The organism is uncultured Halorubrum sp., assembly GCF_937146585.1.
Taxonomy (GTDB): Archaea; Halobacteriota; Halobacteria; order Halobacteriales; family Haloferacaceae; genus Halorubrum; species Halorubrum miltondacostae.
In genome coordinates this window covers 1-55,261 of the sequence record NZ_CAKZRO010000140.1, presented here as the reverse complement: position 1 = coordinate 55,261, position 55,261 = coordinate 1, and the positions used below count along the sequence as shown (strand labels likewise).

The 55,261-nt window shown below is 71.0% G+C and carries 55 protein-coding genes and 1 pseudogene (1 of these 56 cut by a window edge); 29 read left to right on the top strand and 27 right to left on the bottom strand.

The annotated features are described in order from the left end of the window. Positions 1–901, bottom strand: partial view of a heavy metal translocating P-type ATPase gene (locus Q0116_RS11415; protein ID WP_297888283.1) — the 5' end (the start) only. Its footprint begins 1,766 nt before the window's first position; the window shows 901 of its 2,667 coding nt (coding positions 1–901); it begins with the start codon at positions 899–901; its stop codon lies off the left edge, out of view. Between the two features lie 179 nt (positions 902–1,080). Between Q0116_RS11415 and Q0116_RS11410 the strand changes: the two genes are divergently transcribed. Together Q0116_RS11410 and Q0116_RS11405 are read left to right on the top strand one after the other, a co-directional pair. Continuing rightward, positions 1,081–1,275 carry a cold-shock protein gene (locus Q0116_RS11410; RefSeq protein ID WP_004045866.1) on the top strand — a complete coding sequence of 65 codons (195 nt, stop codon included), beginning with the start codon at positions 1,081–1,083 and terminating at the stop codon, positions 1,273–1,275. Positions 1,276–1,393: 118 nt separating this feature from the next. Next, positions 1,394–1,954, top strand: a complete 561-nt coding sequence (locus Q0116_RS11405) for a hypothetical protein (protein WP_297888282.1) — start codon at positions 1,394–1,396, stop codon at positions 1,952–1,954. 25 nt (positions 1,955–1,979) lie between these two features. Here the strand turns inward: Q0116_RS11405 and Q0116_RS11400 are convergent, their stop codons facing one another. Further along, positions 1,980–2,939 (bottom strand): oxidoreductase, encoded by a 960-nt coding sequence (locus tag Q0116_RS11400; RefSeq protein ID WP_297888281.1) that lies wholly within the window; start codon positions 2,937–2,939, stop codon positions 1,980–1,982. 92 nt (positions 2,940–3,031) lie between these two features. Next, positions 3,032–4,105 (bottom strand): hypothetical protein, encoded by a 1,074-nt coding sequence (locus tag Q0116_RS11395; protein WP_297888280.1) that lies wholly within the window; start codon positions 4,103–4,105, stop codon positions 3,032–3,034. A gap of 254 nt (positions 4,106–4,359) precedes the next feature. On the opposite strand from Q0116_RS11395, the gene Q0116_RS11390 reads away from it, so the two are divergent. Together Q0116_RS11390 and Q0116_RS11385 are read left to right on the top strand one after the other, a co-directional pair. Next, positions 4,360–6,807 (top strand): DNA topoisomerase VI subunit B, encoded by a 2,448-nt coding sequence (locus Q0116_RS11390; protein ID WP_297888279.1) that lies wholly within the window; start codon positions 4,360–4,362, stop codon positions 6,805–6,807. Continuing rightward, positions 6,808–7,893, top strand: coding sequence for a DNA topoisomerase IV subunit A (locus Q0116_RS11385; RefSeq protein ID WP_297888278.1), 1,086 nt, complete (start codon positions 6,808–6,810; stop codon positions 7,891–7,893). It begins immediately after the preceding gene. A 30-nt stretch (positions 7,894–7,923) separates the two neighbouring features. Here Q0116_RS11385 and Q0116_RS11380 read toward each other — a convergent pair whose 3' ends face one another. Continuing rightward, the gene (locus Q0116_RS11380; protein WP_297888277.1) at positions 7,924–8,160 is read right to left on the bottom strand and encodes a CDGSH iron-sulfur domain-containing protein; all 237 of its coding nucleotides are present in this window, start codon (positions 8,158–8,160) and stop codon (positions 7,924–7,926) included. Between the two features lie 106 nt (positions 8,161–8,266). Between Q0116_RS11380 and msrB the strand changes: the two genes are divergently transcribed. Then, positions 8,267–8,677, top strand: coding sequence for a peptide-methionine (R)-S-oxide reductase MsrB (msrB, locus tag Q0116_RS11375; RefSeq protein WP_297888276.1), 411 nt, complete (start codon positions 8,267–8,269; stop codon positions 8,675–8,677). A gap of 27 nt (positions 8,678–8,704) precedes the next feature. Here msrB and Q0116_RS11370 read toward each other — a convergent pair whose 3' ends face one another. The 4 genes from Q0116_RS11370 to Q0116_RS11355 all read right to left on the bottom strand — a co-directional run bounded on the left by Q0116_RS11370 (position 8,705) and on the right by Q0116_RS11355 (position 12,443). Beyond that, complete coding sequence (locus Q0116_RS11370; RefSeq protein ID WP_297888274.1) at positions 8,705–9,457, bottom strand: sensor histidine kinase KdpD; 753 nt, start codon at positions 9,455–9,457, stop codon at positions 8,705–8,707. Between the two features lie 67 nt (positions 9,458–9,524). After that, positions 9,525–10,679 (bottom strand): acyl-CoA dehydrogenase family protein, encoded by a 1,155-nt coding sequence (locus Q0116_RS11365; protein WP_297888272.1) that lies wholly within the window; start codon positions 10,677–10,679, stop codon positions 9,525–9,527. Positions 10,680–10,818: 139 nt separating this feature from the next. After that, positions 10,819–11,958, bottom strand: a complete 1,140-nt coding sequence (locus tag Q0116_RS11360) for a pyridoxal phosphate-dependent aminotransferase (protein ID WP_297888270.1) — start codon at positions 11,956–11,958, stop codon at positions 10,819–10,821. Next, the gene (locus Q0116_RS11355) at positions 11,955–12,443 is read right to left on the bottom strand and encodes an Lrp/AsnC family transcriptional regulator (RefSeq protein WP_006113643.1); all 489 of its coding nucleotides are present in this window, start codon (positions 12,441–12,443) and stop codon (positions 11,955–11,957) included. The genes Q0116_RS11360 and Q0116_RS11355 overlap by 4 nt, the downstream gene beginning before the upstream one ends. A 141-nt stretch (positions 12,444–12,584) precedes the next feature. Here Q0116_RS11355 and Q0116_RS11350 point away from each other — a divergent pair, with 141 nt between their 5' ends. Continuing rightward, entirely contained in the window at positions 12,585–13,448 is an 864-nt protein-coding gene (locus Q0116_RS11350) for an aldo/keto reductase (protein WP_297888265.1), read from the top strand. Between the two features lie 29 nt (positions 13,449–13,477). Here Q0116_RS11350 and Q0116_RS11345 read toward each other — a convergent pair whose 3' ends face one another. Both Q0116_RS11345 and Q0116_RS11340 read right to left on the bottom strand, forming a co-directional pair. Beyond that, entirely contained in the window at positions 13,478–14,293 is an 816-nt protein-coding gene (locus tag Q0116_RS11345; RefSeq protein ID WP_297888263.1) for a hypothetical protein, read from the bottom strand. A gap of 79 nt (positions 14,294–14,372) precedes the next feature. After that, positions 14,373–15,725, bottom strand: a complete 1,353-nt coding sequence (locus tag Q0116_RS11340) for an adenylosuccinate synthase (protein ID WP_297888260.1) — start codon at positions 15,723–15,725, stop codon at positions 14,373–14,375. A gap of 294 nt (positions 15,726–16,019) precedes the next feature. Between Q0116_RS11340 and Q0116_RS11335 the strand changes: the two genes are divergently transcribed. Next, positions 16,020–16,325, top strand: coding sequence for a hypothetical protein (locus Q0116_RS11335; protein ID WP_004045854.1), 306 nt, complete (start codon positions 16,020–16,022; stop codon positions 16,323–16,325). A 71-nt stretch (positions 16,326–16,396) separates the two neighbouring features. Here the strand turns inward: Q0116_RS11335 and Q0116_RS11330 are convergent, their stop codons facing one another. From Q0116_RS11330 to Q0116_RS11315, 4 genes are all read right to left on the bottom strand, one after another. Next, a complete protein-coding gene (locus Q0116_RS11330; protein WP_297888246.1) occupies positions 16,397–18,676 on the bottom strand; it encodes a hypothetical protein in 2,280 nt (759 codons plus the stop codon). A 128-nt stretch (positions 18,677–18,804) separates the two neighbouring features. After that, entirely contained in the window at positions 18,805–19,278 is a 474-nt protein-coding gene (locus Q0116_RS11325; RefSeq protein WP_297888243.1) for an NUDIX hydrolase, read from the bottom strand. A gap of 84 nt (positions 19,279–19,362) precedes the next feature. Beyond that, the gene (locus Q0116_RS11320; protein ID WP_297888240.1) at positions 19,363–20,340 is read right to left on the bottom strand and encodes a transcription initiation factor IIB family protein; all 978 of its coding nucleotides are present in this window, start codon (positions 20,338–20,340) and stop codon (positions 19,363–19,365) included. 271 nt (positions 20,341–20,611) lie between these two features. Beyond that, complete coding sequence (locus Q0116_RS11315) at positions 20,612–21,268, bottom strand: hypothetical protein (RefSeq protein WP_297888237.1); 657 nt, start codon at positions 21,266–21,268, stop codon at positions 20,612–20,614. Between the two features lie 125 nt (positions 21,269–21,393). Here Q0116_RS11315 and Q0116_RS11310 point away from each other — a divergent pair, with 125 nt between their 5' ends. Together Q0116_RS11310 and Q0116_RS11305 are read left to right on the top strand one after the other, a co-directional pair. Further along, complete coding sequence (locus Q0116_RS11310; protein WP_297888234.1) at positions 21,394–22,569, top strand: Xaa-Pro peptidase family protein; 1,176 nt, start codon at positions 21,394–21,396, stop codon at positions 22,567–22,569. 60 nt (positions 22,570–22,629) lie between these two features. Next, entirely contained in the window at positions 22,630–23,814 is a 1,185-nt protein-coding gene (locus Q0116_RS11305) for an MFS transporter (RefSeq protein WP_297888231.1), read from the top strand. A 13-nt stretch (positions 23,815–23,827) separates the two neighbouring features. Here the strand turns inward: Q0116_RS11305 and Q0116_RS11300 are convergent, their stop codons facing one another. Continuing rightward, positions 23,828–24,364 (bottom strand): GrpB family protein, encoded by a 537-nt coding sequence (locus Q0116_RS11300; protein WP_297888227.1) that lies wholly within the window; start codon positions 24,362–24,364, stop codon positions 23,828–23,830. Positions 24,365–24,600: 236 nt separating this feature from the next. Then, positions 24,601–24,837, bottom strand: coding sequence for a hypothetical protein (locus Q0116_RS11295; protein WP_006113632.1), 237 nt, complete (start codon positions 24,835–24,837; stop codon positions 24,601–24,603). A gap of 271 nt (positions 24,838–25,108) precedes the next feature. Between Q0116_RS11295 and Q0116_RS11290 the strand changes: the two genes are divergently transcribed. Beyond that, positions 25,109–25,756: a hypothetical protein gene (locus tag Q0116_RS11290; RefSeq protein WP_297888223.1), complete on the top strand. Its 648-nt coding sequence runs from the start codon at positions 25,109–25,111 to the stop codon at positions 25,754–25,756. 52 nt (positions 25,757–25,808) lie between these two features. Next, the gene (locus Q0116_RS11285) at positions 25,809–26,231 is read left to right on the top strand and encodes a universal stress protein (RefSeq protein WP_297888220.1); all 423 of its coding nucleotides are present in this window, start codon (positions 25,809–25,811) and stop codon (positions 26,229–26,231) included. Positions 26,232–26,255: 24 nt separating this feature from the next. Here the strand turns inward: Q0116_RS11285 and Q0116_RS11280 are convergent, their stop codons facing one another. From Q0116_RS11280 to Q0116_RS11255, 6 genes are all read right to left on the bottom strand, one after another. Next, positions 26,256–26,858, bottom strand: coding sequence for a CDP-alcohol phosphatidyltransferase family protein (locus tag Q0116_RS11280; RefSeq protein WP_297888216.1), 603 nt, complete (start codon positions 26,856–26,858; stop codon positions 26,256–26,258). A 26-nt stretch (positions 26,859–26,884) separates the two neighbouring features. After that, positions 26,885–27,439 carry an adenylate kinase family protein gene (locus Q0116_RS11275; RefSeq protein WP_297888213.1) on the bottom strand — a complete coding sequence of 185 codons (555 nt, stop codon included), beginning with the start codon at positions 27,437–27,439 and terminating at the stop codon, positions 26,885–26,887. After that, on the bottom strand, positions 27,436–28,530 hold the full coding sequence (gene hisC / locus Q0116_RS11270) for a histidinol-phosphate transaminase (RefSeq protein ID WP_297888210.1): 1,095 nt from the start codon (positions 28,528–28,530) through the stop codon (positions 27,436–27,438). Before hisC ends, Q0116_RS11275 begins: the two co-directional genes overlap by 4 nt. 83 nt (positions 28,531–28,613) lie before the next feature. Next, positions 28,614–30,059: a GTPase gene (locus Q0116_RS11265; protein ID WP_297888207.1), complete on the bottom strand. Its 1,446-nt coding sequence runs from the start codon at positions 30,057–30,059 to the stop codon at positions 28,614–28,616. 242 nt (positions 30,060–30,301) lie between these two features. Continuing rightward, positions 30,302–31,045, bottom strand: a complete 744-nt coding sequence (locus Q0116_RS11260) for a fumarylacetoacetate hydrolase family protein (protein ID WP_297888203.1) — start codon at positions 31,043–31,045, stop codon at positions 30,302–30,304. A gap of 77 nt (positions 31,046–31,122) precedes the next feature. Further along, positions 31,123–32,223: a zinc ribbon domain-containing protein gene (locus Q0116_RS11255; RefSeq protein WP_297888200.1), complete on the bottom strand. Its 1,101-nt coding sequence runs from the start codon at positions 32,221–32,223 to the stop codon at positions 31,123–31,125. Between the two features lie 105 nt (positions 32,224–32,328). Between Q0116_RS11255 and Q0116_RS11250 the strand changes: the two genes are divergently transcribed. Beyond that, positions 32,329–33,051, top strand: coding sequence for a metal-dependent hydrolase (locus tag Q0116_RS11250; protein ID WP_297888197.1), 723 nt, complete (start codon positions 32,329–32,331; stop codon positions 33,049–33,051). A 151-nt stretch (positions 33,052–33,202) separates the two neighbouring features. Beyond that, the gene (locus Q0116_RS11245; RefSeq protein WP_297888195.1) at positions 33,203–33,601 is read left to right on the top strand and encodes an OsmC family protein; all 399 of its coding nucleotides are present in this window, start codon (positions 33,203–33,205) and stop codon (positions 33,599–33,601) included. A 42-nt stretch (positions 33,602–33,643) separates the two neighbouring features. Here the strand turns inward: Q0116_RS11245 and Q0116_RS11240 are convergent, their stop codons facing one another. Together Q0116_RS11240 and Q0116_RS11235 are read right to left on the bottom strand one after the other, a co-directional pair. After that, positions 33,644–36,232, bottom strand: coding sequence for a PAS domain S-box protein (locus Q0116_RS11240; protein ID WP_297888192.1), 2,589 nt, complete (start codon positions 36,230–36,232; stop codon positions 33,644–33,646). A gap of 47 nt (positions 36,233–36,279) precedes the next feature. Beyond that, positions 36,280–36,945 carry an O-methyltransferase gene (locus Q0116_RS11235; RefSeq protein WP_297888189.1) on the bottom strand — a complete coding sequence of 222 codons (666 nt, stop codon included), beginning with the start codon at positions 36,943–36,945 and terminating at the stop codon, positions 36,280–36,282. Positions 36,946–37,074: 129 nt separating this feature from the next. Here Q0116_RS11235 and Q0116_RS11230 point away from each other — a divergent pair, with 129 nt between their 5' ends. Continuing rightward, positions 37,075–38,748, top strand: a complete 1,674-nt coding sequence (locus Q0116_RS11230; protein WP_297888186.1) for a methylmalonyl-CoA mutase — start codon at positions 37,075–37,077, stop codon at positions 38,746–38,748. A 43-nt stretch (positions 38,749–38,791) separates the two neighbouring features. Here the strand turns inward: Q0116_RS11230 and Q0116_RS11225 are convergent, their stop codons facing one another. Further along, positions 38,792–39,595: a formate/nitrite transporter family protein gene (locus Q0116_RS11225; RefSeq protein ID WP_297888184.1), complete on the bottom strand. Its 804-nt coding sequence runs from the start codon at positions 39,593–39,595 to the stop codon at positions 38,792–38,794. A 112-nt stretch (positions 39,596–39,707) separates the two neighbouring features. Here Q0116_RS11225 and mce point away from each other — a divergent pair, with 112 nt between their 5' ends. Continuing rightward, entirely contained in the window at positions 39,708–40,094 is a 387-nt protein-coding gene (gene mce / locus Q0116_RS11220; protein ID WP_297888182.1) for a methylmalonyl-CoA epimerase, read from the top strand. A 42-nt stretch (positions 40,095–40,136) separates the two neighbouring features. After that, positions 40,137–40,694, top strand: a complete 558-nt coding sequence (locus tag Q0116_RS11215) for a type IV pilin (protein ID WP_297888179.1) — start codon at positions 40,137–40,139, stop codon at positions 40,692–40,694. A gap of 3 nt (positions 40,695–40,697) precedes the next feature. On the opposite strand, the gene Q0116_RS11210 is transcribed toward Q0116_RS11215, so the two are convergent. Further along, a complete protein-coding gene (locus tag Q0116_RS11210) occupies positions 40,698–42,851 on the bottom strand; it encodes a S9 family peptidase (protein WP_297888176.1) in 2,154 nt (717 codons plus the stop codon). 196 nt (positions 42,852–43,047) lie between these two features. Between Q0116_RS11210 and Q0116_RS11205 the strand changes: the two genes are divergently transcribed. From Q0116_RS11205 to Q0116_RS11165, 9 genes are all read left to right on the top strand, one after another. Then, positions 43,048–43,722 (top strand): cyclase family protein, encoded by a 675-nt coding sequence (locus Q0116_RS11205; protein ID WP_297888173.1) that lies wholly within the window; start codon positions 43,048–43,050, stop codon positions 43,720–43,722. 96 nt (positions 43,723–43,818) lie between these two features. Beyond that, positions 43,819–44,100, top strand: coding sequence for a 50S ribosomal protein L44e (locus Q0116_RS11200; protein ID WP_004595867.1), 282 nt, complete (start codon positions 43,819–43,821; stop codon positions 44,098–44,100). A 2-nt stretch (positions 44,101–44,102) separates the two neighbouring features. Continuing rightward, entirely contained in the window at positions 44,103–44,276 is a 174-nt protein-coding gene (locus Q0116_RS11195) for a 30S ribosomal protein S27e (RefSeq protein WP_004595868.1), read from the top strand. 18 nt (positions 44,277–44,294) lie between these two features. Then, positions 44,295–45,095 (top strand): translation initiation factor IF-2 subunit alpha, encoded by an 801-nt coding sequence (locus Q0116_RS11190; RefSeq protein WP_297888151.1) that lies wholly within the window; start codon positions 44,295–44,297, stop codon positions 45,093–45,095. A gap of 38 nt (positions 45,096–45,133) precedes the next feature. After that, positions 45,134–45,313, top strand: coding sequence for an RNA-protein complex protein Nop10 (locus Q0116_RS11185; protein ID WP_297888148.1), 180 nt, complete (start codon positions 45,134–45,136; stop codon positions 45,311–45,313). A gap of 76 nt (positions 45,314–45,389) precedes the next feature. Next, complete coding sequence (locus Q0116_RS11180; protein WP_297888146.1) at positions 45,390–46,142, top strand: proteasome assembly chaperone family protein; 753 nt, start codon at positions 45,390–45,392, stop codon at positions 46,140–46,142. A gap of 126 nt (positions 46,143–46,268) precedes the next feature. Beyond that, complete coding sequence (locus Q0116_RS11175) at positions 46,269–47,435, top strand: thiolase domain-containing protein (RefSeq protein WP_297888144.1); 1,167 nt, start codon at positions 46,269–46,271, stop codon at positions 47,433–47,435. Beyond that, positions 47,432–47,857, top strand: coding sequence for a Zn-ribbon domain-containing OB-fold protein (locus Q0116_RS11170; protein WP_297888142.1), 426 nt, complete (start codon positions 47,432–47,434; stop codon positions 47,855–47,857). The genes Q0116_RS11175 and Q0116_RS11170 overlap by 4 nt, the downstream gene beginning before the upstream one ends. 105 nt (positions 47,858–47,962) lie before the next feature. Further along, positions 47,963–50,674 carry a PAS domain S-box protein gene (locus Q0116_RS11165; protein WP_297888140.1) on the top strand — a complete coding sequence of 904 codons (2,712 nt, stop codon included), beginning with the start codon at positions 47,963–47,965 and terminating at the stop codon, positions 50,672–50,674. A 58-nt stretch (positions 50,675–50,732) separates the two neighbouring features. On the opposite strand, the gene Q0116_RS11160 is transcribed toward Q0116_RS11165, so the two are convergent. Continuing rightward, positions 50,733–51,503 (bottom strand): VOC family protein, encoded by a 771-nt coding sequence (locus Q0116_RS11160; protein WP_297888137.1) that lies wholly within the window; start codon positions 51,501–51,503, stop codon positions 50,733–50,735. Positions 51,504–51,682: 179 nt separating this feature from the next. On the opposite strand from Q0116_RS11160, the gene Q0116_RS11155 reads away from it, so the two are divergent. The 4 genes and pseudogenes from Q0116_RS11155 to Q0116_RS11140 all read left to right on the top strand — a co-directional run. Continuing rightward, on the top strand, positions 51,683–52,669 hold the full coding sequence (locus Q0116_RS11155; RefSeq protein ID WP_297888135.1) for a UbiA family prenyltransferase: 987 nt from the start codon (positions 51,683–51,685) through the stop codon (positions 52,667–52,669). A gap of 100 nt (positions 52,670–52,769) precedes the next feature. Then, a complete protein-coding gene (locus Q0116_RS11150) occupies positions 52,770–54,470 on the top strand; it encodes a histidine kinase N-terminal 7TM domain-containing protein (protein WP_297888133.1) in 1,701 nt (566 codons plus the stop codon). A gap of 88 nt (positions 54,471–54,558) precedes the next feature. Then, positions 54,559–54,999 (top strand): EamA family transporter, encoded by a 441-nt coding sequence (locus Q0116_RS11145; RefSeq protein WP_297888132.1) that lies wholly within the window; start codon positions 54,559–54,561, stop codon positions 54,997–54,999. Positions 55,000–55,086: 87 nt separating this feature from the next. Then, a pseudogene (locus tag Q0116_RS11140) lies at positions 55,087–55,261 on the top strand (MATE family efflux transporter); the annotation flags it as partial.

The following is a 55,261-nucleotide window of genomic DNA, read 5'->3' as shown; positions in this document are numbered from 1 at the left end:
CGTCGCCGGCCTGCCCCTTCGAGCGCGCCTCGAGGTAGTTCCCGAGCGTGATGAAGAAGAGGATGAGCGCGGCCGTGTCGAAGTAGACGCTCCCGGCGACCAGATCGAGGAGGACGGCGACGGAGTAGACGTACGCGGTCGTCGAGCCGAGGGCGATCAGCACGTCCATGTTGGCCCGCCCGTTCGTGACGAGCGCCTTGTAGGAGTTCACGTAGAACGGCCGGCCGAGCACGACCTGGACCGGCGTGGCGAACGCGAACGCGGCCCAGTGGATCCCGACGCCGAAGAGCCGGTCGGGCACGACCGCGCCCCCGAGCAGGAAGTTGTCGACGAGCATGAAGAGGAGCGGGGCGGACAGCGCCGCGCCGAACAGCGTCAGGCGGAGCTGCTTGCGGATCTCCGCGTTCCGGGCCGCGTCGCGCGCGCTCTCGCCGGCGTCGCCGCCCTCCCCGTCCGCGTCGCCAGCGTCGCCGCCCCCGACCTCGCGGACCGGCGAGTAGCCGGCGTCCTCGACGGCGTCGTACAGCGCAGACCGCGAGGTCTCCGCGGGGTTGTACCGCACCTGCGCCTCGTCGGTCGCGTAGTTCACGTCGGCCTCGACGACGCCGGGCACGGACTCGAGCGCGTCGCGGTTGGCGTCCGCGCAGTTCGCGCAGGACATGTCGGTGATCGCGACGGTCGCCGTCTCCGAGACCGCCCCGTAGCCGGCGCCCTCGATCGCGTCGAAGATCTCGGCGAGCGAGGTCGCCTCCGGGTCGTACTCGACGGTCGCCTCGTCGGTGGCGTAGTTCGCGTCCGCCTGCGCGACGCCGTCGAGCGACGCCACGGCGTCGCCGACGCTCGCCGAGCAGTTGGCGCAGCTCATCCCCGTGATGTCGAGGCGAGTGGATCTGGTGCTCATCTTACCTTCTACTACGGGATACTCCCTTAGTGCGTTTTCCCATTCGAAACCAAAGCCGAAGCGGCGCCGAAATTTGGGATCGAAACCTATCTGCGGAGAAGAGCTAATTCAGCACGTTCATACCGGCGCGAATACGGCACACAACACTTATATCCACGTCGGGAGACGCACTAGACGCGATGGCGACAGGCAAGGTCGACTTCTTCAACGACACCGGCGGCTACGGATTCATCGAGACTGACGACGCTGACGAGGACGTGTTCTTCCACATGGAAGACGTCGGCGGCCCGGACCTCGAGGAGGGACAGGAGGTAGAGTTCGAGATCGAGGAGGCGGACAAGGGTCCGCGCGCGACGAACCTCACTCGGCTGTAACTCGTCCGGCGGCATCCGCTACCGGCGAACTCGGACAGCTCTCGAAACGCGTCCCGCGTATATTACGCCCGCGAGCGACGGCGTCGCCGTTTTACTCGCCGAGCGACGAGCCCTCCGCATGGAGCCCGACGACTCCCGAAGCCGCCCCGACGACCTCGACGCGTTCGTCGCCGAGAACCTCGACCGCTACGCCGACACGCAGGGCGTCCTCCCCGCCCGGCTCGACGAGTTCGGCGAGCGGTACCGGTCGCAGGGGCACCTGACGCGCGAGCAGCTGTACGAGATCGCCTACGAGTCGTCCACCCGGAGCGCGTACCACGTCGAGAAGAATCCCGAGGCGCGCTGCCGGGAAGTCACGCGCAACGTCCGCGCCGTCGACGGCGACTTCTCGACGATCACTCTCATCACCGGGCTCGCCGGGTTCAAAGCGGCGACCGCGTCGTGCGTGCTGGCCGCGCTCGACGGCGACCGACACGCCGTCGTCGACACGCGGGTCTGGGCGTCGTTGGAGCGGCTGGGCTACCTCGACGGGCGCAAGGAGTCGTTCGACGCCGCCGACTACGTGACGATGATCGAGCCGATCCGCGCGATCGCCGACGAGATTGACCACCGACCGGTCGACGTGGGGTACGCGCTGTTCGCGTACGACGCGCACGTCCGGGAGGGGACCCTCCACTGACGCCGCGGGCCGGCGCGCGTCCGCGCTATACTGGGTACTCGACGTCCGTCGCCTCCGTCGAGTACTCCCAGAGCTTCCGGGCGTCGTCGCGGTCGTAGGAGGCGTCGTTCGACCGCCCGACGGTCGGGTGGCCGCGCATGTTCATCAGGCCGCCCGGCTCGACGTACGCGCCGCCGTCGACGTCGACGGTGGCCGCGTACAGCATCGGCTCGACGCCGATCTCCGGCTCCTGTCCGAGGACGGCGTTGGCGGCCTTCATCCCCACCTTCATCAGGGGGTTGCCGCTCTCGGCCGCGGTGCGCATCTGGAGGTTCGTGTCGGTGTAGCCGGGGTGGCAGGCGACGCTGCGGATCCCCGGCTCGCCGTCCCCGTCGCCGGCCGCGTCGAGCCGGCGCTGTAGCTCGTAGGCGAACAGCAGGTTCGAGAGCTTGCTGCGCCCGTACGCCTTCCACTTGCCGTAGGACTGTTCCCAGTTGAGGTCGCCGAAGTCCATCTCGCCCTGCTCGTGGGCCCCCGACGACTGGGTGACGACGCGGGCGTCGCCGTCGATCCCCTCGGCCGCGGCGAGGAGGTCGAACAGCCGTCCGGTGAGCGCGAAGTGGCCAAGGTGGTTGACGCCGAACTGGGTCTCGAACCCGTCCTCGGTCTCGCTGCGCGGGATCGCCATCACGCCGGCGTTGTTACAGAGCACGTCGACCGCGCCGTAGTCGGCGGCGAGGCCGTCGGCGAACGACGCGACCGAGCCGAGCGACGCGAGGTCGCACTCCCGGACGTCGAGCTCGCCGTCGACCGTGCCGCCCGCGTCGGCGCGGATCTCGTCGGCCGCCGACTCGGCGCGCTCGACGCTCCGGCACGCCATCACGACCGTCGCGCCCCTCGCGGCGAACTCGCGGGTCCCCTCGAAGCCGAGCCCGCTGTTCGCCCCGGTGACGACCACCGTCTTCCCGTCCAGCCGCGGCATCTCGTCGGCCGTCCATCCTGACATGCTCGGACGGAGGGGCGTCACGGGGAGAAAGCTGTCGGCGGCCGAACCGCCGCCCGAGAGCGTCGCCCCGGGACGGCGGCGACGCTCCGCGATCAGGTCTCCTCGAACCCGCGTAGCACAACGGTCACCGCGTCCGCGGACGGCACGTCCCGGACCGCGTACTCGGTCGGGTGCTGTCGGTCGTGCGGGTACGCGTTCGGCTGCGGGACCGCGTACGTCTCCCGCCCCTCGAATCCCCTGAGGAACTCCCGCGTGAGCATCGGCTCGACGAACGCCAGCCGCGGCGGCTCGCTCTCGTCGGGCGCGATGAACCCTTGGATGAGCGTGTTCGAGAACGCGTCCGGGTTCCCCCGCTCCCCCGGCGCGTCGGGGAGCTCGGGCGCGTCGCGCGGCGCGGTGTGTTCGCCCATGTCCGTGATGTACCGCTGGTCGGCGACCGGGTCGGGCGACCGCGCGTACCCCTCGGGGAGCTGATCGTCGTCGAACCGCGTCTCCGTCACCTCCCCGGCGGGGTCCGGATCCGGACTGCCGGGCGCGTACTCCCCGTTCCCGGTGTCGTACGGCGGGAGTCGCGGTCCCTCGACGGCGTCGACCGTCGCCGGGTCGAGCATGTGGAAGTGGACGTCGAAGTGCGGCTCGAGCCACGCGCCCGCACCGCCGAAGTGGCCGCCCGGGTTCCAGTTGAGCCCGAGGAACGTGAACGGCGTCCGCTCCGCGGCCGGGAACGGGACGAAGAACTGGAGCGACTGCTTGAAGTGGACCGCCGTCGCCTGCCCGCCGGCGCGGTACTTGTCGGTCTCGGCGCGGTTGTCTGCCGCCTTCAGGTCGCCGGCGCTCGGGAGCCCGTCCAGCGCCGCGCGGTCGAACTCCACCCCATGGTACTTCGGCTCTCCGGACGGCGTCTCGGCGGTGAACGGCCTGACCGAGCCGTCTCCGAGGTCGACGCTCCGGCCGTAGGTCGTGATCCCCTTCGGTGGGAACGCGTTCGCGGAAGACTCGTCGGCCCCGTTCCTCCCGCTCGGTTCGCCGACGGCGGTCGACGTGCCCCAGGCGAGGGCGGCACCGGTCGCGGCCGCGGTCCGGAGTGCCGCCCGTCGGCTCGCCTCGAGCGGTCGGGTCGTGGTTCGCGCTCGGTTCGCCTCGCCCGTCGCGTCGTCGTCTGTCATTCTCGTGCTCCCTCCCGGCACGGTCGTCTAGTCACACGGTACCGTGCCACACTAATCAACAAATTTAAATTATTTGAATTTGGCGACGGGGAGGAATCCGACGGTGCGTCGAGAGACTGGGTTTACGTGCGCGCCGCGGCTGACGCGCGAGAGAGCCACACGCGCACCGCGCAGACGGCTTCTTCGGCGCGGATACACTTTCACCGTGCCGCCGGTGCGTTTTTAGGTGCCTCGGGGAAAGGGGTGAGTACCGAATGACGTCCTTCCAGTCGACGATCGGCGACGAGGAGGGGATCGCGGAGGAGCTGGCCGAGGGCCAGCGCGAGATCTCCATCGCCGAGTTCTTCGAGAAGAACAAACACATGCTCGGGTTCGACTCGGGCGCGCGTGGGCTCGTCACCGCCGTCAAGGAGGCGGTCGACAACGCGCTCGACGCGACCGAGGAGGCCGGCATCCTCCCCGACATCTACGTCGAGATCACGGAGGTGGGCGACTACTACCGGCTCGTCATCGAGGACAACGGGCCGGGGATCACGAAAGAACAGCTCCCGAAGGTGTTCGGGAAGCTCCTGTACGGCAGCCGGTTCCACGCCCGCGAGCAGTCCCGCGGGCAGCAGGGGATCGGCATCTCGGCGGCGGTGCTGTACTCGCAGCTCACCTCCGGCCAGCCGGCGAAGATCACCTCGCGGCCGAAGGGGCAGTCGCGGGCGCAGTACTTCGAGCTCATCATCGACACCGACACGAACGAGCCGGAGATCAGTGCGGACGAGGAGACGACGTGGGACCGACCCCACGGCACCCGGATCGAACTGGAGATGGAGGCGAACATGCGCGCCCGCCAACAGCTCCACGACTACGTGAAACACACCGCGGTCGTCAACCCCCACGCGCGGCTCGAACTGCGCGAGCCGGGGCTCGACGAGCCGCTGAAGTTCGAGCGCGCGACCGACGAGCTGCCGGCTGAGACGGAGGAGATCCGCCCGCACCCGCACGGCGTCGAGCTCGGCACGCTGATCAAGATGCTGGAGGCGACGGAGTCGTACTCCGTCTCCGGGTTCCTCCAAGAGGAGTTCACGCGGGTCGGCAAGAAGACCGCCGACGGCGTGATCGACAACTTCCGCGACGTGTACTACGGCCGCGAGCTGTCGTGGTCGCCGCCGCGCGCGCACGACGACGGCGACGTCGCGAGCGCGGTCTCCGAGGCCGTCGCCAACAAGGGCGCAGAAGCGACGACGGCCTTCGCGGAGGGCGTCGCCGAGACGGTCGAGAACGACGACCGAGTCACGCGCTCCGAGCTCGCGGCGATCGTCGACGACGTCGCCGAGACGGTCGAGGGCGACACCGGCAAGACGTTCGGCGGGACCGTCCGCGAGAACGCGGTCGACGCCGGGTGGCGGGCGATCACCGGCCGCGGCGACGCGGACGACGAGGAGGCTGACTCGGGCGACGGACCGGACGAGTCGCCGCTCGTCCCCGACGTCTACGCGCTGGTCGACGAGGCCACGTCAACGCGGAAGGACGACGCCGCGGTCCAGTCGATGGCCGAGGCGCTCGCGCGCCGGTTCGAGAACCTCGACGGCGACGCGTTCAGGGTGACCCGCGACGACCTCGAGCGCCTCGTCGCGGACGCGGCCTCGTTCGTCGCCGAGCAGCGCGACGCGACCTTCGGCGAGACCGCGCGCGAGAACGTCGTCGAGGCGTTCTGGTCCCGCGCCCGGACCGTGCCGGACGACCCGCCGAAGGTGAAGTCGATCGCGGGCGACCGCGACGCCGCCGCGGACCTGCTCGAGGCGATGCGGACGACGGACATCCTCGCGCCGCCGACCGACTGCCTCGCGCCGATCACGGCGGAGCTGGTCGAGGCCGGCCTGCGCAAGGAGTACGACGCCGACTTCTACGCGGCGGCGACCCGCGACGCCGAGGTCCACGGCGGCGACCCGTTCATCGTCGAGGCCGGGATCGCGTACGGCGGCGAGATCCCCGCCGAGGGGTCGGTCGAGCTGCTCCGGTTCGCGAACCGCGTCCCGCTCGTCTACCAGCGCGGCGCGTGCGCGACGACGGACGTAATAAAGCAGATCGGCTGGCGGAACTACGGGCTCGACCAGCCCGGGGGGTCGGGGATGCCGAACGGGCCGGCCGTCATCAGCATCCACGTCGCCTCCACGAACGTCCCGTTCACGAGCGAGTCGAAGGACGCGCTCGCGAACGTCCCCGAGATCGAAGACGAGATCGAGCTCGCGGTCCGGGAGGCCGCCCGCGAGCTGAAGTCGTACCTCAACAAGCGGCGCTCGATGCAGCAGCGCCGGGAGAAACAGGACGTCCTCGGCCGGATCCTCCCGGAGATGGCCGACAAGGTCTCGGAGGTCACGGGCCGCCCGCGCCCCGACATCGACGGGGCCTTGGCGCGGATCATGAACAACGTGAGCGTCGAGCGCGAGGTGAACGGCGAGACGGTGTCGCTCGTCGTCGAGAACCACTCGGACGTGAACGAGCAGTTGGACATCACCGACATCGTCTCGGCGGAGCCGACCGACCTCTCCGACGGGACGGTGGTGGACATGGACGGCGAGTGGTTCGTCCAGTGGAAGCCCGAGATCCCCTCGGGCGACGAGCGGGAACTGACGTACGCGGTCGACGGCGACCCCGAGTTCGAGGTCAGCGTCGGCGGCGTCGAGACCGAGAAACTCACGGTGAACGACTAAATGACGACCGAAAGCGACGCACGAGACGAGCTGATCGACCTGGCCGCCGACTTCTACGACCAGTTCGCGGCGGGGTCAATCCCGGAGATGACGCTCCCGACGCGGACGAAGAGCAACATCGAGTACGACGAGGAGAGCGGCGTCTGGACGTACGGCGACCGAACGTCCACGCGCAGCGCGAACTCGGTGCGGGGCGCGCGCAAGCTGCTGAAGGCCGCCTACACCATCGAGTTCCTCGCGAACCAGCTCGACGACGACCGCTCGTCGACGCTGCGTGAGCTGTACTACCTCTCCGAGTCGTGGAACAACGACGAGGCCCAGTTCAACTCTCAGGACGAGTCGAACGACCTCGTGGAGGACTTGGAGATCGTCACGGGCGTTACCCGCGAGGACTTCCACATGCGCCCGGAGGAGTCGGGCGCGAAGGTGATGGGGCCCCTGGAGCTCCGCGAGCAGACCAACCGCGGCGACCGCGAGATCCACTGCCAGCTCGACGTCGGGCAGGGCGGCTACCAGATCCCGAACAACCCGGACACCATCGAGTTCCTCGACAACGACGCGGAGTTCGTCCTCTGCGTCGAGACCGGCGGGATGCGCGACCGGCTCGTCGAGAACGGGTTCGACGAGGAGCACGACGCGCTCGTGGTCCACCTCGGCGGCCAGCCCGCCCGCGCCACCCGCCGCCTGACGAAGCGCTTCCGCGACGAGCTCGACCTCCCGGTCGTGGTGTTCACCGACGGCGATCCGTGGTCCTACCGGATCTACGGCTCCGTCGCGTACGGGTCGATCAAGTCCGCGCACCTCTCGAAGTACCTCGCGACGCCCGAGGCCCGGTTCATCGGGATCCAGCCCGAGGACATCGTCGAGTACGACCTCCCCTCGGACCCGCTCTCCGACTCGGACGTGAACGCCCTAGAGTCCGAGCTGGAGGACCCGCGGTTCCAGACCGACTACTGGGAAGAGCAGATCGAGCTCCAGCTCGACATCGGCAAGAAGTCCGAGCAGCAGTCGCTCGCGAGCCGCGGGCTCGACTTCGTCACCGACACCTACCTCCCCGAGCGGCTCGGGGAGATGGGCGTGATCTGAACGGTCGCCGTCGCCTCCGGCGGCCCGCCGCTACCCCCCTTCTGCGGCGAGCTCGCCGACCTCGCGGCGCTCGCCGTCGGGGTCGTCGTCCTCGTACTTGTACACGACGCCGTCCTCCTCGTCGGCCGTCGCCTTGTGCGACCCGTCACAGAGCGGCTTCGCGTCCGACAGGCCGCACCGACAGACGAAGATCAGGCCGTCGTCGCCCTTGTCGTCGTCGTCGAGCACCGCCGGGCCCCGCTCCTCGTGCGTGACTTCGCGTGCCATGAGAGCGAGTCGGACCGCCGACCGAATACCGTTTGGGGCGCGAACCGCGCCGGCGAGGCGGCTCGCCCGCCGCAACCCCCTTGCCCGTGGGGCGCGTATCGGTGGTATGAGCGAGACAGGCGAGCGCGACCCGGCGGAGCTGACCGACGAAGAGTGGCGCGAGCGACTCTCCGACGAGGAGTACCGCGTGCTGCGCGAGAGCGGCACGGAGGCGAAGTTCTCCGGCGAGTACGTCGACCACCACCCCGACGACGGGGAGTACGAGTGTCGCGCCTGCGGCACCGTCCTGTTCGAGGCCGAGACGAAGTTCGAGTCCGGCTGCGGCTGGCCCGCGTTCTACGCCGCCGAGGAGGAGTCGGTGACGACGACGGTCGACACCAGCCACGGGATGCGCCGCACCGAGGTCCGCTGCGCGAACTGCGACTCGCACCTCGGACACGTGTTCGACGACGGCCCCGAGCCCACGGGGAAGCGGTTCTGTATCAACTCGGTCGCGATGGAGTACGACGACGAGTGACCTGCCGCGACACGGCGCGTCGCAGGGTCACTCCGTACAGAGCGGGAGCCTGACGACGAAGACCGCGCCCTTCGGCTCGTTGTCCTCGACCCACACGTCCCCGCCGTAGATCTCGACGAGCGACCGGACGAGGTACAGCCCGATCCCCGCGCCGGGGCTGTCGAGGCCCTTCTCCCCCTTGCCGAACACCTCGTCGCGCTGGTCCTCGGGGATCCCGGGCCCGTTGTCGGCGACGCGGACCTCGGCGACGCCCTCGCCCTCGTCGACGGACGCCGACACCGTCACCGTCGGCGGGGCCTCGTCGTTGTGCTGGACCGCGTTCCGGAGGAGGTTGCGGAACACCGAGCTCAGCATCTCGTCGCCGACGACCTCGACCTCGGGGTACGAGCCCTCGACGGTGAAGACGGCCTCCGAGTACGCGGAGCGCACTTCCTCGACCTGCTGTGAGAGGACCCGGTCGAGCGCGACGCGGCTGGGTTCGGCGTCTTCCCGGAGCATCACCTCCGCGAGGTCGCGGACCGTCGTGGTGAGCGAGACGGCGCTCTGCGTGTTCCGCTTGATCACGTCCAGGTACTCTCGCCCCTCCTCGTCGACGTGCTCGTCGAGCAGCTCGGCGTACGCGCCGACGAGCTGGAGGTCGTTGCGGATGTCGTGTCGCATCACCTGGTTCAGCAGCTGGAGGTCGTCGCGCTGGCGCTTGAGGCGCTCCTCCGGGTCCGCCTTCTCGCCGCCGCCGAACCTCGCGTCGTCCCGGTCCGCTCGGGCCTCCTCCTCGTTCATACCGACGACGTAGGCGCGCCGGAGGTTTTAGATGTCGGTTGGGGGCGCGCGCCGGTCCGGCCCGTCTTCACATCCCCTCGTCGAGCAGCTCGCGGGCGACGATGTTCTTCTGGATCTCGGTGGTCCCCTCGTAGATCTGGGTGATCTTCGCGTCGCGGTAGAGCCGCTCGACGTCGTGGTCGTTGACGAAGCCGGCGCCGCCGTGGACCTGGACGGCCTCGTCGGCGACCTCGACCGCGGTCCGCGAGGCGAACTCCTTGGCCATCGACGCGAGCGCGGTCAGGTCGCCGGCCTCGTTGTCGACCGCCCACGCGGAGCGGTAGGTGAGCCAGCGGGCGGCCTCGGTGTTCGTGTGCATCTCCGCGAGCTTGTGTTTGATCGCCTGGAAGTCGGAGATGGAGCGGCCGAACTGCTCGCGCTCCTCGGCGTACTCCAGCGCGCGCTCGGCCGCGCCGCGGGCGATGCCGACGCCCTGCGCGGCGACCGCGGTGCGGGTCTCGTCGAAGAACTGCATGAGCTGGAGGAACCCCATCCCGCGCTGGCCGATGAGGTTCTCCTCGGGCACCCGCACGTCGTCGAAGCGAAGCTCCGCGGTGTCGCTCGCGCGGATGCCGAGCTTCCCGGTGATCTTGTCGCGGGTGAGCCCGTCGCGGTCGCCCTCGACGAGGATCTGCGAGTAGCCCGAGTAGCGGTCGTCGATGTCGGGGTCCGTCTCGCAGACGACGACGAAGTAGTCGGCGACGGTGCCGTTCGTGATCCACATCTTCGAGCCGTTTATCACCCACTCGTCGCCGTCCTTCTCGGCGCGCGTCGCGACCGAGGTCACGTCCGAGCCGGCCTGCGGCTCCGAGATGGCCGAGCCCATCACCGCGTCGCCCGCCGTCACCTCGGGCAGGACGCGCTCCTTCTGTTCCTCCGTGCCGAACTCCATCAGCGCCTCCGCGCCGAACCCGGCGCTGGAGATACAGAGGCCGATCCCCGGGTCGGCCGCGAACAGCTCCTCCGTGAGGATCGCGTTCTCCAGCGACGAGTAGCCGATCCCGCCGTACTCGACCGGCACGTGCGGCGCGAGCAGCCCCATGTCGGCGGCCTCGTCCATCACCTCGTGCGGGTACGCCTCGTCGACGTCGTACTCCGTGGCGACCGGCCGGATCTCCTCGTCGGCGAACTTCCGCACCTCCTCGCGTAGCTGTCGTTGCTCGTCGGTCAGTTGGAACTCCATACGGGGACGATCATGGTAATACGTGATAGTTGTTAGCGAACGCCGAACAATTGGCGACGAGTTGTCCGTTTACCTGAGGCGGGTCACGGCGCGAGCGCGACGGTCGGCCCGCGGCGCGGACCGATTCGGGACCGCGGCCTCAGCGTCCCTCGACGAACGTCGCGATCCGGTCGGTCGCCTCCTTCAGCTCGCGCATCGAGGTGGCGTACGAGACGCGGAGGTGGCCCTCGCCGCCCTCGCCGAACACGGAGCCGGGGACGACCGCGACGCCCTGCGCCTCCAGCAGTCCCTCCGCGAACGCCTCGTCGTCGCCGCCGCACTCGGGGAACGCGTAGAACGCGCCGCCGGGCTCGAACGTGTCGAGGCCCATCTCGTTGAACCGCGAGACGACCAGCCGCCGCCGGCGGTTGTACTCCTCGACCATCTCCGCGACCTCGTCGTCGCAACGGTCGAGGGCCTCGATGGCGGCGTACTGCGGCGTCGTCGGCGCGGACAGCATCGTGTACTGGTGGATCCGGTTCATCGCGTCGATGGCCTCGGTCGGCCCCAGCGCGTACCCGAGCCGGAGCCCGGTCATCGCGTACGCCTTCGAGAAGCCGTTGACGACGACGGTGCGCTCGCGCATCCCCGGCTGCGTCGCGACCGACGCGTGGTCCTCACCGTAGGTGAGCGCGGCGTATATCTCGTCGGCCACCACGCGGATCTCGTTGTCGCGACAGAACGCCGCGACCTCGGCGAGCTGTTCGTCGGTCATCGTCGCGCCCGTGGGGTTGTTCGGGTAACAGCACACAAGGAGGTCCGCCTCGGCCGCGCCCGCCGCTTCCAGCGACTCCCGGGTGAGCGCGAAGTCGTCCGCGGCGCGCGTGGGGACCGTCAGCCGCTCGCCGCCCGCCAGCTCGATCCCCGGTCCGTAGGAGATGTACGTCGGCTCGTGGACCGCCACGGTGTCGCCGGGGTCGACCAGCGCGCGGAACGCGAGGTCGACCGCCTCGCTCGCGCCGGTGGTGACGAGGACTTCCTCGGCCGGGTCGTACGACTGGTCGTAGCGCTCGTGATGGTCCGCGATCCGCTCGCGGAGCGCCGCCATGCCGCGGTTCGCGGTGTAGGAGGTCTTCCCCCGTTCGAGCGAGTCGATCGCGGCGGTGCGCGCGCTCCACGGCGCGGAGAAGTCGGGCTCGCCGACCCCGAGCGAGATGACGTCGTCGCGCGCCTCCGCGAGCTCGAAGAACTTCCGGATCCCCGACTCGGGGAGGGTGCGCGCGCGGTCCGAGATCCTCATGGCGACACGGAGAGGCGGTCGTCGTCGTCCCCGTCCTCGAACCGGATCCCGCCGTCCTTGTACGTCTCCATGATGTAGTGGGTCACCGTCTGGGTGACCGCCGGCATCGGCGCGACCTGCTCGGAGATGAACTCGGAGACGTCCTGCATGTTCTCGCCGAGCACCTCGACGGCGAAGTCGTAGTCGCCCGAGACGAGGTGTAAGGCGTCGACCGCGGGGAACTTCGCGATGCGGTCCGCCACCTGCTCGTAGCCCGTTTCGCGGTCGAGTTCGACGTTGATCTCGACGACTGCGCGGATCTTCCCCTCGTCGACGCGGTCCCAGTCGACGACCGCCTGGTAGCCGTGGACGACGCCGTCCGCCTCCAGCGCGTCGATCGCGTCCGCTACCGCCGCCGCGTCGAGGCCCGTCTGGGCCGCGATGTCGTCGATGTCCTCGCGGGCGTTCCGCGCCAACACGTCGAGTACCTCGCGCTCGGCGTCCATACCGTACGATTGCCCGGGGGCGGCTTATGAGTAGCGACGGGCGCAAGACGAGCGAGCGGCGGGCGACCGCGCCGCTCGCCGCCGACCGCCTCCCCTTCCGCCATCCCCACGGCTTTGGGCGTGGCGCGAGACGGAGCCACCATGGCTTCCCACACCAGCGGCGGACGCGACACGTTCGACATCGGCGGCGAGCTCACCGTCGACCGGCTCGGCTTCGGCGCGATGCGGGTGACCGGCGAGGACATCATCGGTCGCCCGGACGACGAGGCGGCGGCGAAGGCGGTCCTCCGGCGGGCGGTCGACCGCGGCGTCGACTTCGTCGACACCGCCGACTCCTACGGGCCGGGCGTCTCGGAGCGGCTCATCCGCGAGGCGCTCGGCGACCCCGACGACGTGGTGATCGCCTCGAAGGCCGGGCTGCTCCGCAACCGCGAGGGCGAGTGGCTCCCCCACGGCGACCCGGACTTCCTGAAGAACCAGGTGCTGTGTAGCCTCGACCGGCTCGGAACCGACACGATCGACCTCTACCAGTTCCACCGGCCCGACCCGGACACCGACTTCGAGGCGTCGGTCCACGCGTTCGCGGAGATGAAAGACGCCGGCCAGATCGCCCACGTCGGCCTCTCGAACGTCACCGTCGAGCAGCTGGAGACCGCGATGGAAATTGTCGACGTCGCGACGGTCCAGAACCGGTACAACGTCGGCCACCGCGACGACGAGGACGTGCTGCGCGCCTGCGAGGATCACGGCGTGGGCTTCATTCCGTGGGGGCCGATGTACGCGGTCCAGGAGGGGGAGTCCGCCGCGGTCACAGAGGAAGTCGCCGGGCGACGCGACGCAACGCCCCAGCAGGTCGCGCTCGCGTGGCTGCTCGATCACTCCGACGTGACGCTGCCGATCCCGGGGACGTCGAGCGTCGACCACCTGGAGTCGAACCTCGCGGCCGCTGACCTCTCGCTGACCGACGAGGACCGAGCCGCGCTCGACGCCGTCGACCCGCAGTAGAGAAGTCGGGCGGCGGTCCGCCCGGGCCGTCACTCGACTGTCTCGATCCCGGCCATCTCGGCGACCTTCAGCGCGGTCGCGACGTTGAACGCGAGCCCCAGCGGCGCGGCGACGACCGCCGCGAGCAGGCCGCCGACCGGGCCGATGCGGGCGACGAGGCTGAGGGGAACGGAACAGAGCGCCGTGACGAACGCGACGGAGAGGAAGAACCCGATCGGCCGGTGCTGTCGGACGAGGTCGCGGGCGCGACCGAGGGCGGACCCGACGCCGCGGTCCTCCAAGACGAGGACGTACACCGTCGGGAAGTAGAGGTACGAGAGCACCAGCGCGGCGAGTATCGCCGCCACGAACAGCGGCGGCACGATCACCAGCGGGAGGAAGGCGGCCGCCAGCGCGAGGACGACGAGCGCCTCCAGCGTCACCGTCCGGGCGCCGAACCGGCGGACGTTCGCGACGAAGTCGAACCGACCGGTTGTGACGCCGTCGGCGATGCTCCCGAAGTAGCCCGCGCTCAGGAGCCCCGAGACGAGGACGTACGCACCGAGCAGGGGGACGAGGAGCGTGAGCGGCTCCAGCGTCCCGAACGGGAGCGACACGGACAGCCCGCCCCCGCGCGGCGCCTCGAGGAAGTTCCAGACGTCGTACCGGTAGACGGGGAACGACGCGCGGACCGAGACGCCGTCCGTCCGCGACACCGCGAGCAGGTCGCGGACCCGCAGGAGCGCCGTCGCGAGCGGGACCAACGCGAGCGGGAGCAGCCGACCGACGTGGCGGGCCGTCCGTGCGACGAGCGGTTCGGTCCGGGGGGGCTCGCGGTCGGGCGGGTCGCGGGAGGGCTCGGCCATGGCTGTGCGTCTCGCCCGGGACGCAAAAGTGTGCGTGAGGGCGGGGCGGTTCGCACGGGGCGCTACCGGCCCTCGCGAGCTACTCGTCGAACGGGTTCGTCAGCTCGACCGTCTCCTCGCGGTCGGGGCCGACGCCGACGGCGTAGATCGGGGTGTCGATCTCGTCGGCGAGGAACGCCAGGTAGTCGCGGGCCGCCTCGGGGAGCGCGTCGTAGCCCGCCTCGGCGACAGCCGAGGAGTCGAACGGCTCCCACGTGTCGAGCGTCTCGTACACCGGCTCGCAGCGCTCCCAGCGGTCCGTGGTGGTGGGCACGGTGTCCAGCTCCTCCCCGTCCAGCTCGTAGCCCGTACACACCTTCAGCTCGTCGAGTCCGGCGAGCACGTCGACGTGGTTGACCGCGACGCCGGTGAACCCGGAGACGCGCGCGGCGTGGCGGAGCATCGGCAGGTCGAGCCAGCCGATCCGGCGGGGGCGGCCGGTGACCGTGCCGAACTCGCCGCCTTTCTCGCGGATCTCGTCGGCGAGCGCCTCCTCGTCGGCGTCGCCGTCGAGCTCGGTCGGGAGGGGCCCCTCGCCGACCCGCGAGAGGTACGCCTTCACGATGCCGACGACCTCGCCGTCGCCGACCCTCGTGACGCCGAGCCCGGAGCCGACGGCCGCGCCGCCCGCGGTCGGGTTCGACGAGGTGACGAACGGGTAGTTCCCGTGATCGACGTCGATGTGCGTCCCCTGCGCGCCCTCGAAGAGGATCTCGTCGCCCGCCTCGAAGCGGCGGTGGAGGTAGTCGGAGGAGTTGACGGTCATCCCCTCGTCGGCGAGGCGCTCGCCGATCGCGGCGAACTCCTCGTGGAGCGCGTCGACGTCGAAGGCGGCCGCGCGGTCGTCGTCGTCGAGTTCGAGCCCGTACACGTCCTCGACGAGCGCGCGCTTCTGGGGGACCGCGTACTCGAGCTTCTCGCGGAGCGTGTCGGGGTCGAGCAGGTCAGCGATCCGGACCCCGCGCCGCCCGGCCTTGTCCTCGTAGGTGGGGCCGATGCCGCGTCCGGTGGTGCCGACCGCGTCGCCGGCGTCGTCGTCGGCCTTGACCTCCTCTTCGATCCCGTCTAACACGCGGTGGTACGGCATGATGACGTGCGCCCGGCGGGCGACGCGCACGTCGGGGTCGAGCCCGCGCTCGCGCAGGTCGTCGATCTCGGTGAACAACGTCTTCGGGTTGACGACGCAGCCGTTGCCGAGGATGCCCACGGTCCCCCGGACCGCGCCGCTCGGGACCAACGAGAGCTTGTACTCCGCGCCGCCTTCGACGACGGTGTGGCCGGCGTTGTCGCCGCCCTGATAACGGACTACGACGTCCGCGTCCCCTCCCCACCGGTCGACGAGCGCGCCCTTGCCCTCGTCACCGAGCTGGGAGCCGACGATGGTGAGTGTCATACGACCTGCCGGTTCCCGGCGGGGGGTAAAACCGATTACGGTCTGCGACGGCGAGACCACCACGGACGTGGATCGGAAAACGCTCCGGTAACTGCGAATACGCTCGTTCGTGTATTCTGCGCCGCGGTCTCCTCGGCCGGTCGCTCACTGCCGGCTCCGCTCCGCTCTGGGCGCGGCCGGGCGGCTTGCGATCGAACACGTTAACTACTGCCACGTCAAAGCGTGCGTTCGAGCGATTCTCGGCGGCCGTCGACAGCAACTTTTAAACGGGGGCATGACGAGTTAACATGTGGCATGATAGACCGACTAGAGAAAGAGGTAGACATGCTCGAACGTCACCTCCAAGTCCTGCGGATGGTCATCGAGAACGAGCCGATCGGCATCGTGAAGATGTCGAACGAGACCGGTTACCCCCATCACAAGGTGCGGTACTCCCTGCGCGTCCTCGAGGAGGAGAACCTCATCGAACCCTCCAGCCAGGGCGCCATCACCACCGAGCGCACCCACGAGTTCGTCGACGAGCTCGACGAGAAGCTCGACGAGACGGTCGACAAGCTCGGCTCCATGCGTATCGACGACGCAGCGGAACTCGAGAACTGACCGGGATTCCGATTTCGCCCGCCGACGTACCTGCCGCGTTTTCCCTCGCCGCCTAGCCCTCGTCGTCGCGCTCAGAGGTCGGGGACCGTCATGTGGAACCCGCCGTCGCGCGCCTCGACGAGGCACAGGTGGAACCCCCGCTTGCGCGAGAGCTTCACGAAGCTCGCCCGCTTCGAGCGGCTGAACAGGCCGCCGCCGACCGCGTCGCTCGCGGTCTCCAACGCGCCCGGCTCGAAGAAGCTCTCCGTCACCGCGAACGCCCCCGCGAACGTCTCGTTCGAACTCGCGATGTCGCGCCCGTTCTCCACGAGCGACTCCAGCGTCCCCTCCGCCGTCGGGTCCCGGCTGTCGTTCAGGTCGGCGACGAACAGGGGGTGCCCCATGCGGTCGCGCAAGACGAGGTCGAACGCGCGCTGCTCGCGGACCTCCTCGCCCCCCTCGCGGAGTTCGACGGACACCGTGCCGCCGATCTCGGCGCGGTCGACCTCGGGGAGCGCGTCGTAGAGGTCGCGGAGGATCCCCTCGTTGCCGGTGCCGCGGACCTCGAACGGGAGGTCCTCGACGAGCCAGCGCGTGAAGCCGTACTCGATGGTGCCCTCGAGGAACTCGTCGAACGACCGGCCCTCCACCGCGAGGCCGTCGGTCTCGAAGCTCGTGTGGTGTTCGACGCGGAGGTTCTCCCGGAGCGCCTCTCGGTCGGTGCTCCCGTCGTGCGCGTCCTCGAGGGTCGCGCCCTCCTTCGAGTCGTACCGGATGAACAGGTTCGTGCCGTTCCGCGCCTCCGCGGGCGTGAGCGTCCGCTCGGCGTCCGGCAGCCGCTCCTTCGCCTCCGAGAGCTCCCGGCGGAGCCGGTCGCGCTCGTCTCTGAGCTCGTCGACCTCAGACTCGAGCCGCTCGACCGCGTCGGCCAGTTCGTCGCGCTCGGTGGCGACCTCGTCGCGCTCGGCCGCCAGGCGGTCCCGCTCGTCCGCGAGCGACCGGCGCTCGGTCTCGGCCTCCTCCAGCGCCGCCTCCAGCTTCCGGAGCCGCTCGGGGTCGGCGTCGGTCCCCTGCCCGCGCGCGTCGCGCTTCGAGACCGCCGACGGGTTCGAGGCGGACCGCGCGGTCGAGCGCGGCGACGGCGACCCGCCGTTCGAAGCCGACTCGCCGCCCTCGCCTCGGCCGCGGTCGCTCCCCGGCCGAGACCGCTGTGTGGATCCGGCTCGTCGGTCGTCGCCGCGGGGCTCCCCGCCCGCCTCGGACGGGTCGAGCGCCGGGATCGACTTCTGTTCCCGCCACTCGGCCTCCTCGGAGAAGACGTCCTCCGAGTCCGGCGCGTCGGCGGCGTCGACCTTCGCGCTCGACGCGTCCGCGGAGTCCGTCTCCGCGGAGTCCGTCTCCGCGGCGTCCGAGCCGGGCGCTCCGCGGGATCCGCTCGCCGACCGCTCCCGCCGGTCTGAGGTGGCCGGGTCCGCGGTCTCGGCCTCCGCGGCGTCGGCGTCTCCGATCCGAACCGCGTCGGGCGTCGAGCCGTCCTCCGATTCGGCGGCCTCTCCGCCCGGGTCGGCGTCGGCGTGATCGTCCGCGGCCGCCCCCGAACCGACCGCCGGCGGCTCGCCCCTGCTCGTCGACGCGCGGGAGCCGTCGTCTCGGCCGGCGTCCGGCGCGGGGTCGACTGGGTCCGGTGTCCTGTCGGCGTCGTCTCCGGCCGGCTCGTCGGGACCGTCCGTCTCGTCTCCCGACGCTTCGTCTCCGGTCGGATCGTCGTCCGCGTCGGCGACGGCGACCGAGTCGGTCCCTCCGGCCCGGTCTGCGGCGTTGCTCGCGTCGTCGCCGTCTGGGAGCGGGCGGACGTCGAGGTCGACCTCGTACACCGTGTAGATGCCGACCTCGTCGGCCGCGAGCCCGAAGGCGTCGTCGCCGGTCTCCAGGCGGCGCGCGTTGCCCACGTACGCCGCCGCCATCGACTCGCCGCCCGTGTAGGCCACGTAGTAGTCGCCGGAGAGGACGTTCTCCGACAGCTCGATGTAGCCGGTGAACCCGCCCTGCGAGAGCTTCCTGTCGGCCTCCTTCAGCGGCGTATCGTTGGTGTAGTACTTCGCCCGCGGCTCGCCGCCGAGCTCCTGCATGGCGAACAGCACCGGGAGCGCCTCGTCGGGGGCCCGGTAGACGGTCCCCGAGGCGTCCGCGAAGGCGTCGAGCGTCCCGTCGACGACCCCGACGACGCGCCCGTCGGCGAAGAACAGCCACCCCGTCCCGTCGGTCGCCGCGCCCGAGAACCCGTCGCCGACGACCTGCCGGAGGCCCGCGAACCCGTCGGAGAACGAGCGGTCGTCCCACTCGGCGATCGCTTCCCTTCGCTGTGCGTCCATATTTGGGTGTACCTCGCCAACACCGACCCAAATACCTTCCGGACCGTGAGACGGCCGTCTGACGCCGCGACTCGCGGTTCGGCTCCGCCGCTCGCCGGTGCGGCCTGGCGCCCCGGACGACTCCTCGTTCAGCGGTCGTCGACGGCGGCGATCGCCTCCCGCCCGAGGTCGACGACGTCGTCCGGGAGGTCGCTCGCCGCGAGCTCCGAGGGGGTGTACCAGCGCCAGCGCGCCGGGTCGACCTCGTCGTCGCCGTCGGGGGCGATCTCCCGGGAGTCGACCCGGGCGTAGTAGAGGTGGTCGACGTGCTGGTGGCCCACCGACCCGTCCTCGTGGACGTTGATGTCGTGGAGCATGAGGTGGGCCGGCTCGGGGAGCCCGCGGGTGTTCGGGCCCGTGATCTCCGACTCGGCGGCGACGAGGTCGGGGTCGAGCCCCGTCTCCTCTCGGACCTCGCGGCGCGCGGCCTCGTGCGGCAGTTCGTCGCGGTCGACGTGCCCGCCGGGCGGCAGCCGGATCCCGAGCCGCTCGTGTTCGTGAAGCGCCGTCGCCCCGTCGTTGACGATGTACGTCGTCGCCGTGAAGTGGCGCGTCGTCTCCATGTCCGCGGGTGGCGACGCGTCGCCTTCGCGGTTTCGGCTCGGGCTGGTGCCGAGACGACGCGGGACCGATTCAGGAAGAGTGCGTCAGTTCAGCGCGACCGAGTCCTCGGCCTCAAGGAGCTCGTGGTACCGGTTCCGGATGGTGACCTCGCTGATGTTCGCGACCTCGCTGACCTCGCTCTGGGTCACCTTCTCGTTGACGAGCAGCGACGCGGCGTAGACGGCGGCCGCGGCGAGGCCGACCGGCGACTTGCCCGAGTGGATCCCCTGTTCCTTCGCGGTGTTCAGGAGGCTGCGGGCCCGCCGCTCGGCCTCGTCGGAGAGGCCGAGGTCGGAGGCGAACCGAGGCACGTAGCTCTCGGGGTCCGCGGGCTGGATCTCCAGCTTGAGTTCGCGGACGACGTAGCGGTACGTCCGGGCGATCTCGTCTTTCTCGACGCGGGAGACGCCGGCGATCTCGTCGAGGCTCCGCGGCGTGCCCGCCTGCCGGGCGGCGGCGTACAGCGAGGCCGTCGAGACGCCCTCGATGGAGCGGCCCGGGAGCAGGTCTTCGTCGAGCGCGCGGCGGTAGATGACGGAGGCGGTCTCGCGGACGTTGTCCGGGAGGCCGAGCGCGCTGGCCATGCGGTCGATCTCGCCGAGCGCCTGCTTCAGGTTGCGCTCCTTGGAGTCGCGGGTGCGGAACCGCTCGTTCCACGTCCGGAGTCGCTGCATGCGGCGCCGCTGTCGGCCGGACAACGACTTGCCGTAGGCGTCTTTGTCCTGCCAGCCGATGTTCGTCGAGAGCCCCTTGTCGTGCATCATGTTCGTCGTCGGGGCTCCGACCCGCGACTTGTTGTCCTTCTCTTTGGAGTCGAACGCGCGCCACTCCGGCCCGCGGTCGATCTCGTCCTCCTCGACGACGAGCCCGCAGTCGACACAGACGGTCTCGCCGTGTTCCGTGTCGGTCGCGAGCTGGCCGCCGCACTCTGGACATCGCAGCTCTTCCTCCTCGCTTTCCGACTCGGTCTCGCGCTCGTCGTCGACGTTCTCGGTCGTGTACGTTCGAAGGTTCTCGCTCATTGGTTTTGTGCTGGAGGGAAAGACGAAACCGAGGGACGGATCTCGGTGTTCTCCTCACCGTCAGGTAAGTGACCCAAATACTTAAATGTTCGCGTGTCTGGCGTCGCGTTGACACGGCCGATAACGACGTGTAGAACCCTGTAAAACTCGGTATTAGTGAGCGGCCGAGAGAGCCAGCGCTCAGGGCGGTCGTGACGGCGATCGCGCGGCATATGATATATAGGCGTTTCGCGAGCGTGGGCGACGGCGTTCGGGGCGACCGGTCCGCCCGTCAGTCCCCGGCCGCGAGCGTCGCGCCCGCACCGGCGAGAAAGCCGAGGACGACGCCCAGTCCGGTCACCAGTAGCAGGGTCGCGGCGAGGTCGGGACCGGCGGTGACGCCGGCGACCTCAGACGCCGGGAGCCCGTCGCCGTCGGAGATCGGTGCCGTGCCGTCGGTCGCGTGTCGCGACAGCGGCACGCGAGAGACCGCCCGCAACGCGAGCATCGTCGGGAGGTATCCGAGCGTCGCGCCCACGCCGGTCGCGGCGCCGGCGAGCGGGTCGTCGATGCCGAGGTATCGGACGGCGGCCGCGGCGCCGAGACCGAAGGTCAGGGGAACCGCGCGGAGCGGCCACAGCGCGGCGTCCGACTGTATCAGCGGGTGCCCGAAAGTGACGAGGTTCGACAGCCCGGGGCCCGTCCGGGTCTGGACCCAGTGCGCGTCGAAGAGGAACCAGATCGACCCCTCGAGCGCGGATATCGGTCCGCCGACCATCCAGTGGGCGACGTCCGAGTCCCCCGGCGACACGCCGGCGACCGCGAGTCCGACCCGGGTGAGCGCCAGTCCGAGCAGCGCCGCGCCGACCCCGCAGGCGACGGCGACCGGCAGCCAGCGAGGCGGGAGATTGAGGAGCGAACGGAGGGTAGTATTATCCTCAGCCGACATTGCAACGCCCGCATTCCGACGTGAGCCGTATATGCCTTGTCTCGCGCCGGCCTCGAAGGGGCCCTCCTCGTCCGGCCGGTTCCGCGAGGACAACCGCTTTGAGCGTCGCCCGAGCAGGGAGAGGTGTGAACCGAACCCGACTCGACGACCACTTGGCCGACCTCGATGCGGACGGCTTCCTGCTCGACGCCTCGCAGGAGGACGCAAACCAGCTGTACCTCTCCGGGTTCACCGGACCCGACCCGTTCCTCACGCTGTATGCGGACGGCGAGGTCCACCTCCTCGTCAGCGGGCTGGAGTACGGCCGCGCGCAGACCGAGGCGACGGCGGATACGGTGGAGCGCCACGCCGACTACGACTACGAGTACGGCGGCCGCGAGGAGCGCACCGACATGTACGCCGCGTTCCTCCGCGACAAGGGCGTCGAGTCCGTCTCGATGCCGCCGCGCGGCCCGATCGGCACCGCGGACGCCCTCCGCGAGCGGGGTATCGAGGTGGCCGTCGACGCCGACGACCGTCTTCAGGAGGTCCGGGCGGTCAAGACCGACGAAGAGGTCGACGCGATCCGGGACGCCCAGAAGGCGAACGAGGCGGCGATGCGCGCTGCGGAGGACCTGATCGCCGGCGCGGACGTGGCGACCGAGGCCGACGACGCGGAGGCAGGCGTCCTGCTCCGCGACGGGGAGCCGCTCACGAGCGAGCGGGTGACCGAGGAGATCGAGGTCACGCTCCTCCGGCACGGCTGCGCGCTCGACGAGACGATCGTCGCCGGCGGCGCGCAGGCCGCGGACCCCCACGACCGCGGCTCGGGCCCGCTCCGGGCGAACGAGGCGATCATCGTCGACATCTTCCCGCGGTCGAAGGCGACGAAGTACAACGCCGACATGACGCGGACGTTCTGCGTCGGCGAGCCGAGCGAGACCCTCCGCGAGTGGTACGACCTCACCGAGCGGGCCCTGGACGCCGCGCTCGACGCGGTCGAGCCCGGGGCGACGGGCGAGGACGTCCACGCCGCCGCCTGCGAGGTGTACGAGGAGGCCGGCGAGCCCACGTTCCGCACCGACCCCGACACGGAGACCGGCTTCATCCACTCGACCGGGCACGGCATCGGCCTCGACGTCCACGAGTCGCCGCGGCTCGCGAACGGCGGGGGAGAGCTGGAGCCGGGACACGTGATCACCGTCGAACCCGGCCTCTACGACCCCGACGTGGGGGGCGTCCGGATCGAGGACCTCGTCGTCGTCACCGAGGGCGGGTACGAGAACCTCACCGACTACCCGGTCCGGTTCGCGGCGGAGTGAGTCCCCGGCTCGTCTGACCGCGACCGGAAGCCGCTTTGACGCGTGTCCGGTACGGCGACCGTGAACTGGCGGTACGAACACACGGCGCTCGCGCTCTGTACGCTCGCGTTCACCGGCACGATGGTGGCGCGGCTGGTCGTCAGCCCGCTGGTCCCGGAGATCACCGCGGAGTTCGACGTGACCAACGGGACCGTCGGGCTCGCGCTCAGCGGGATGTGGCTCACCTACGCGCTGGCGCAGTTCCCCTCCGGCGTCCTCGGCGACCGCTTCGGCGAGCGCCGCGTCATCCTCGCCGCGGTGGGCGCGACCGCGGTCGCGTCGGTGCTCCTCGCCGCGTCCCCGTCGATCCTCGCCTTCGGACTGTTCGCGGCCGCGCTCGGCGTGGGGGCCGGGCTCCACTACTCCGTCGCGACGACGTTCCTGACGCGGCAGTTCGACGACACCGGTCGCGCCATCGGCGTCCACGTCGCCGGCGGACCGCTGGCCGGGCTCGCCGCGCCGCCGGCGGCCGCGCTGGTCGGGTCGCGCTACGGCTGGCGCGCCGGCGTCCTCCTCGGGGCCGCGGTGGCGGTGCCCGTGTTCGCGCTGTTCGCGTGGCGGGTCAGACCGACCGAGCCGCTCCGGCCCGACCAGCCGATGGGCGAGCGGTTCGCGGTCGGTCCGCTCGCCGAGCTGCTGTCGCGGCCGCGGATCCTCTACACGACCGCGCTGGCGACGATGGGCGCGTTCACGTGGCAGGCGACCGCCTCCTTCCTCCCGACGTTCCTCGAGGTCGGCACGGGCCTGTCGAGCGCGCTGTCGGCGCTGCTGTTCTCGGCGTACTTCCTCGTCCACGGCGGCACCCAACCGGTCACCGGGTCGATCTCCGACCGGATCGGCCGCGACGCCACCGCGATGGTGACGATGGCCGCCGGCGTCCTCGGCTACGGGGGGCTCGTCGCGGCCGCGGCGCTGGACCTCGGACTGCCGGTCACCGTCGGCGCCGTCGGGCTCGTGGGGCTCGCGATGTCGTGGGGCGCGCCGATCCAGTCGCGGTTCATGGACCTGCTCTCCGACGCCGAGCGCGGTGCCGGCTTCGGGCTCGTCCGGACCGCGTACATGGTGACCGGGGCCTCAGGCAGCGTCGTCGTCGGCAGCGTCTCCGACGCCGCGGGCTGGGCGGTCGCCTTCGGCCTGCTGGCCTGCGTGATGGCGCTCGGACTGGCGACGCTGACGGCGAACCGGCTGCTGGACCTGGGGTACTGATCTCCGCGGGACGCTACGCGAACGCCGGGAGGCGGTCCTCGTACCCCGCCTCGCGAGCCGCCTCGGTCAGTGATTGGACGAGGTCGAACTTGGCGTTCGTGTACGCCTCCATGTCGTCCGGGTGTTCGGCGGCCGCCTCGCGCTTGACCCGGGCGTACTCCTCGCGGGCGTCGGGGTGGTCGGTGAGGTACTCCCGGAACAGGAGGATCGGTCGCCACTGGTCCGCGTCGACGGTGTGCATCCGCACCGCGACGACGTGATCCGGCTCCCGCCGCAGCGCGACGACCGTGTCGTCGGCGTCGTGTTCCCGTTCGAACTCCCCGTCGGTGAGCCGGTCGGCGGCGGCGCGCATACCCGCAGCGCTGTCGTACACGGGCATCACGTCCAAGACCGGCTTCCCCGGGACGCCCGCGATAGCGGTGCTGCCGACGTGGAACACGTCGCATAGCCGGTCGTCCGAGGCGTCCGCCACGCGGTCGCGCACGGATGCGAACCGGTCGTCCCACACGGGATCGGGCTCGAGGGACAGTCCGTCTTCCTTCGGGTCCATTGGTCACCAACCGCTAACCGGCCCACGCGGAAAAATATATCCCTGAAATGAAATTATACTCTCGCTTACTATTTCGAGCGTAACGCGGATATATCTTTTGCCGGAGCCGGATCGCCGACTCCGTCCGGCGGACCGGTCGGCGGCGCGGTTCGCCGAGTCGGCGACTCGGCAGGGTCGAGAAAATTTCGGCGGCGAGGCAGGTTCGGCGTCGAGGCGGGTTCGGCAGCGAAAAGGCGTCAGAGCCGGTCGTCTTCGAGGCTGCCGGGGTCTTCCGCGGTGTCGAACATGTTGTTCTCCGCGCCGTCAAGCATCTCGTCGCGGGGCTCCTCGTCGACGACGGTCACGTTGTACGCCTCGATGCCGGACGCGATGAGGTCCTCGGCGGCCTGCTCCTCGGAGACGAACTCCTGTTCCGCCAGCTGCTGAAACTCCGCGTACACGTCGTCCGAGAGGTTCAGTTCGAATGTGGGCATACCCCTCGTTCCGACCGGACGCTTTTAAATCGTTCCCTCGGGCAGCTCCGGGACGGCCCCCGGGAGCGAGGGCGGTGATTGGGCTCCTCGGTCCGCCGGGGCCGGGTGGCTCGATACGCGGCACCTGTGCCCCCGCGAGGGCGCTCCGCGAGTCACTCGGGAAGTGAACCCTGATCATATACGTCTACCGTTCTACGTACCGGTGTGTCCGGTCCGTGTCTCCGAGCGGGGACGAGAGTCGACCACCGCCAACTCGGGAGGGAGCGAACGTATGTCCAGTGAGGCGACGGACTGGTCCGATCGGCTACACCGCTCACGGACCGCGTTGACGCTGTACTTCCGGCGGCTGCTGTCGCCCCCGCTCCCGGGAGACGGACTGCTGTTGTTCGGGTTCTTCGAGGGGGTACTCGGGTGGGGGCTCTCCTGGGCGTTTAGCCGCGATCCGAGCCTCGCCCCGTTTGGATTGATCCAGTCGATCGTCGGCGTCTGGGCCGTGTTGACCGTCGGGATCGTCATCTTCGGCGTGACCTACACCACGCCGACCGTGCGCCGCAACCGCGTCTGGGTGGTCTGGGGAGGGTTGAACCTCGCTGCGACGCTCGTCAACCTCGCCGCCCTCCTCGAGGTCGTCCCGTCCGGCGCGGTACGGTACGCGTACTGGCACCCGTGGCTGGCGGTGATCGGAATCGGCTATCTCGTGACGGCGTTGTACGACTGGGAGAGCCCGCAGATACGGCGGCAAGAGCGGATCGTCTACGCCGCGACGGGCGTGGCGACACTCGGTCTCCTCGCGGGGAGCCTCGGCCCCCTGCGCGCGTTCGTCACGCTACACATCTTCGCGATCGGCGCGGCCGCTCACCTCGTTCCGATCGGCCACGACGTGCTCGCCGACGCGGTGCTCATCGCCCGGCGGCAGTGACGCGACCACCGCGGTTCCGACGACGGAGAACGGACCCCGAGGGCTTACGAATATGTACGACACGATCCTCTTTCCGACGGACGGTAGCGAAGCGACGATCGGCGCCGCGGAACACGCGTTCAGTCACGCCGAGCGGTACGACGCGTCGATACACGTCCTCTCTATCGTCGAGGTCGCCGGCGGCCTCGGCACCGCCGGTCGAGAGCGGGCGGCGCTCGACGAGAGACGTGACGAGCGCGCCTCGGCCGCCGAGCGGATCGTCTCGGAGACCGAACCGGACGGAGTCGAGACGACGATCGCGGTTGAGTTCGGGAGCCCCGCGAGGGTGATCACCGAGTACGTCGACCGGAACGCGATCGACCTCGTGGTGATGAGTACGAAGGGGCGAAGCGGAGCGGAACGGATCGTCTTCGGCAGCATCACAGACGAGGTCGTCCGCCGCGCGGACGCACCCGTACTCGCGGTTCGGCGATGAGGCGTCGGTCGGTGACCCCGACGCTCAGAGGTCGCTCCACGCGCCGAGGAACCGCTGGACCGCGGTCAGGTGGCCGACGACGGCGAACAGCGCGAGCAGGAGGCCAACGACGTTGAGCCCGGCGACGATCGGTGCGGAGTATATCGCGGCGACGACGCCCACGACGCCGATCAGCGCGAGCCGGTCGGCCCGGCCGAGGAGCCCGCCGTACTCGCGGCCGATGCCGACGGCCTGGATCTGCGTGCCGAGGTAGGAGGTGAGGAGGACGCCGGTGACGGCGGCGAAGCCGAGCGCGTACGCCCCCACCCCCGCCGTGAGCCCGGCGATGACCGCCACGTCGGCGTAGCGGTCGAGGACGTGGTCGAGGAAGTCGCCGCCGTCGGAGGCGATCCCCTGGTGGCGCGCGAGCGCCCCGTCGACGAGGTCGAGCCACCCGTTGAGGAGGACGAGCAGCGCGCCGGCCGCGTAGAGGGCCGTCGATCCGGCGGCGAACGCCCCGGCGGCCCCGACCGCGACGAGGAAGGCGATCACGCTCACCTGGTCGGGCGAGAGCCCGAGCCTGTCGGCCGCGGACACCCACGGGCCGAGCAGGCGGTCGGCCACCGAGCGATACTGGTCGAGGGTCATCTACCGTCTCGACCGTCTCGACCGGCTCATATATAATCGATGAAGTCCACGGTGCCGGCGCTCGGCTCGCGCTCCCCCTCCGCCGCCGCCCGGATCGCGTCGGCGACCGCCTCGGGGTCCCGGTCGGTGGCGTCCACCTCGTAGACGTTCTCCGCGCCGTGCTCGGCGACCGCCTCGGAGAGGATCACGTCGAGCGCCTCGCTCTCGGCGTTCTCGGCTGCGGTCTCCGCGGACTCGCCGCGCGCTTCGAGGCGCGATTCGATCGCTTCGGGGTGACAGCGCAACACGACCACGCGGTCGACGTCGAACCGGTGCGCGAGGTGCGAGTCGAGGATCCCCGACCAGTCGCCGAGTTCCTCGCGGACCGCGTCGAGGTCCGCGACGAGCGTGTCGCGGTCGTCGTCGCGCTCGGTCCAGAGGCCGTCGTCCGACTTGATCCGGTCGTTGAGATGGATCACGTCGTACTCTCCCTCGAGCAGCGCCGTCGCGGTCGTCTTCCCGGTCCCGGGCGTGCCCGTGACGGCGACGCACTCGGCGGGGCCGCGGCCAGGGGTCGTGTCGTCGTCGGCCCCCGCCGTCACGCCCGAACACCGAGTCCGAGGTCCGCCAGCGTCTCGTTGAGCAGCGCCACCGCCTCGCGGGTCTCCTCGCGGGTCCCCGTCGAGATCCGGACGTGTTCGGGGAGCCCGAACGAGGTGCAGTCGCGGATGATCACGCCGCGTTCCTGGGCCGCCTCGGCGACGCGCTCGCCGTCGCCGACCGCGGCGAGAACGAAGTTCCCCGCGGAGTCGACGGTGGGCGCGTCGAGCTCGTCCGCGATGTACTCGCGGGCCCAGCTGGCGGACTCGACCGACTGCTCGACGTGCCCCTCGTCGTCGAGCGCGGCGAGGGCGGCCCGGCAGGCGAGCTCGTTGGCCGCGAACGGCGTGTTGACGCGGGCGTACGCCTCGCCCCACGCCTCGGGGACGACGCTGTATCCGATCCGGAGCCCGGCGAGCCCGTACGCCTTCGAGAAGGTGCGAAGGACCGCCACGTCGTCGCGCTCGTCGGCGAGCGGGATCGCGCTGTCGACGTCCGAGAACTCCCCGTACGCCTCGTCGACGACGACCAGCGTCTCCGGCGCGGTCGCGTCCGCGATCGCCTCGACCTCGTCGAGCGGCATCGTCGAGCCCGAGGGGTTGTGCGGCGAGGTGACGTAGACGATCCGCTCGCCGCCGTAGGCGGACAGCACCGTCTCCGCGTCCTGCGCGAAGCCGTCGGCGGTCGAGAGCTCGTACTCGGTCACCTCGCCGTGGTGGTACCGCGAGGACATCGCGTAGTAGGCGAAGCCCGGGCTCGGCACCAGCACCTCGTCGCCCGGCTCCAGCGCGGCCCGTGAGAGGTAGTCGATCGAGCCGTCGGCGCCGGGGGAGACCCACACCTGTTCGTCACCGATCCCCCACTTCTCGGCGATCTTCGCGGTGAGGTCCGTGTGCGAGGACTTCGGGTACTGGTTCACGCGGTCGGCGTGGTCGCGAATGGCCTCGACGGCCGCCGGGCTCGGGCCGTGCGGGTTCTCGTTCGATGAGAGCTTGATGAGGTCGTCGGGGTCGATCCCGCGCTCGCGGGCGACCTCCTCGACGCCCCGCCCGGGCACGTACGGCGAGTGATCGGAGAGATCCCGTGGTCGCATGCCAGACGGTCGGGGGCGGTCGGGCTTAAGGGTGGTCTTGACGGACGCCGGTCACGGCGCTCCCGGGTCGGAGTCGGGGGCGCTCACGGGGGCGAACCCGCGCCGCGCAGCCGCCGCTCCGCCTCGGCGACGACGTCGGGCCGTCCCGCCAGGTCGACGGCGATCGTCTCGCCGGCGTACTCGACGTCCGTCACGACGCTCCGGTCGTACGCCCACGAGAGCGCGGCCTGCGCGTCGCCGCCGTTCGCGACCTCGACGGTCGCGGTCGCCGTCGGCAGCGCGCCCGCCACCGCGTCCGCGAGGTCGGCGAGCCCCGACTCGTCGCGGGCGCTCACCGGAATCGGTGACCGGAGCGCGTCGGCGACGGGCGTGTCCCGCGGGTCGAGGTCGTCGACGGCGGTCTCGTACGCCTCGACGGCGGCCGCGAGCCCGTCCGCGTCGACCTCGTCCGCCTTCGACAGGACGGGGATCACCGGCCCGTCGGTCGCCTCGATCGCCGACAGCGAGGCGCGGAGCTTCCGGCGGAGGTCGTCGGGATCGTCGCTCGCGTCGACGACGAGCAGCGCGCAGTCCGCGGCCCGGATCGCGCCGATCGTCGCGCGGAACGAGCGCACCGACTCGTGCGGCAGGCCGTCGAGGAACCCGACGGTGTCGGTGAGGAGGGTTCGGCGCCCGCCGACGGTCGCGCGGCGCGTCGTCGTCGAGAGCGTCTCGAACGGGCGGTCGGCGACCGCGAGCGGTCCGTCGTCGTCCGCCGGGTCTCTAGCGTCGGCGTCGCCGCGCGCCACAGAGCGAGTCGAAGCCTCCCCGTCGAAATCGGGGTCGTCGACCTCGTCGGCGAGCCGGCGGGCCAGCGTCGATTTCCCGGCGTTGGTGTAGCCAGCGAGCGCGACCAGGTCGAACCCGGCGTCGCGGCGCTCCGCGCGGCGCGCCGCCCGCTCGTCGGCGATCTCGTCGAGCGCGCGCTCGGCCGACTCGATCCGCTTCTCGACGTCGAGGACGCGGCTGTCGCCCTCCGGCTGGAGGCGCACGTCCTCGCTCGCGTCGCGGGCGACCGCCTCGCGGAGCCGCGGCAGCTCGTAGCGGAGCCGCGCCAGCTCCAGCTGTCGGTCGGCGGCCCGCGAGTCGGCGGCGTCGGCGAACAGCTCCAGGGCCAGCCGCGGGCGGTCGACGACCGCGGTCCCGGTCGGCAGCAGGTCGCCGAGGGAGAACGTCTGCCCCGGAGAGAGCCCGCCGTCGTAGACGACGGCCTCGGCGTCGGCGTCGGCCGCGAGGCGCATCAGCTCCTCGGCCTTCCCGCGCCCGAGGTCGTAGGTCGGGTCCTCGCGCCGCCGCTGGGTGACCTCGCCGACCACCGCGTAGCCGGCCGCGGCGGCCAGCTCGCGGATCTCCGCCGTGTCCGGCGGGCCGTCGTCGGACCGCGCCGCGACCACGGCCCTGGTCGCGTCGGCGTGCGGGGTCGCGGTCTCGCGTGCGTCTGGCCCGCTCGATGCGTCGCGTTCGTTCGTCGCGTCGTCGTCTCGTGACATTCGGTCGGGCGCTCGCGTCGGCCCGGGGAGGGGAGCGTCTCCGCTCCGCGTGCGGTCTCGGCGGCGCGTCCGATCGGTGGGTCCGATTCGAACCACGCCGCGACGGTACAGTCAGAGTCCGGCGACGAACGAACTGGTCTCCATACCTCCGACTCCGGCGGCTCACACATAAGCGTTCACCGGAAACGAGGTGTGGTACCGAACGGCAAGAATCGGCGAGATCGATCGGTCGGTCCGGCGCGTCAGGGCACGCGAACGTCGTGTTCCAGCGTGCCGACGCCCTCGATCTCGACCTCGACGGTGTCGCCGTCGGCGAGCGCGCCGACCCCCTCAGGCGTTCCCGTGGCGATGACGTCGCCGGGTTCGAGCGTGAGGTACGTCGTGATCTCCTCGATCAGCGTCGGCACGTCGAAGATCATGTGCTCGCGGTCGCTCGACTGCTTCGTCTCGCCGTTGACGCGGAGCTCGACGCCCGCGTCCGCCGGGACCTCGTCGGGCGTCGCGAGGACCGGACCCATGGGCGCCGCGCCGTCGAACGCCTTCCCGCGAACCCAGTTCTGCTCCCGATTCTGGTCGTCGCGGTTCGACACGTCGTTCAGACAGGTGAACCCGGCGACGACGTCCATCGCGTCCGCGGCGTCGACCGCCTTACACTGCTCGCCGATCACGACCGCGATCTCCGCCTCCCAGTCGATCCGGTCCTTCCCGGCCGGGACGGTCACGGTGTCGCCGTGGCCCGCCACCGCGTTCGGGGGCTTGAGGAAGAGCAGCGGCCGATCGGGGACGTCGTTGCCGAGCTCCGCGGCGTGGTCGGCGTAGTTGCGCCCGATACACACGATCTTCGAGGGCTCGGTCGGCGCGAGCACGTCGATCGCGGGGTCCGAGAGCGCGTACGCCTCGCCGCCGAAGGCGACCGTGTCGGTCGCCGGGTCGTACTCGCCCTCGCGGATCGATCCGGCCGGGTCGCGGAACCGTGCGCGGTACATACGGCAGCGAACGGCGGGCCGCCCGAAAAGCGTTCCCGGTGAGGCAATCGGCGACCGGGGCGGGGCCGCACCACGGCTCACTCGGTCGACTCGGTGACCCGCTCGTCGGTCGCGGGGTCGCCGGTCGCTCGGTCGTCGTCGGCCGCACGGTCGTCCGTCGCCGAGTCGCCCGCGACCCCGGTTCCGCCCGCCGCGAGGTCGTCGAGCGACGGCGTCTCGTCGCGGTCGCCGAACACCTCCGAGCGCGCGCAGTCGACGCAGTAGTGGTTGTGCCGGACCGAGTGCGTCCGGACCGGGACGCCGGCGACGACCGTCTCGTCGCGCCGCCGCCTGACGAGGCCGCGGTCGAACGACTCGCCGCAGACGACGCAGGGGTCCTCGACGGACTCCGGCGGCCGGACTATCCGGTGGTCGACCGTCTTCTGACGGCCGAACGCCGTGACCCCGTGCCGGCGGCCGAGCCGCCGCCGGACCGGCGGGGCGGTCCCCGCGCCGAGGAGGGCGAACGCGAGACCGATCAGCGCGGCGGGCGGAGAACCCGACTCGAGCGAGAGGAACGCGATCCACCCGCCGATCAGGAGCAGGAGCGCGGTCAGAGCGTACGCGGTGGCCGTCTCCGCCCAGCCGGACTCCTCGGCGCGCGACGGGGCGCGCACCGGCGTCTCGTCGCCGCGCACGATCCGCCGGCGCTCCGCCAGCTTGGAGTAGTGCCACCAGCCGTACAGCAGGTTCCCGATGCCGCTGGTGAAGATGAACAGGAGGATGTGGACGCCCGCGGAGCCGATCCCCCTGTCGACGAGCACCACCCGGTCGCCGTCGTCTCGCTCGACGTCCCACCCGGCGTCGAGGTGGTCCTGAACGCGGCGGCGGAACGCGCGGGGACTCTCCCGCGGTGTCGGCGATCGGGCGGGGGACCGGCCCGGCCCGCTCGACCGTCCGGCCGCGCCGGTCGACCGCGCGGCGTCGGCCGCGTCGCCGGCCGCCCGCGACGCGCCGCAGTTCGAGCAGAACCGGTCGTCGTCGTCGAAGCGCTCACCGCACTCGGCGCAGTAGCTCGGGTCGGCGGGGTCGCCGACGTCGGCACCGCAGGCGGGGCAGAAGCTCGCCCCGGCCGGCACGGCCTCGCCGCAGGCCGGACACGCGGCCGGGCCGCCGGGGTCGCTGGTCTCGGAGGGCATGCGTCCGGCGTTCGCGCCGGTCCGGGTTAATTGCTTTCGCCGCCGGGCCGCGGCTGCCGCGGCGTCGAGTTTTATTACGCCGCGCCGAGACGTACGGAACGGACTATGGAACTCACCTGGCACGGCCACTCCACGTGGCACGTCGTCGTCGACGACACGGAGCTGCTCGTCGACCCGTTCTTCGACAACCCGAAGACCGACGTCGACCCCGCGGACCTCGACCCCGACTACCTACTCCTGACCCACGGACACGGGGACCACATCGCCGACGCGGCCGAGTTCCCCGACGCGACGGTGGTCGCCACCCCGGAGCTGACCGCCTACGTTCAGGAGAACTTCGGCCTCGAGGACACCGTCCCGGCCGGCGGGATGAACATCGGCGGCACCGTCGAGTGCGGCGACGCGTGGGTGACGATGGTCCGCGCCGACCACTCGAACGGCATCGAGAACGACCCCGACTACGCCGGCGGCATGCCCACCGGATTCGTGATCGGCGACAAGAAGCCGACGCAGGAGGCCGACCCGGACTGCACCACCTTCTACCACGCCGGCGACACGGGCCTGATGTCCGAGATGGTCGACGTGATCGCGCCGTACCTCGAACCGGACGCCGCCGCTCTGCCCGCCGGCGACCACTTCACGATGGGGCCCGCGGGCGCGGGCATCGCCGCCGACTGGGTGGGGGCCGACGTGGTCTTCCCGATGCACTACGACACCTTCGGACCGATCGAGATGGAGACGCGCGAGTTCGTCAACGAGGTGAAGGCCGCCGGGGCCGCCGCCGAGCCGGTCGTCCTGGACGGCGACGAGACGTACGTCCTGGACTGACGGGCCGAGCGCTGGCGACCGGGCCGGTGATTCCCCCGATTTTTCGACGCCTCCCGACCGCCGAGCCGCCCGGCCGCGCCGCCGCGACCGACGGCAGGGGCGTCCCGTGCCGGCAGCCTTTAGCGGCGGGAGGACGAATCGGCACTCGACTATGGCAGACATCGAGACGTCCACGGTTTCCGAATCGGGATACGCCAGCACGAGCCAGGTCGGCGAGTTCGACCTCCAGATCGACGCGACCGACGAGACGGGCCCGAACCCGAACGCCACGCTCGTCGCCACGTACGCCTCCTGTTACCTGCCGGCGTTCCGCGTCGGCGGGAGCCAGCGTGGCGAGGAGGATCTCGGCCAGATCCAGATCGACGCCAGCGCCGAGTTGGACGACCACGACGACCTCGAGTCGATCGCCTTCGACGTCCACGTCGAGGCCGACCTCGACGACGAGGCCGCCGCCGACATCGCCGAGCGCGCCGAGGGGATCTGCCACGTCCACAGCGCGCTCCGCGAGGAACTGTACGCCGACGTCAGCGTCTACACCGGCGCGTTCTGAGCCGGGTCGACGCGGTCGAATTCTTTTTCGCGCGCCGAACGCTCAGTCCTGCGGCTCGGCGGTCTTCGCGGGCGACTCCGGCCGGTCGACGCCGGTGAACTCGAAGCGAGCGCCGCCGCGCTCGCCCTCGGTCACCGCGACCTCCCAGCCGTGCGCCTCGGCGATGCGCTGGACGATGGAGAGCCCGAACCCGGTGCCGGTCTCCGAGGTCGTGTAGCCGCTCTCGAACACCTCGTCGCGGTGGTCCGCGTCGATCCCGGGCCCGTCGTCCGCGACGTAGAACCCGTCCGAGAGGTCGCCGACGACGACGCGCTCGCCGCCGTGTTCGTCGGCGTTGCGGAACAGGTTCCCGAGCAGCTGGCCGACTCGCCCGGGGTCGGCGCAGATCTCGCCGTCGGCCTCGACCGCGACCGCGACGCGGGGCTCTCCCTCGGTGTCGTCGCCGCCGAAGGGGTCGTCGCCGTCGACCGACCCGAACGCGTCGTCGCTGTACCGGGCGGCCAGGTCGCCGAGGTGAACGGGCTCGAACGAGCCGACGGCCTCGCCCTGCTTGGCGAGCGTCAGCACGTCCTCGATCAGGCGCTCCATCTCGTCGAGCGCGCGCTCGCAGCGGTCGAAGTACGAGTCGTCTCCGGTCTCGCGGGCGAGCCGGAGGTAGCCCGAGAGGACGTTGAGCGGGTTCCGGAGGTCGTGCGAGACAATCGACGCGAACTCATCGAGCCGCTCGTTCTCGCGTTCGATCCGGCGCTCGTACGCCTTGCGCTCGGAGATGTCCCGGCTGCTCGCGAGGAATCGGTCTTCCCCCTGGACGTCGATCCGCCTGACGTGGACCTCGGCGGGGAACGAGCTGCCGTCCGCACGGGCGAACGTCGTTTCCAGCCGGACCGTCTCGTCCATCTCGAGGCCCTGCCAGAGCCGCTTCCCCTCGTCGGGGTCGAGGTCGGCGTCGACGTCCCAGACGTCCATGCCGACGACCTCGTCGCGGTCGTAGCCGAGCTCCTGGGTCATCGACCGGTTCGCGTCGACGATCTCGCCCCCCTCGTCGTGGATGTCGATCATGTCCGGGGAGCGCTCGAACAGCGCCTCCAGCCGGGCCGTGGTCCGTTCGAGCCGCCGCTGTCGGCGTCGCTCCTCGGTCACGTCTCGGGCGATACACAGCACACCGTCGAACTCCCCGTCGATGACGAGCCGGGTGAGGTCGTAGTCGACGATCATCTCGCCGGTGGGGAGCTCGATGTCCGTCGTCCCGGTTATCGAGTCGCGGTCGCCCTCGACGAGGGCCGCGAACGGGTCGCCGCCGGTCGTCTCGCGGAGCCGGTCGCCGAGGCGGCTCTCCTCTCCGACGAGCCGCTCGGGAGTGGTGTCGTACACTTCGGCGAGGCGGTCGTTGACGAGCGTGAACCGCCCGTCGGCGTCGTACACGCAGACGGAGTCGGGCAGCTCGTTGACGAGCCGCCGGTACCGCTCGAGGTCGCGCTCGCGCTCCTTCTCCTCGGTGACGTCGATGTGGATCCCGACCGCGCGGAGCGGGTCGCCGTCCTCGTCCCGCTCGACGACCCGGCCGCGGTCGCGGATCCACCGCCAGCCGCCGGACTTCGTCCGCATCCGGAAGTCGGACTGGTAGAGGTCGGTCTCGCCGGCGAAGTGGGCCTCGATGGCCCGCCACGCGTCGTCGAGGTCGTCCGGGTGGACCCGCTCCTCCCACGTCGACAGGTCGAAGGCGAGGTCGTCGGCGTCGTAACCGATCATCCCGGCCCACCGCTCGTCGAACCGCACCTCGCCCGTCTCGACGTTCCAGTCCCAGACGCCGACGTCGGCGCCCTCGACGGCCAGCTGGAGCCGCTCGGAGAGCTCGTGGAGCCGCCGCTCGCGCTGCTTCCGCTCCGTCACGTCGCGGAAGTACAGCGCCACGCCGTCGCGGGCGGGGTAGGCGTTCACGACGATGTCCGCGTCGAGGCGCTCGAGGTGCTGCTCGAAGCGGACCGGCTCGCCGGTCTCGACGGCCTCCCTGAGGGTCGCCTCGCCGTCGGTGTCGACCGTCCCGGGGAACAGGTCCCAGAGCCGCTCTCCAAGGAGTTCGGCCGTGTCGAGGTCGATCATCTCCGCAGCGCGGTCGTTGAGGTACGTCACCCGCCAGTCGCCGTCGACCTCGCAGAAGGCGTCGGACACCCGATCTAAGTGCTCGGCGACCCGACGCTCGCCCCGCGTCCGCGAGGCGTTCCGGTCGATGGCGGCCGTGAGCTGCGCGTACGGGTCGTCGCCCGCCCACTTGCGGACGTACTCGTCGACGCCCGCGGCGACCGCCTCGCTGGCGACCGCCTCTGACCCCTCGCCGGTGAACAGCACGAACGGGACGTCGCCGTGTCGATCGCGGACGGCTTCGAGCAGTTCGATCCCGTCGGTCTCCGGCATCTCGTAGTCCGAGACGACGCAGTCGAACGACTCCGCGGAGAGCTCGTCGAGCGCCGCCGCGGCGCTCTCGACCGCGCTCGCGTCGATCCGCTCGTCCCGGGACTCCAGCAGCGAGGCCGCGACCTCCGCGAAGCCCGGTTCGTCGTCGACGACGAGGACGCGGACCCCAGATCGCACCCCCGACTCCGCCGACCCGTCGCCTTCGATCCCTCCGTTCATCTGAGTACGTGTTTTCTATCCGACATGGTAACGGTTTCGTTCGGGGGTCACCGGACGACGGTCGAGACGGCGATTCCGGAGCCGACCGGGAGGATCGACGTCTCGACGGCGTCGTCGGAACGCACGGTGCCCACGTACTCGCCGATGCCCCGCGTCTCCGCGTCGACCGCGTCGTCCGGGAGCGGTTCGCCCGCCTCGAAGTGCGCGACGAGGGTCTCGAAGTCGATCGGGCCGCGAGCGATGTTGTCGGCGACGATCACGCCCCCGGACCGGACCTTCGGTAGGACGGTCCGGTAGGCGTCGGCGTAGCGTCCCTTCTGGTGGTCGATGAGGACCACGTCGAAGGGGCCGTCGTAGCGGTCGACCGTCTCCATCGCGTCGCCGACCTCGAAGGTGACGCTGTCGGCGTAGCCGTGGTCCGCGGCGAACGCGACGCCGCGCTCGGCCTCGTCGGCGTCGAACTCGGTACAGACGACGCGCTCCGCGCCGCCGCGGAGGAACCACGTCGCGGAGTAGCCGAAGCCGGAGCCGAACTCGAAGACGCGGTCCGCGTCCGTCAGCCGCGCGAGCAGCCGGAGGACCGCGCCCGCCTCGGGCCCGATGATCGGGAACCCCCACTCGTCGGCGAGGTCGGCCATCTCGGCTTGGACCGCCGTGTGCTCCGGTGCCGTCGCGGCCAGGAACCGACGCGCGGGGTCTGTGAGCACGTCCATACGGCCGTATCGAACGCGTGATACTTAAATCGGGTCGGCGGGCGCGACGGCGTCGCGCCGCCGGCCGCGCGGGCCGCGTCCGCCCGCTCCTGAAAACTGTTAAGTCCCGTTCGGGCGACCGATTCAATAATGTACGACCCTGACGAACTCGCCGAGATCCGGGAGGCCAAGGAGTCGTGGGAGGCGGGCACCTACGGCGAGACGGTCGACCGGTTCGGCGAGCGCGAAGAGACGTTCACCACCGACACCGGCGGGCAGGAGGTCGACCCGCTCTACACCCCCGCCGACGTCGAGGTGGACTACCGCGAGGACCTCGGTTACCCCGGCGAGGAGCCGTACACCCGCGGCGTCTACTCGACGATGCACCGCGGGCGGCTCTGGACGATGCGTCAGTACGCCGGGATGGGAACCGCCGCGGAGACGAACGAGCGCTTCCAGTACCTCATCGACGAGGGCTCGTCGGGCCTCTCGATGGCGTTCGACCTCCCGACCCAGATGGGGTACGACTCCGACGCCGCGATGGCGGAGGGCGAAGTCGGCCGGTCCGGCGTCGCCATCGACACGCTCGACGACTTCGAGACGGTGTTCGACGGCATCCCGCTCGACGAGGTGTCCACGTCGATGACGATCAACGCCCCCGCCGGGGTCCTGCTCGCGATGTACGTCGCGATGGGCGACGAGCAGGGCGTCCCGCGCGAGCAGCTCCGCGGGACGATCCAGAACGACATCATGAAGGAGTACATCGCGCGGAACCTCTACATCTACCCGCCGACGGAGTCGATGCGGCTCATCACGGACATCTTCGAGTTCTGCGCGGCCGAGACGCCGAACTTCAACACCATCTCCATCTCGGGGTACCACATCCGGGAGGCCGGCTCGACCGCGGCCCAGGAGATCGCTTTCACCCTCGGCGACGGCATCGAGTACGTCGAGGCCGCCCTCGACGCCGGGCTCGACGTCGACGAGTTCGCCCCGCAGCTCTCCTTCTTCTTCAACGCCCACAACAACATCTTCGAGGAGGCCGCGAAGTTCCGCGCCGCCCGCCGGATGTGGGCGCAGATCATGGACGAGCGGTTCGGCGCCGAGAGCCCCAAGTCGAAGCAGCTGAAGTTCCACACCCAGACCGGCGGCTCGACGCTCACCGCCCAGCAGATCGAGAACAACGTCGTCCGCGTCTCCTACCAGGCGCTCGCGGCCGTCCTCGGCGGCACGCAGAGCCTCCACACCAACGGGAAAGACGAGGCGCTCGCGCTGCCGACCGAGAAGTCCGTCCGGACCGCGCTGCGCACCCAGCAGATCCTCGCCCACGAGTCGGGCGCGGCCGACACGATCGACCCGCTCGCCGGCTCGTACTACGTCGAGGACCTCACCGACGGGATCGAGGAGGAGGCGTTCGAGATCTTGGAGGAGGTCGACCGCCGCGGCGGCATGCTGGAGGCCGTCGAGAGCGGCTGGGTCCAGCGACAGATCCAGGACGTCGCCTTCGAGCGCCAACAGGAGATCGAGGAGGGCGAGCGGATCATCGTCGGCGTCAACGAGTTCGAGGTCGACGAAGAACCGGAGATGGACCTCGAAGAGGTCGACCCCGACCAGGAGCAGAACCAGCGGGAGCGCCTGAAAGAGGTCAAAGCCGAGCGCGACGACGCCGCGGTCGACGAGGCGCTCGCCGGGCTGCGCGAGGCCGCGCAGGGGACGGAGAACGTGATGCCGCACGTCGTCGACGCCGTGAAGGCGTACGCGACCGTCCAGGAGATCTCGGACGTGCTCCGCGACGAGTTCGGCGAGTACAAGCCCGGGCGGTGAACCGAGTCGGGCCGGTTTCGCCCCGCGTCCGGTCCGAACCGGCTCAGTCCGCGCCGCGGACGACGTGGCCGTACTTCAACAGCGCGACGAACACCGCGCCGCCGAAGGCGTTCCCGACCGTCGCCAGCGCGAGGAACGCGACGTAGTCCATCGGAGAGATCGCCGAGGAGACGATCAGCCCGAACAGCACCTCGACGTTGCCCGCGATCGAGTGCGGGAGGTGGAGGAGGCCGATCGTCCCGGTGACGATCAACACGAGGAGGATCCGCGCGGTCGTGTCCTGCGCCGCCGCGACGAGCCACGCAAGCAGCCCCATGAGCCATCCGGCGAAGACGCCGCCGACGAACAGCCACGGGAGGTCGTGGTCGACCAGCTTCAGCGCGATGGTCTCGAACGAGGCCGGGTCGACGACGCCGAGCTCCGGCATCAGCAGCGTCACGAGCAGCGTGAACAGCAGCCCGCCGACGATGTTCCCGACGTACACCAGCCCCCAGAGCCGGCCGAGCTGACGGACCGACGCCTGTCGGTCGAGCACCGGGATCACGGCCAGCGTCGTGTGTTCGGTGAAGAGCTCCGAACGCCCCAGTATCACGAACATGAAGCCGACGGAATACACGGACGCCAACAGGAGCTCCGTCGTCAGATCGCCGAAAGTCCCCGGAGAGAGGGTCAACACGACGGCCATCATCAGCGGCCCGAACCCGATGTCGAGCCCGGCGGACAGCCCCGAGAGGAGGAGCCCGGACCGCTCGCGGTTCATCTCGTGGAGCCCGCTCTCGAGCAGCGACCCGAGGATGTTCCGCGAGGTCATCTGCTCGGTCGAGCCGTCTGTCTCTGAGTCGCTCACGGATGGGAGATAGCGAGGCGTACAGCCGGGACGTACCCAAAGCTTGGGATAGGGGCAGGGCGACCGGGAACCGCGCGGTCATTATAAGTCGACGCCGGCGGAACTGGACCGCATGCGCTTCGACCACGTCGGCGTCGCGACCCGCGACGCGACCGACCTAGCCGACCTGTTCGGCGGCCTGCTCGACGCCCCGGTCGCCCACGAGGAGACGTTCGACGACATGCGGATCGTTTTCCTCGAACTCGACGGCGGCGGGTACTTCGAGCTGCTCCAGCCGGACGGCGGGGGAACGATCGCGGAGTACCTCGACAGCGAGGGCCCGGGCACGCACCACGTCGCGCTCGCGGTCGACGACCTCCCGGCGACGCTCGACCACGCGCTGGACCTCGGCATCGACCTCGTCGACGAGGAGCCGCGCCCCGGGGCGTGGGGTCACGAGGTCGCGTTCTGTCACCCGCGGTCCACCGGCGGCGTGCTCGTCGAGTTCGTCGAGCACTGATAAACGCCGGACTTTCGTGAGTGCGTCGCTAACGGCGGAACAGTGACTACACACTCCCGGGGCGTCTCGTCGGTGGTCTCGACGATTCTCCTCGTCGCGGTCGTCGTGATCCTCTCCGCGACACTCTCGGTCTTCGCGCTCGGCGTCGCGGACGACCTCCGGAACCCCGGCCCGTACGTCTCGCAGTCCAGCGGAGAGTTCGCGGTCCAGGACGGCTACGACGGCGGGATAGTCCGTATCACCCACGTCGCCGGCGACCCCGTCCCGGTCGAGGAGATGGAGATCGCCATCGACGCGACGGACGCCTGCGGCGGGCGAGAGCGACTGATCGACCTCCCCGAGGGAGGGAGCAGTTCGGGGAGCTTCGCCGACTCGAACGTCGCGTCCGGCTCGATCGACGAGAGCATCGTCTCCGGCGGTAACCGGGTCGACCTCGGCGTCTTGGACTCGCGGACGACGAACCGCCTCGCCGCCGGCTCGTTCCTTCAGTTCCGTCTCACTAACGAGAGCTGTTCGCTGAGCGAGGGCGACCGACTCGTTGTCAGGGTCGTCCACGTCCCGTCGGGCTCGGTCACGATCCGACAGGAACTGGCGGTCTGACCCCTACTCGCCGTCGGCGTCCTCGACCGCCGGGTCGTGCGTCTCGTACCAGCCGAGGATCTTCTCTAACCGGTGAATCGCGCGGTCGGGGTCGCCGATGTTGTGGTGCTCGTCCGGATAGACGACCAGTTCGGCGTCGACGCCCTGCTTGCGGGCGGCGACGTACAGCTGCTCCGACTGCGAGGGCGGACACCGCCAGTCCTCGCCGCCGGCCATCACGAGCAGCGGCGTCTCGATGTCCCCGGCGTCGAGGATCGCCGACGACGCGTCGAACGCCTCCGGGTTCTCCCACGGGAGGCCGAACTCCGCCTCCATCCAGATGTGCGTGTCGTCCGTGCCGAACGCCGACCGGATGTCGTAGATGCCGTGTTCCGGCGCCGCGGCGGTGAACAGTTCCGGCTCCTGCGTGACGAGGAAGCCCTGCGCGATGCCGCCGTACGAGAAGCCGTGGCCGAACACGCGGTCCGGGTCGACCCAGCCGCGGTCCGCGAGCGACTCGACGCCCGCGGCGATGTCGTCGACCTCTGCGGTCCCCCACTTGCCGGTCAGTTCCGCGGTGAACTCCCGACCGCGGGAGGTGCCCCCGCGGTAGTTCGGCCGGAAGACGAGGTAGCCCCGGCTCGTCAGGGCGGCGTGCCCGAAGCTGAAGACGGGTTCGTCGTACGACATCGGACCGCCGTGGATCGCCACCACGAGCGGATGGTCGCCGTCCTCCGGGTCGACGTCGGGGTCGTGGTAGAGCACGCCGTCGAGCGTCCAGCCGGCCGACTCCCACTCGACGCGGCGGGCCTCCGGCATCGCGAACTCGTCGACGAGCGACTCGTTGACGCTGGTGAGTCGCCGGAACGACTCCGGCTCGGTCGCCGCGTCGAGGTCGGCGACGTCGACTCGGTACAGGTCGGTTCCGGTCTCCGGCTCCGAGAGGACCGTCACCGCGGTCGCGCCGTCGTCGTCGACGTCGAAGCCGGCCATCGCGCGGTCGCGGCCCTGCGCCTCGAAGATCCGCTCGACGTCGCCGTCGGGGTCGACGCGGACCAGCCGCGTGCGGCTCTCGTCGGCGATCCGGGTGTAGATCGACCCGTCGACCCAATCGACCCCGCTGCCGCGGGCGATCGTCCGGTCGAGGGCCGCCGTGAGCGAGCTCGGGTCGTCGCGGTCGTCGGCGCCCCCGCTCGCGGCGTCGATGAGGAAGACCTCCGACGGCGCGGGCGGGTCGTCCGGGTCGCTCCCGACCGTGGCGATCGCCTCGCCGTCCGGGCGCCAGGCGGCCGCACCGTGACTGAGGTCACCGCCCGTGAGCCGCTCCGCGTCGCCGCCTTCGGCCGACACCGCGTAGAGGTCGCGGACGGTGGTGTCGTCGGGGCGGTCGAGCCGGCAGGAGGTGAACGCGATCCGGTCGTCGGGCCCCCACGTCGGCTGCATCCCGGAGATGTCCTCGAACGCGCCGCCGCCGTACGCGTCGTCGAGGCGGCGGGGATCGCTCTCGGGGTCCTCGAGGTCGACGACGAACAGGTACCGCGTCACGTCGTCGGTCCAGCCCGCGCCGTTCACCTTGTGCTGGAGGCGAGTGGTCTCGATGGGGCCGCCCTCCTCGCGGACCTGGTCGAGGTACTCGGACTCCTCGTCGGTCGGGTCGCGCGACTCGATCACCAGTCGGTCGCCGTCCGGCGACCAGTCGAACCCGGCGACGCCCTCGTCGCGCTCGGTGACCTGCCGCGCGTCGCCGCCGAGCGCGAGGTCGAACACCCACACCTGCGGCTTGGGTTCCCCGTCCCCGCCGAGGGGGTCCTCGCCGTCACCGTCGGTCGGTTCGTCGTCCTCGTCGCCCTCGCTCGCTTCGTCCTCCGCGTCGTCAACGCCCTCGTCGTCGCGGTCCCGCCAGCCGACCCGGTTCTCGGCGTCGCGGTCCCGGGCGGCCACGAAGGCGAGACGGTCGCCGTCCGGTCCCCACGTCGGCGCGGACGCGCCCGACGCGCTGGTCAGTCGGTGCGGTTCGCGGGAGCCGTCCGCCGGAGCGACGAACAGCGAGGAGACCGCCTCGTCGGCGGCCTGGTCGTACTCGGTCGCGGCGAAGGCCACGCGGTCGCCGGTCGGGGAAACGGCCACCTCGCCGATCTGGGTCAGGTCGTAGTACGCGTCGAGCGGCAGTTCCGACATGGACCGATCCACCGGCGGGCGGAGGAAATACGTTCGGGACGCGGAACCCCACGGCGCGTGGCCCGTCGGGTCGCGCGCAACTGGCGACGTGCGACCCCCCGGGTCGCGCGCAACTGGCGACGTGCGACCCCCCGGGTCGCGAGCGGGACCGGCGACGGACGACCGACTTAACCTCGCCGCGGTCCAATCGGCGGCCGTGTTCCGCGACCTCTCGCGCCCGATCGAGACGGGGATGCCGACCTACCCGGGCGACCCCGACGTGACGCTCGCGCCCGACGCGACCCACGAGACCGACGGCTACGCGACGGGCGAGCTCCGAAGCGGGACCCACGCGGGGACCCACGTTGACGCGCCGCGGCACGCGCTCCCGGACGGAGAGACGATCGACGAGCAGCCGGTCGAGCGGTTCGCGTTCGACGCTCGCCTCGTCGACTGCCGACCGCTCGAGCCGCGGGAAGCGATCGAACCCGAGGCGCTGCCGGCCCCCGACGCCCTCGAAGGAGACGCCGACCTCCTCGTCCTCCGGACCGGCTGGGCGTCTCACTGGGGGACCGAGCGGTACCGGGACCACCCGTACCTGACTCCGGCGGCCGCGGAGCGGTGTCGCGGGCTGGGCGTCGGCGTCGGGCTCGACGCGTTCGGGCCGGATCCGACGCCACCGGCGCCGACCGCGGAACCCGAGTCCGCTCGCGACGGAGAGCCCCAAGGAACCCCCGCCCACGACGTTCTCTTGGGCGACTCGCTGCCGATCGTCGAGAACCTCCGCGGCCTCGGCGACCTTCCGACGCGCTTCCGGCTGTACGCCTTCCCGCTCCGGCTCCGCGACGGGGACGGGTCGCCGGTGCGGGCGGTCGCGGAGTGGGAGAAGTAAGACGGACGCGGACCGCCGCGCGCGCCGGCCCTCGGGCGCCCCAGACCAAACCCGTTTTAAGCGTCGGCGACGAACCGCGCCATAAGGTCGATATCCATGGAAATGCCACGCCGCTTCAACACGTACTGCCCACACTGTGACTCCCATCACGAGCACGAGGTGGAGAAGGTTCGATCGGGTCGCGCGACCGGAATGAAGCGCGACGCGCGGCAGCGGCGCCGCGCGCTCGCGACCATCGGCAACGCCGGCGGGTACTCGAAGGTGCCCGGTGGCGACAAGCCGACCAAGAAGACCCACCTGAAGTACCGCTGCGGCGACTGCGGGAAGGCCCACATGCGCGAGGGATGGCGCGCCGGCCGTCTCACGTTCCAGGAGTAATCATGGCGGGAGACTTCCACCGCGTCGCCTGCGGCGACTGCGAGAACGAACAGGTCGTCTTCGGCAAGGCTTCCTCGACGGTGTCGTGCGCGGTCTGCGGCACGACGCTCGCGACCCCGACCGGGGGAGAGGCCGAGCTCCACGGCGAGATCGTCGAAACCGTTGAGGCGCGGTAACAGCCTCACCGCTCCGTCATGAAGTACAGCGGCTGGCCCGAACCCGGCGAGTTGGTGGTCGGCGACGTCGACGAGATCGCCGACTTCGGCGTGTTCGTCGATCTGGACGAGTACGAGGACAAGCGCGGCCTCTGTCACATCAGCGAGGTCGCCTCCGGCTGGATCAAGAACGTCCGCGACCACGTCCGCGAGGGACAGACGGTCGTCGCGAAGGTGCTGGAGGTCGATAAGTCGTCGAACCAGATCGACCTGTCGATCAAAGACGTCAACGAGCACCAGCGCAAGGAGACGATCCAGGACTGGAAGAACGCGCAGAAGGCCGACAACTGGATGCTCATCGCGCTCGGCGAGGACGTCGACGACGACCGCTACACCTCGGTTGCCAACGCCCTCCTCGCGGAGTACGAGAGCCTCTACGACGCCTTCGAGGCCGCCGCCATCAGCGGCGACGAGGCCCTCGAGGACGTCGACGTCGACGCCGACACCGTCGACGCGGTCGTCACGGCCGCCCGCGACAACGTCTCCGTCCCGTACGTCGACGTGACCGGCTACGTCGACCTCGAGTCGGCGGCCCCGGACGGCGTCGACGACGTGCGCGACGCGCTCGCCGCCGCCGGGGGGAACGGCGAGGTCCCGGACGGCGTCGAGCTCGACGTCGGCTACGTGGGCTCGCCCGAGTACCGCATCAAGGTCCGCGCCCCGGACTACAAGACGGCGGAGTCGCAGCTGGAGTCCGCCGCCGAGCGCGCCCGCGAGTCGATCGAGGCCGCCGGCGGCGCCGGCGAGTTCCACCGCGAGCGGCGCGAAGACGACGAGTAACCGCGGCCGACTCGACCGCACACGACCCCTTTTCAACCGTGAAATCAGACATCCGCGTCTGCGCGAACTGGGAGGCCGCCCACGACCGGCCGGTGTACGCGCTCGGCGACCGCTGCCCCGAGTGCGACGGGCCGACCGAGAACAGCGCGCCGGCCCCGTTCGGCCCGGAGGACCCGTACGGCGAGTATCGCCGGCGGGCGCGGCGACGGTCGGAGTAGCCGCACGCGCGGCCGCGCCGGCGATCCGACGCGGGAATAGCCACGCTCTTGTGACCGCCGACCCGACGGTCGGGGTATGGAGGACATCGAGATCGACGAGGTGGCGACGCCGGCGCTGGAGGACCCGGTGTTGATCGAGGGGCTGCCGGGCGTCGGCCACGTGGGGAAGCTCGCGGCCGAACACCTGTTGGAGGAGTTCGACGGCGAGCTGGTCCGCCGCGTGTACGCGACGGAGTTCCCGCCGCAGGTGAACGTCGACGACGAGGGGGTCGCTGAGCTCACCTGCGCCGAGTTCCACGCGGTCGAGACCGACGGGGCGGACCTGCTCGTGTTGACCGGCGACCACCAGGCTGGGTCGAACGAGGGTCACTACCGGCTCACGTCGACGTTCCTCGACGTCGCCGAGGAGTTCGGCGCCCAGCGGGCGTTCGCGCTCGGCGGCGTCCCCACCGGCGAACTCGTCGAGGAGTACACCGTCCTCGGCGCGGTCTCCGACGGCGACCTCACCGCCGACCTCGAGGACGCGGGCGTGGAGTTCCGCGCGGACGAGCCGGCCGGCGGCATCGTCGGCGTCTCCGGGTTGGTGCTCGGGCTCGGCGGCCGCCGCGGGTTCGACGCCGCCTGCCTCATGGGGGAGACGAGCGGCTACCTCGTCGACCCGAAGAGCGCGCGCGCCGTGCTGGAGACGCTGGAGACCGTCCTCGGAATGTCCGTCGACTACGAGAGCCTGGAGGACCGCGCCGAGGAGATGGAGGAGGTCGTCGGCAAGATCCGCGAGATGCAGGAGGGCCCCGCCGTGCCGGACGACGACCTGCGGTACATCGGCTGAGCGCGCACGGACCGTCGACGCCGTACCGCGATTCGTTCCTTCTCACTTACGCGCCGCGCGCCTGTCGACCGACCGGGACCCCGGCTTTCGGCAGAGATAAACCGTATCCCCGATCATCGTTCGTGTATGACAGACGTACGCGTCGCCGGGGTCGGGCTCACTCCCTTCGGCAGCCACCCGGAGCGGACCGGCCGCGACCTGTTCGCGGAGGCCGCGCTCCGGGCGTTCGAGGACGCCGCCGTGGACCGGGCCGACGTCGAGGAACTGAACTACGGGAACTTCATGGGCGCGCTCGCCGAGCACCAGGGCCACCAGGCGCCGCTGATGGCCGAGGCCGCCGGCGTCCGCTGTCCGGCGACGCGCTACGAGTCGGCGTGCGCGTCGGCCGGGGTCGCGGTCCGCGAGGCGGTGCGGACGGTGGCGGCGGGCGACGCCGACGTGGTCCTCGCGGGCGGCATGGAGCGCATGACGAACCTCCCGACCGACGAGGTGACGGAGGGGCTCGCCATCGCCGCAGACGACCTCTTCGAGGCCCGGGCGGGGGTCACGTTCCCGGGGGCCTACGCGCTCATGGCGACCGCCTACTTCGACGCGTACGGCGGGACGCGGGCCGACCTCGCGCACGTCGCGTCGAAGAACCACGCCAACGCCGTCCCGAACGAGTACGCCCAGTACCGGAAGGAGGTGTCCGTCGACGAGGCGCTCGACGCGCCGCCGGTCGCGGAGCCGCTCCACCTCTACGACGCCTGCCCGATAACCGACGGCGCGAGCGCGCTCGTGTTAGTCTCCGAGGAGTACGCGGCCGAGCACGACCTCGACGCCCCGGTCGCGGTGACCGGGACCGGGCAGGGGACCGACCGGATGGCGCTGGGCGACCGCGAGCACCTCGCGCGGACGCCCGCCGCGGACGCCGCCGCCGACGCGGCCTACGCCGACGCGGGGGTGGAGCCGGGCGACGTCGACGTCGCGGAGGTCCACGACTGCTTCACCATCGCCGAGGTGCTGGCGCTCGAGTCGCTGGGGCTGTTCGAGCCCGGCGAGGGGATCGCCGCGGCCCGCGAGGGGGTCACGACCGCCGACGGCGACCTCCCCGTGAACCTCTCCGGCGGCCTGAAGGCGAAGGGCCACCCCGTCGGCGCGACCGGGGGGTCTCAGATCGCGGAGCTGACGCGCCTGCTCCGGGGCGACCACCCCAACAGCGGCCACGTCTCTGACGCCGAGGTCGGCGTCACCCACAACGCGGGCGGCACCGTCGCCAGCGCCGTCGTCCACGTGCTGGAGGTGGCGGAATGAGCGACGACGGCGCGGACGCCGCGCCGCCGCCGGACCGCGCCCACGCCGAGTGGCTCGACGCGCTGGCCGCCGGCGAGGGGTTCGCGCTCGTCTGTCCGCGCGGCCACGGCTCGCTCCCGCCGCGGCGCGTCTGCCCCGAGTGCGGGTCGTCAGACCTCTCGCGGGAAGCGCTCGACGAGACGGGGACCGTCGAGACGTACAGCGTGGTCCACGTCCCGTCGCCGCGGTTCGCCGACGACGCGCCGTACGTGTCCGCGGTGGTCGACTTCGGCCCCACGCGGCTGACGGGGGTCCTCCGCGGCGGCGACGAGACGGACGGACCGCCGGCCGTCGACACCGGAGACGCGGTCGCGGCCGACGTCGGCGAGCGCGCCACCGACGGCGAGCGGCTCGTCGTCTTCCGACCCGCGGGCGGCGACTGACGGGCCCGGACGAGCGGGTCCGGCGTCCGGTGACGGCAATCGGCGCGTCGGAACGGCCGACGAACGCCGCAACCATTATAGTCAGTTCGTTGGTATTCGGCACGTATGTCCGACCGCATCCCGGTCCTGCTCGTCGACGACGATCCGGACCTCCGCGCGGTCACCGCCTCGTACCTGGAGCGCGAGGCCGACCGGATCGCGGTCGAGACGGCGGCCGAGCCCGCGGGCGGCCTCGACGTCCTCGCCGAGCGCGACGTCGAGTGCGTCGTCTCCGACTACGAGATGCCCGAACGCGACGGGCTCGAGTTCCTCGACGAGGTCCGCGAGCGACACCCCGACCTCCCCTTCATCCTCTTCACCGGCCGGGGGAGCGAGGAGGTCGCGAGCGAGGCGATCTCCGCCGGCGTCACCGACTACCTCCAGAAGCGCGGCGGCACGGAGCGGTACGAGCGGCTGGCGAACCGGATCGTCGAGGCCGTCGAGAAGCGGCGGGCCGAGCTGGAGGCCGAGCAGGCGGTCGAGCAGTTCCGCGCGGTCGCGAACGGCGCCTCCGACGCGATCCTGTCGGTCGACACCGACGGCGAGATCCGGTTCGCGAACCCGGCGGTCGAGTCGGTGTTCGGGTACGATCCCGCCGAGCTCGAAGGCGAGCCACTGACGAGGCTGATCCCCGAGCGGCGGCGGACGGAGCACGACGAGGCGGTCGAGCGCTACCTCGCCACCGGCGAACGCGGCATCGACTGGTCCGACGTTCGGTTCAACGCGCTCCACCGCGAGGGCCACGAGGTCCCCGTCTCGGTGTCGTACGGCGAGTTCGTCGCCGACGGGGAGCGTCAGTTCGTCGGCGTGGTCCGCGACGACAGCGAGCGCGACCGCCACCGGGCGTTCATCGAACACGCCAGCGACGTGGTCGCGGTGCTGTCTCGGGACTGGCGGCTCCGGTATCTGAGCCCCTCCTGCGAGCGCGTGACCGGCTACACCCCGTCGGACCTGCTCGGCGACCGGGCGCTGGACTACGTCCACCCGGAGGACCGAGCGGCGGTCGAGGCGGCGTTCAGCGACGTCGACGAGGCCGACGGGCCGCCGTCCGTCGAGTACCGGTTCCGGACGGCCGACGGCGATTACCGGTGGCTCGAGTCCGTTGGCAGCGACGAGCTGGAGACGGACGGCGTCGAGGGGTACGTCGTCACCACGCGCGACGTCTCCGAGCGGAAGGAGCGCGAGCGGACGCTCTCGCACCTCCGGAACTGGACCCGGGAGCTCAACTACACCCGCACCACCGAGGAGGCGGCCGACCTCGCGGTGAAGGCGGTCGACGACCTCGTCGACGCCGGACTGAGCGGGATCCACCTGCTGTCGGCGGACGGCGAGAGCCTCCGGCCGGCCGCGCTCGGCGACTCCGTGCCGACGATGTTCGAGGAGCAGCCGTCGTACGACCGCGACGCGCCGCCCGGCTCCCGCGCGGCGCTGGCGTGGGACGCCTTCCGGACCGAGGAGTCGGTCGTCATCGACGAGCTCTCGTCGTCCGGCCGGCTCGACGAGTCCTCGCCCGCGGAGAGCCTGGTGTTGCGCCCGATCGGCGACCACGGGCTGTTCGTCGTCTCCTCCCCGAACCCGCACGAGTTCACCGACACCGACGTCCTCGTGGCGGAGATCCTCTCCGGGCACCTCGAGGCGGCGCTCGACCGGATCGAGCGGGAGAGTCGCGTCGAGCGGCTCCACGGCGCGACGCGGACTCTCGTCCGCGCGGAGTCGCGGGAGGAGATCGCCGAGCGGGCGGTCGAGGCCGCGACCGACGTCTTGGAGTTCTCGATCGTCACCGTCCGGCTCCACGACGAGGAGGCCGGCGGGCTGGTGCCGGTCGCGGTCTCCGACTCCGCGGCCGAGATACTGCCGGAGCGCCCGACGTTCACGCCGGACGGCGGGAGCCTCAACTGGGCGGCGTTCGAGTCGGGCGAGCCGCGGAAGTTCGACGACATCCGGACGACGGACGCGTTCGACGCCGACACGGCGCTGCGGAGCCTGCTCGTCGTCCCCATCGGCGAGTACGGGACGATCTCGATCGGCGAGACGGAGCCGGGGGTGTTCGGCGGCGGCGACGAGTACCTCGCCGGCATCCTCGCGACCGCGGCCGAGACGGCGTTCCAGACCGAGGCGCGCACGCGCCGGCTCGCCGAGCGGACCGCCGAGTTGGAGCGGCAGAACGACCGGCTAGAGGAGTTCGCCGGCGTGGTGTCACACGACCTCCGGAACCCCCTCGAGGTCGCCCGGGGGCGGACCGAGCTCGCTCTCGAGGAGTGCGACAGCGATCACCTGCCCGCGGTCGAGCGGGCCCACGACCGGATGGCGGCACTGATAGACGACCTGCTCACGCTCGCCCGCGAGGGCGACCCCGTGACCGACGCCGAGCCGGTCGACCTGGGGCAGGTCGTCGGCTCCTGTTGGCGGACCGTCGACACCCGGGACGCGACGCTCCGCGCCGAGGCCGAGGGGATGATCGTCGCGGACGAGGGGCGGCTCAGGCAGCTGTTGGAGAACCTGATCCGGAACGCCGTCGAACACGCCGGCGACGACGTGACGGTCACGGTCGGGAGCCTGCCGGACGGCTTCTACGTGGCCGACGACGGGTCGGGGATCGACCCGGACCGCCGCGAGGACGCGTTCGACGCCGGCTACTCGACCACGCAGTCGGGCACCGGGTTCGGGCTGCGGATCGTCGAGCAGGTGGCCGACGCCCACGGGTGGTCGGTGCGCGCGGTCGAGAGCGACGCCGGCGGCGCTCGCTTCGAGGTCACGGGCGTCGAGTCGACGGACTGATCGGGTCGAGCGCGAGCGAGAAGGCGGCCGCAGTCGGTATCTCGTCCGGACCGGTCGATCAGTTCCGCGTGACCAGTTCGACTTCGTGACCGTCTTGATCCTTCGTGAACGCGTAGTTGTGGTCGCAGGACTCGGGGTCGCGGTAGTCGGGCGCCTCGCGGGTCAGCAGGTCGTCCCAGGCGTCGTCGAGGTCGTCGACGCGCACCGCGACGTGGCCCCAGCCGTCGCCCATCGTGTACTCGCGGCCGTCGTAGTTGTAGGTGAGCTCGAGCTTCATCGCCTCCTCCGGCGCGTCCTCGGGGGCCACGAAGTAGTTCGAGAAGGTGTCGGCTTCCCAGCGGCCGCTCGGCTGCTCCGTGTACTCGAACTTCCGGGTCCAGTAGCCGAGCGCCTCGTCGGCGTCCTCGACGCGGATCATCGTGTGGTCGATGCTCCACTTCGCGCCCTGGTCGCGCTTGACGATCTCGATCTCGTGGCCGTCGGGGTCCTTCACGAACGCGTAGCGGTTCCCGCACGACTCGGGGTCGCGGTAGTCGTCGACGCCCTCAGCCATCAGCTGGTCGTACGACTCCTGGAGCGCGTCCTCGGGGACGCGGACCGCGATGTGGCCCCACGCGTCGCCGAGCTCGTAGCTCCGGCCGTCGTGGTTGTACGTGAGCTCGAGGAGCGCGCCGTCCTCGTGAACGTCCTCGGGGCCGAGGAACACGTTGGTGAACGTGTCGGCCTCCCAGCGGCCCTTCTCCTCGTAGTTCAGGTGCGTCTGGTACCAGTCGAGGCTCTCTTCGAGGTCCTCGACGCGGATCATCACGTGATCGAAAGTTCCGTCCATACGCGAGGGATCGGCCGCTCGGGTCAAAAGCGTACTGAACCCCGAAGCCGTCTCTCGCCGGCGGACCGTGCGGAATGATACCACGATCGCTCGCGTTTTATTAACACCGTACGGCGTGGATAGATACGGATCGATCCCCCATGACGGACGTCCGTCGCCGGCCGGCGGCGGACGACACTATGGCAAACGGACCGATCAGGCCGTCGACGTCGGACGGCACGGCAGAGCAGTCTCGTTCACACGCAACCACCGCCGCCGCGGGGACCCGCAGACGGGTCGGCGCGTTCGCGACGGCGGCCCCGTTCACCGCGGTCGTCGCGGCCGTCGAGGTCGCCATCGCGACGGCCGCGCTCGGCGTCCCGCTGTCGACCGCGCCGGTCGCGGTCGGACTCGTCGCGTTCTCGGTGTACGCCGCGGACCACGTCGCGGACGCCGAGGGCGACGTCGGGTCGACCCCGGCTCGGGCGCAGTTCGCGTTACGCTACGGCGATCAGCTCATGGTCGCCGCCGCCCTGAGCTACGGCCTCGCGGTCGCGCTCGCGGTCGGCGCGGGTCCCGCGGCGCTCGCGCTCGTCCTCGTCCCGGGCGCGGTGTGGGTCGGCTACGCGACCGACTGGCTGCCGACCGTCGGCGGCCTCGTCGCGCCGCTCGGCGACCGCGTCCCGCGGCTCGGAGGGGTCTCGGTCCCGCGGCTGAAGGACGTGTTCCTCCTCAACTCCGCGGCGGTCGCGCTCGCGTGGGCGGTCGCGGTGGTCGCCGCGCCGCTGGCGTTCGCCCGCGTCCCCGTCGAACCGGCGCACGCGCCGACCGTCGCGCTGCTGTTCGCGTACGTCGCGGCCCGCTCGTTCGTCGACGTCGAGGTGCCGAACGTCAGAGACGTCGCGGCCGACGCCGCGCAGGGCGTGTCGACGCTTCCGGTCGTGTACGGGGTCGCCGAGACGCGTCGGATCCTGTTCGCAGTCGACGGGGTCGCCGCGGGACTCCTCGTCGCCCTCGTCGCGACCGACGCCGCGTCGGGGAGCGTCGTCGCCGCGCTCGCCGCCGGTCTCGGCGTCTCCGTGGCCGTCACCGCGCTCGCGGACCGACTCGACGGCTCGACGCTCGGCGTCGCGCCCGACTGTAGCTACCTCGTCGCCGGCGCGGTGCTCCTCGCGCTGGGTCCCTGAGACGGCGGCGAATCCGGATCAGCGCCGCTCAGCGGTCGGTTTTTTAGATGAGATAATTCGACCAGATGAGTTATAAATCAAATGCGCGTAAAAAATCACAATGGCCGCGCTGAGTCCGCTGTCCGTCGCCCTCCTCGTCGCGGTGAGCGTCGGGTTGGCGGCGGCGATACTCGCGTGGCGCGAGCGTCCGGAACCGGGCGCGACGTGGCTCGCCGTGCTGCTGGTCGGGCAAGTGTGGTGGGCGACGTTCCTCGTCTTCGAACTCGAGGCGGCGACGCTGCCGGCGAAGGCGCTGTGGTACGACGTCCAGTGGGTCGGGGTCGTCGCCGTCCCGGTCGGCTGGCTCTTCTTCGCGCTGGCGTACACCGGCTACGACCGCTACGTGACCCCCTTCACCGTCGCCGCGGTCTCCATCGTCCCCGCGGCCACCGTCGCGGTCGCCGCCGCCGGCGACCCGGGGAACCTCCTCGCGACCGAACGGGTCGTGCGGGAGACCGCCGTCGGGACGTTCCTCGAAGTCGTCCCCGGCCCGCTGTACTACATCATCGCCGGCTACACCTACCTCCTCGGCGCGGTCGGGTCGGTCCCGTTGCTCCAGCTGATCCGCGACGACGCGCGGCCGTTCCGGGGGCAGAGCGCGGCTCTGCTCGTCGGGACCGCGGCCCCGTGGGCCGGCAGCGTCGCCTACATTACCGGCGCGATCCCGATCGCCGGGCTCGACCCCACGCCGCTGGTGTTCGTGGTCTCCGGGGTGGCGTACCTCCTCGCGCTCTCGCGGTTCCGCCTGCTCACGCTCGCGCCGGCGCCGCGGCGGCGCGCCCGCCAGCTCGTCTTCGAGCAGCTCCACGACCCGGTCTTCGTCGTCGGGACGGAGGGGCTCCTCGTCGACCTGAACGAGAGCGCGGCCGAGGCGTTCGGCATCGACCGCCGCGAGGCCATCGGGAAACCCGCGTCGTCGACCGTCCCGCGGTACGACGCGGTCAGGGACCTCGCCGACGGCGACGACAAGCCCCGGGCGATCCCGATCGTCGGCCGCGACGGGCGACGGCCGTACGAGGCGACGGTGCGGGACGTGGTCGACGACCACGACCGCACCAGCGCCAGCGTCATCACCTTCCACGACGTCGGCGCGTACCTCGGCCAACAGCAGCGGCTCAGCGTGCTCAACCGCGTGTTCCGTCACGACGTCCGGACGGAGACGAACCTCATCCAGGGGTACGCCGAACAGCTGTGCGCGGAGTCGAGCGACGAGCGCGCCGTGTCGGTGATCGAAGAGAGCGCGGGGCGGATACTCGAGCTCAGCGAGCGCACCCGGACCGCCGGGGAGCTGTTCGATCCGACGCAGGAGTACGCGTCGTCGCCGCTGCCGGACGTCGTCGACGAGGCCGTCGCCGACGCCCGCGAGATCGACTCCGGGGCCCGGGTCGAGGTCGGCCGGGTGCCGGAGGTCACGGTCTCCGTCGTGTTGCGCGTCGTGCTGGAGAACCTCTGCTCGAACGCGATCCGCCACAACGACCGGGCGTCGCCGTGGGTAGAGATCGACGCGACCGTCGCGGACGCCTGGGTCGACGTCACCGTGGCGGACGACGGTCCCGGGATCGACCCGGCCGAGTACGACGTGCTGGACCGCGGCGCGGAGACGCCGCTGCGCCACGGCAGCGGGATCGGCCTCTGGATCGTCAAGTGGGGCGTCGACCACCTCGGCGGGCGGATCAGCTTCGAGGAGCGCGAGCCTCGCGGGACGCTCGTTACGGTCTCCGTGCCGGTCGAGCGGTCGGGAGTGCCCGGCACCGACCGCTGAACGGTCCTCGACCGGACCGCCGCCAACCGACGGAGGGGCGGGGACTCCGGGTCGACAGGCACTTGCCGTCGGCCGTCGACGCCGAAGTATGGACGCCTCGGCCACGACGTATCTCCCGTTCGCGCTGCTCGCCATGGGCGCGTACGCGCTCGTCTCTCCGCTGATGCGCGTCGCCACGACCGGACCGAACGCGATCCCGAGCGACGTCGCCGTCGTCGTCTCGAACACGCTGCTCGTCGCCATGGCGATCGGCGTGATCGCGTACACCGGACAGGGGTTCACCGCGCACCTCGGGTCGCCGAAGCTCGCGTACGTGCTCGCCGCGGGGGTGTTCCTCGGGATCGGGATCCTCGCGCTGTACCGCTCGCTGTCGCTCGGCCCGGTGAGCGTCGTGACGCCCATCTTCGCGATGTTCCTCGTCTTCTCCTCGGTGATCGGCTTCCTGTTCCTCGGCGAGTCGTTCACCGCCCGCAAGGGGGTCGGCATCCTCTTCGCCGCCGCGGCCGTCTACCTGGTCTCCGGGGCCTGATCCGCCCGGCCGCGCCCCGCCGATCCGGAACCGACTGCCGCGTGACGAAACGCCTTTAGCCGCCAGCAGAAAAGGAGCGCATCTGCCGTGTCTCGCCTGCCGAACCCCTTCCGTGCGCTGATCTTGTACATCGGCTTCGCCCTCGCGCGCGCCGGGCTGATCGACCGGCACCGTGTGATCAGGACCACCGACCTCGCGTGGCCGCGGATCGTCACCGGCATCGCCCGGATGTCGAAGAACGCGGTCGACGTCGCGATGGTCG

Excerpts from the sequence above, each read along its gene's own strand:
- Q0116_RS11410 (WP_004045866.1), top strand. The coding sequence starts at position 1,081 with ATGGCGACAGGCAAGGTCGACTTCTTCAACGACACCGGCGGCTACGGA.
- Q0116_RS11405 (WP_297888282.1), top strand. The coding sequence starts at position 1,394 with ATGGAGCCCGACGACTCCCGAAGCCGCCCCGACGACCTCGACGCGTTC.
- Q0116_RS11400 (WP_297888281.1), bottom strand. The coding sequence starts at position 2,939 with ATGTCAGGATGGACGGCCGACGAGATGCCGCGGCTGGACGGGAAGACG.
- Q0116_RS11395 (WP_297888280.1), bottom strand. The coding sequence starts at position 4,105 with ATGACAGACGACGACGCGACGGGCGAGGCGAACCGAGCGCGAACCACG.
- Q0116_RS11390 (WP_297888279.1), top strand. The coding sequence starts at position 4,360 with ATGACGTCCTTCCAGTCGACGATCGGCGACGAGGAGGGGATCGCGGAG.
- Q0116_RS11385 (WP_297888278.1), top strand. The coding sequence starts at position 6,808 with ATGACGACCGAAAGCGACGCACGAGACGAGCTGATCGACCTGGCCGCC.
- Q0116_RS11380 (WP_297888277.1), bottom strand. The coding sequence starts at position 8,160 with ATGGCACGCGAAGTCACGCACGAGGAGCGGGGCCCGGCGGTGCTCGAC.
- msrB (WP_297888276.1), top strand. The coding sequence starts at position 8,267 with ATGAGCGAGACAGGCGAGCGCGACCCGGCGGAGCTGACCGACGAAGAG.
- Q0116_RS11370 (WP_297888274.1), bottom strand. The coding sequence starts at position 9,457 with ATGAACGAGGAGGAGGCCCGAGCGGACCGGGACGACGCGAGGTTCGGC.
- Q0116_RS11365 (WP_297888272.1), bottom strand. The coding sequence starts at position 10,679 with ATGGAGTTCCAACTGACCGACGAGCAACGACAGCTACGCGAGGAGGTG.
- Q0116_RS11360 (WP_297888270.1), bottom strand. The coding sequence starts at position 11,958 with ATGAGGATCTCGGACCGCGCGCGCACCCTCCCCGAGTCGGGGATCCGG.
- Q0116_RS11355 (WP_006113643.1), bottom strand. The coding sequence starts at position 12,443 with ATGGACGCCGAGCGCGAGGTACTCGACGTGTTGGCGCGGAACGCCCGC.
- Q0116_RS11350 (WP_297888265.1), top strand. The coding sequence starts at position 12,585 with ATGGCTTCCCACACCAGCGGCGGACGCGACACGTTCGACATCGGCGGC.
- Q0116_RS11345 (WP_297888263.1), bottom strand. The coding sequence starts at position 14,293 with ATGGCCGAGCCCTCCCGCGACCCGCCCGACCGCGAGCCCCCCCGGACC.
- Q0116_RS11340 (WP_297888260.1), bottom strand. The coding sequence starts at position 15,725 with ATGACACTCACCATCGTCGGCTCCCAGCTCGGTGACGAGGGCAAGGGC.
- Q0116_RS11335 (WP_004045854.1), top strand. The coding sequence starts at position 16,020 with ATGATAGACCGACTAGAGAAAGAGGTAGACATGCTCGAACGTCACCTC.
- Q0116_RS11330 (WP_297888246.1), bottom strand. The coding sequence starts at position 18,676 with ATGGACGCACAGCGAAGGGAAGCGATCGCCGAGTGGGACGACCGCTCG.
- Q0116_RS11325 (WP_297888243.1), bottom strand. The coding sequence starts at position 19,278 with ATGGAGACGACGCGCCACTTCACGGCGACGACGTACATCGTCAACGAC.
- Q0116_RS11320 (WP_297888240.1), bottom strand. The coding sequence starts at position 20,340 with ATGAGCGAGAACCTTCGAACGTACACGACCGAGAACGTCGACGACGAG.
- Q0116_RS11315 (WP_297888237.1), bottom strand. The coding sequence starts at position 21,268 with ATGTCGGCTGAGGATAATACTACCCTCCGTTCGCTCCTCAATCTCCCG.
- Q0116_RS11300 (WP_297888227.1), bottom strand. The coding sequence starts at position 24,364 with ATGGACCCGAAGGAAGACGGACTGTCCCTCGAGCCCGATCCCGTGTGG.
- Q0116_RS11295 (WP_006113632.1), bottom strand. The coding sequence starts at position 24,837 with ATGCCCACATTCGAACTGAACCTCTCGGACGACGTGTACGCGGAGTTT.
- Q0116_RS11290 (WP_297888223.1), top strand. The coding sequence starts at position 25,109 with ATGTCCAGTGAGGCGACGGACTGGTCCGATCGGCTACACCGCTCACGG.
- Q0116_RS11285 (WP_297888220.1), top strand. The coding sequence starts at position 25,809 with ATGTACGACACGATCCTCTTTCCGACGGACGGTAGCGAAGCGACGATC.
- Q0116_RS11280 (WP_297888216.1), bottom strand. The coding sequence starts at position 26,858 with ATGACCCTCGACCAGTATCGCTCGGTGGCCGACCGCCTGCTCGGCCCG.
- hisC (WP_297888210.1), bottom strand. The coding sequence starts at position 28,530 with ATGCGACCACGGGATCTCTCCGATCACTCGCCGTACGTGCCCGGGCGG.
- Q0116_RS11265 (WP_297888207.1), bottom strand. The coding sequence starts at position 30,059 with ATGTCACGAGACGACGACGCGACGAACGAACGCGACGCATCGAGCGGG.
- Q0116_RS11260 (WP_297888203.1), bottom strand. The coding sequence starts at position 31,045 with ATGTACCGCGCACGGTTCCGCGACCCGGCCGGATCGATCCGCGAGGGC.
- Q0116_RS11255 (WP_297888200.1), bottom strand. The coding sequence starts at position 32,223 with ATGCCCTCCGAGACCAGCGACCCCGGCGGCCCGGCCGCGTGTCCGGCC.
- Q0116_RS11250 (WP_297888197.1), top strand. The coding sequence starts at position 32,329 with ATGGAACTCACCTGGCACGGCCACTCCACGTGGCACGTCGTCGTCGAC.
- Q0116_RS11245 (WP_297888195.1), top strand. The coding sequence starts at position 33,203 with ATGGCAGACATCGAGACGTCCACGGTTTCCGAATCGGGATACGCCAGC.
- Q0116_RS11240 (WP_297888192.1), bottom strand. The coding sequence starts at position 36,232 with ATGAACGGAGGGATCGAAGGCGACGGGTCGGCGGAGTCGGGGGTGCGA.
- Q0116_RS11235 (WP_297888189.1), bottom strand. The coding sequence starts at position 36,945 with ATGGACGTGCTCACAGACCCCGCGCGTCGGTTCCTGGCCGCGACGGCA.
- Q0116_RS11230 (WP_297888186.1), top strand. The coding sequence starts at position 37,075 with ATGTACGACCCTGACGAACTCGCCGAGATCCGGGAGGCCAAGGAGTCG.
- mce (WP_297888182.1), top strand. The coding sequence starts at position 39,708 with ATGCGCTTCGACCACGTCGGCGTCGCGACCCGCGACGCGACCGACCTA.
- Q0116_RS11210 (WP_297888176.1), bottom strand. The coding sequence starts at position 42,851 with ATGTCGGAACTGCCGCTCGACGCGTACTACGACCTGACCCAGATCGGC.
- Q0116_RS11200 (WP_004595867.1), top strand. The coding sequence starts at position 43,819 with ATGGAAATGCCACGCCGCTTCAACACGTACTGCCCACACTGTGACTCC.
- Q0116_RS11195 (WP_004595868.1), top strand. The coding sequence starts at position 44,103 with ATGGCGGGAGACTTCCACCGCGTCGCCTGCGGCGACTGCGAGAACGAA.
- Q0116_RS11190 (WP_297888151.1), top strand. The coding sequence starts at position 44,295 with ATGAAGTACAGCGGCTGGCCCGAACCCGGCGAGTTGGTGGTCGGCGAC.
- Q0116_RS11180 (WP_297888146.1), top strand. The coding sequence starts at position 45,390 with ATGGAGGACATCGAGATCGACGAGGTGGCGACGCCGGCGCTGGAGGAC.
- Q0116_RS11175 (WP_297888144.1), top strand. The coding sequence starts at position 46,269 with ATGACAGACGTACGCGTCGCCGGGGTCGGGCTCACTCCCTTCGGCAGC.
- Q0116_RS11170 (WP_297888142.1), top strand. The coding sequence starts at position 47,432 with ATGAGCGACGACGGCGCGGACGCCGCGCCGCCGCCGGACCGCGCCCAC.
- Q0116_RS11165 (WP_297888140.1), top strand. The coding sequence starts at position 47,963 with ATGTCCGACCGCATCCCGGTCCTGCTCGTCGACGACGATCCGGACCTC.
- Q0116_RS11160 (WP_297888137.1), bottom strand. The coding sequence starts at position 51,503 with ATGGACGGAACTTTCGATCACGTGATGATCCGCGTCGAGGACCTCGAA.
- Q0116_RS11155 (WP_297888135.1), top strand. The coding sequence starts at position 51,683 with ATGGCAAACGGACCGATCAGGCCGTCGACGTCGGACGGCACGGCAGAG.
- Q0116_RS11150 (WP_297888133.1), top strand. The coding sequence starts at position 52,770 with ATGGCCGCGCTGAGTCCGCTGTCCGTCGCCCTCCTCGTCGCGGTGAGC.
- Q0116_RS11145 (WP_297888132.1), top strand. The coding sequence starts at position 54,559 with ATGGACGCCTCGGCCACGACGTATCTCCCGTTCGCGCTGCTCGCCATG.